The sequence below is a fragment of the Marinobacterium marinum genome (assembly GCF_013868415.1).
In the GTDB taxonomy this organism is placed as follows: domain Bacteria; phylum Pseudomonadota; class Gammaproteobacteria; order Pseudomonadales; family Balneatricaceae; genus Marinobacterium; species Marinobacterium marinum.
In genome coordinates this window covers 1-57,671 of the sequence record NZ_JACEMT010000030.1, presented here as the reverse complement: position 1 = coordinate 57,671, position 57,671 = coordinate 1, and the positions used below count along the sequence as shown (strand labels likewise).

Annotated in this window: 50 protein-coding genes, 2 tRNA genes and 3 pseudogenes (1 of these 55 running past the window's edge); 28 read left to right on the top strand and 27 right to left on the bottom strand. The window is 56.3% G+C overall.

Annotation, left to right across the window (positions count from 1 at the left end):
• Both H1S06_RS01150 and H1S06_RS01145 read right to left on the bottom strand, forming a co-directional pair.
• On the bottom strand, window positions 1-86 hold the start of the coding sequence (locus H1S06_RS01150) for an MlaE family ABC transporter permease (RefSeq protein WP_181736438.1). It extends 1,027 nt beyond the left edge of the window; only the first 86 of its 1,113 coding nucleotides appear in the window; the start codon lies at window positions 84-86; the stop codon falls past the left edge of the window.
• Between the two features lie 64 nt (window positions 87-150).
• Window positions 151-567 (bottom strand): hypothetical protein, encoded by a 417-nt coding sequence (locus H1S06_RS01145; protein ID WP_181736437.1) that lies wholly within the window; start codon window positions 565-567, stop codon window positions 151-153.
• 312 nt (window positions 568-879) lie between these two features.
• On the opposite strand from H1S06_RS01145, the gene H1S06_RS01140 reads away from it, so the two are divergent.
• The 3 genes from H1S06_RS01140 (at window position 880) to fabG (ending at window position 5,358) form a co-directional block, all read left to right on the top strand.
• Complete coding sequence (locus H1S06_RS01140) at window positions 880-3,762, top strand: valine--tRNA ligase (protein WP_181736436.1); 2,883 nt, start codon at window positions 880-882, stop codon at window positions 3,760-3,762.
• A 51-nt stretch (window positions 3,763-3,813) separates the two neighbouring features.
• On the top strand, window positions 3,814-4,509 hold the full coding sequence (locus H1S06_RS01135; RefSeq protein ID WP_181736435.1) for a hypothetical protein: 696 nt from the start codon (window positions 3,814-3,816) through the stop codon (window positions 4,507-4,509).
• 93 nt (window positions 4,510-4,602) lie between these two features.
• The gene (fabG, locus tag H1S06_RS01130; RefSeq protein WP_181736434.1) at window positions 4,603-5,358 is read left to right on the top strand and encodes a 3-oxoacyl-ACP reductase FabG; all 756 of its coding nucleotides are present in this window, start codon (window positions 4,603-4,605) and stop codon (window positions 5,356-5,358) included.
• A 51-nt stretch (window positions 5,359-5,409) separates the two neighbouring features.
• Here the strand turns inward: fabG and H1S06_RS01125 are convergent, their stop codons facing one another.
• Window positions 5,410-5,724 (bottom strand): DMT family transporter, encoded by a 315-nt coding sequence (locus tag H1S06_RS01125; protein WP_181736433.1) that lies wholly within the window; start codon window positions 5,722-5,724, stop codon window positions 5,410-5,412.
• A gap of 70 nt (window positions 5,725-5,794) precedes the next feature.
• Between H1S06_RS01125 and H1S06_RS01120 the strand changes: the two genes are divergently transcribed.
• Window positions 5,795-6,298 carry a MarR family winged helix-turn-helix transcriptional regulator gene (locus H1S06_RS01120; RefSeq protein ID WP_181736432.1) on the top strand — a complete coding sequence of 168 codons (504 nt, stop codon included), beginning with the start codon at window positions 5,795-5,797 and terminating at the stop codon, window positions 6,296-6,298.
• Between the two features lie 65 nt (window positions 6,299-6,363).
• Here the strand turns inward: H1S06_RS01120 and H1S06_RS01115 are convergent, their stop codons facing one another.
• Window positions 6,364-7,239, bottom strand: coding sequence for a LysR family transcriptional regulator (locus tag H1S06_RS01115; protein ID WP_181736431.1), 876 nt, complete (start codon window positions 7,237-7,239; stop codon window positions 6,364-6,366).
• A gap of 173 nt (window positions 7,240-7,412) precedes the next feature.
• On the opposite strand from H1S06_RS01115, the gene H1S06_RS01110 reads away from it, so the two are divergent.
• Window positions 7,413-9,914 (top strand): penicillin acylase family protein, encoded by a 2,502-nt coding sequence (locus tag H1S06_RS01110; protein ID WP_255482851.1) that lies wholly within the window; start codon window positions 7,413-7,415, stop codon window positions 9,912-9,914.
• Between the two features lie 92 nt (window positions 9,915-10,006).
• Here H1S06_RS01110 and H1S06_RS01105 read toward each other — a convergent pair whose 3' ends face one another.
• The 10 genes from H1S06_RS01105 to H1S06_RS01060 all read right to left on the bottom strand — a co-directional run bounded on the left by H1S06_RS01105 (window position 10,007) and on the right by H1S06_RS01060 (window position 19,137).
• Window positions 10,007-10,720 carry a ZIP family metal transporter gene (locus tag H1S06_RS01105; RefSeq protein ID WP_181736430.1) on the bottom strand — a complete coding sequence of 238 codons (714 nt, stop codon included), beginning with the start codon at window positions 10,718-10,720 and terminating at the stop codon, window positions 10,007-10,009.
• 76 nt (window positions 10,721-10,796) lie between these two features.
• Complete coding sequence (gene ybaK / locus H1S06_RS01100; protein ID WP_181736429.1) at window positions 10,797-11,264, bottom strand: Cys-tRNA(Pro) deacylase; 468 nt, start codon at window positions 11,262-11,264, stop codon at window positions 10,797-10,799.
• A 50-nt stretch (window positions 11,265-11,314) separates the two neighbouring features.
• Window positions 11,315-12,601 (bottom strand): DEAD/DEAH box helicase, encoded by a 1,287-nt coding sequence (locus tag H1S06_RS01095; protein WP_328515289.1) that lies wholly within the window; start codon window positions 12,599-12,601, stop codon window positions 11,315-11,317.
• A 152-nt stretch (window positions 12,602-12,753) separates the two neighbouring features.
• A complete protein-coding gene (locus H1S06_RS01090) occupies window positions 12,754-14,121 on the bottom strand; it encodes an SPFH domain-containing protein (RefSeq protein WP_181736428.1) in 1,368 nt (455 codons plus the stop codon).
• A 284-nt stretch (window positions 14,122-14,405) separates the two neighbouring features.
• Window positions 14,406-15,992, bottom strand: coding sequence for an ABC-F family ATPase (locus H1S06_RS01085; protein WP_181736427.1), 1,587 nt, complete (start codon window positions 15,990-15,992; stop codon window positions 14,406-14,408).
• Between the two features lie 132 nt (window positions 15,993-16,124).
• The gene (locus H1S06_RS01080; RefSeq protein ID WP_255482850.1) at window positions 16,125-16,652 is read right to left on the bottom strand and encodes a putative signal transducing protein; all 528 of its coding nucleotides are present in this window, start codon (window positions 16,650-16,652) and stop codon (window positions 16,125-16,127) included.
• Window positions 16,624-17,472, bottom strand: a complete 849-nt coding sequence (locus H1S06_RS01075) for a pirin family protein (RefSeq protein ID WP_181736426.1) — start codon at window positions 17,470-17,472, stop codon at window positions 16,624-16,626. The genes H1S06_RS01080 and H1S06_RS01075 overlap by 29 nt, the downstream gene beginning before the upstream one ends.
• 123 nt (window positions 17,473-17,595) lie before the next feature.
• A complete protein-coding gene (gene arfB / locus H1S06_RS01070) occupies window positions 17,596-18,009 on the bottom strand; it encodes an alternative ribosome rescue aminoacyl-tRNA hydrolase ArfB (protein WP_181736449.1) in 414 nt (137 codons plus the stop codon).
• Window positions 18,010-18,016: 7 nt separating this feature from the next.
• The gene (locus H1S06_RS01065) at window positions 18,017-18,580 is read right to left on the bottom strand and encodes an NMCC_0638 family (lipo)protein (protein WP_181736425.1); all 564 of its coding nucleotides are present in this window, start codon (window positions 18,578-18,580) and stop codon (window positions 18,017-18,019) included.
• Window positions 18,577-19,137, bottom strand: coding sequence for an NMCC_0638 family (lipo)protein (locus H1S06_RS01060; protein ID WP_181736424.1), 561 nt, complete (start codon window positions 19,135-19,137; stop codon window positions 18,577-18,579). The genes H1S06_RS01065 and H1S06_RS01060 overlap by 4 nt, the downstream gene beginning before the upstream one ends.
• 198 nt (window positions 19,138-19,335) lie before the next feature.
• Between H1S06_RS01060 and H1S06_RS01055 the strand changes: the two genes are divergently transcribed.
• A complete protein-coding gene (locus H1S06_RS01055; protein WP_181736423.1) occupies window positions 19,336-21,948 on the top strand; it encodes a DUF2339 domain-containing protein in 2,613 nt (870 codons plus the stop codon).
• Between the two features lie 15 nt (window positions 21,949-21,963).
• Here the strand turns inward: H1S06_RS01055 and H1S06_RS01050 are convergent, their stop codons facing one another.
• Genes H1S06_RS01050 through H1S06_RS01040 form a run of 3 tightly spaced genes read right to left on the bottom strand, consistent with a single transcriptional unit; the run spans window position 21,964 to window position 27,712 of the window.
• Window positions 21,964-25,122, bottom strand: coding sequence for an efflux RND transporter permease subunit (locus tag H1S06_RS01050; RefSeq protein WP_181736422.1), 3,159 nt, complete (start codon window positions 25,120-25,122; stop codon window positions 21,964-21,966).
• Window positions 25,119-26,327 carry an efflux RND transporter periplasmic adaptor subunit gene (locus H1S06_RS01045; RefSeq protein WP_181736421.1) on the bottom strand — a complete coding sequence of 403 codons (1,209 nt, stop codon included), beginning with the start codon at window positions 26,325-26,327 and terminating at the stop codon, window positions 25,119-25,121. Before H1S06_RS01045 ends, H1S06_RS01050 begins: the two co-directional genes overlap by 4 nt.
• Window positions 26,324-27,712 carry an efflux transporter outer membrane subunit gene (locus H1S06_RS01040; RefSeq protein ID WP_181736420.1) on the bottom strand — a complete coding sequence of 463 codons (1,389 nt, stop codon included), beginning with the start codon at window positions 27,710-27,712 and terminating at the stop codon, window positions 26,324-26,326. The genes H1S06_RS01045 and H1S06_RS01040 overlap by 4 nt, the downstream gene beginning before the upstream one ends.
• Window positions 27,713-27,946: 234 nt before the next feature.
• Between H1S06_RS01040 and dacB the strand changes: the two genes are divergently transcribed.
• Window positions 27,947-29,359: a D-alanyl-D-alanine carboxypeptidase/D-alanyl-D-alanine endopeptidase gene (gene dacB, locus H1S06_RS01035; protein WP_181736419.1), complete on the top strand. Its 1,413-nt coding sequence runs from the start codon at window positions 27,947-27,949 to the stop codon at window positions 29,357-29,359.
• A gap of 44 nt (window positions 29,360-29,403) precedes the next feature.
• On the opposite strand, the gene H1S06_RS01030 is transcribed toward dacB, so the two are convergent.
• Window positions 29,404-29,598, bottom strand: a complete 195-nt coding sequence (locus H1S06_RS01030; protein WP_181736418.1) for a hypothetical protein — start codon at window positions 29,596-29,598, stop codon at window positions 29,404-29,406.
• Window positions 29,599-29,790: 192 nt separating this feature from the next.
• Between H1S06_RS01030 and H1S06_RS01025 the strand changes: the two genes are divergently transcribed.
• The 3 genes from H1S06_RS01025 to H1S06_RS01015 all read left to right on the top strand — a co-directional run bounded on the left by H1S06_RS01025 (window position 29,791) and on the right by H1S06_RS01015 (window position 30,955).
• Window positions 29,791-29,931, top strand: coding sequence for a hypothetical protein (locus H1S06_RS01025; protein WP_181736417.1), 141 nt, complete (start codon window positions 29,791-29,793; stop codon window positions 29,929-29,931).
• A gap of 162 nt (window positions 29,932-30,093) precedes the next feature.
• Window positions 30,094-30,714, top strand: coding sequence for a YigZ family protein (locus tag H1S06_RS01020; protein WP_181736416.1), 621 nt, complete (start codon window positions 30,094-30,096; stop codon window positions 30,712-30,714).
• 164 nt (window positions 30,715-30,878) lie between these two features.
• Window positions 30,879-30,955, top strand: a tRNA-Met gene (locus tag H1S06_RS01015).
• Window positions 30,956-31,131: 176 nt separating this feature from the next.
• Here H1S06_RS01015 and H1S06_RS01010 read toward each other — a convergent pair.
• On the bottom strand, window positions 31,132-33,387 hold the full coding sequence (locus H1S06_RS01010; RefSeq protein ID WP_220183708.1) for a Piwi domain-containing protein: 2,256 nt from the start codon (window positions 33,385-33,387) through the stop codon (window positions 31,132-31,134).
• Window positions 33,388-33,501: 114 nt separating this feature from the next.
• Here H1S06_RS01010 and H1S06_RS01005 point away from each other — a divergent pair, with 114 nt between their 5' ends.
• The 4 genes and pseudogenes from H1S06_RS01005 to H1S06_RS00990 all read left to right on the top strand — a co-directional run.
• Window positions 33,502-34,377 carry a WYL domain-containing protein gene (locus H1S06_RS01005; protein ID WP_181736415.1) on the top strand — a complete coding sequence of 292 codons (876 nt, stop codon included), beginning with the start codon at window positions 33,502-33,504 and terminating at the stop codon, window positions 34,375-34,377.
• 444 nt (window positions 34,378-34,821) lie between these two features.
• Window positions 34,822-35,232 (top strand): annotated as a pseudogene (locus H1S06_RS01000) (ISL3 family transposase); the annotation flags it as partial.
• A gap of 139 nt (window positions 35,233-35,371) precedes the next feature.
• A complete protein-coding gene (gene mobV, locus H1S06_RS00995; protein WP_181736413.1) occupies window positions 35,372-36,481 on the top strand; it encodes a MobV family relaxase in 1,110 nt (369 codons plus the stop codon).
• 207 nt (window positions 36,482-36,688) lie between these two features.
• A pseudogene (locus tag H1S06_RS00990) lies at window positions 36,689-36,964 on the top strand (transposase); the annotation flags it as partial.
• On the opposite strand, the gene H1S06_RS00985 reads toward H1S06_RS00990, so the two are convergent.
• Window positions 36,965-38,125 (bottom strand): IS30 family transposase, encoded by a 1,161-nt coding sequence (locus tag H1S06_RS00985; RefSeq protein WP_181736447.1) that lies wholly within the window; start codon window positions 38,123-38,125, stop codon window positions 36,965-36,967.
• A gap of 58 nt (window positions 38,126-38,183) precedes the next feature.
• Between H1S06_RS00985 and H1S06_RS00980 the strand changes: the two are divergent.
• From H1S06_RS00980 to H1S06_RS00965, 4 genes and pseudogenes are all read left to right on the top strand, one after another.
• Window positions 38,184-39,080: pseudogene (locus tag H1S06_RS00980) on the top strand (IS3 family transposase); the annotation flags it as partial.
• 908 nt (window positions 39,081-39,988) lie between these two features.
• Window positions 39,989-41,302: an Nramp family divalent metal transporter gene (locus H1S06_RS00975; RefSeq protein ID WP_181736412.1), complete on the top strand. Its 1,314-nt coding sequence runs from the start codon at window positions 39,989-39,991 to the stop codon at window positions 41,300-41,302.
• A 215-nt stretch (window positions 41,303-41,517) separates the two neighbouring features.
• Window positions 41,518-42,234, top strand: coding sequence for a FadR/GntR family transcriptional regulator (locus H1S06_RS00970; RefSeq protein WP_181736411.1), 717 nt, complete (start codon window positions 41,518-41,520; stop codon window positions 42,232-42,234).
• 34 nt (window positions 42,235-42,268) lie between these two features.
• Window positions 42,269-43,447, top strand: coding sequence for an alpha-hydroxy acid oxidase (locus H1S06_RS00965; RefSeq protein ID WP_181736410.1), 1,179 nt, complete (start codon window positions 42,269-42,271; stop codon window positions 43,445-43,447).
• Between the two features lie 151 nt (window positions 43,448-43,598).
• On the opposite strand, the gene H1S06_RS00960 is transcribed toward H1S06_RS00965, so the two are convergent.
• Entirely contained in the window at window positions 43,599-43,898 is a 300-nt protein-coding gene (locus H1S06_RS00960) for a hypothetical protein (protein ID WP_181736409.1), read from the bottom strand.
• Window positions 43,899-44,147: 249 nt separating this feature from the next.
• On the opposite strand from H1S06_RS00960, the gene H1S06_RS00955 reads away from it, so the two are divergent.
• The 4 genes from H1S06_RS00955 to H1S06_RS00940 are packed head-to-tail and all read left to right on the top strand — an operon-like array spanning window position 44,148 to window position 47,154.
• Window positions 44,148-44,969 (top strand): symmetrical bis(5'-nucleosyl)-tetraphosphatase, encoded by an 822-nt coding sequence (locus tag H1S06_RS00955; RefSeq protein WP_181736408.1) that lies wholly within the window; start codon window positions 44,148-44,150, stop codon window positions 44,967-44,969.
• 3 nt (window positions 44,970-44,972) lie between these two features.
• Entirely contained in the window at window positions 44,973-45,290 is a 318-nt protein-coding gene (gene glpE, locus H1S06_RS00950; protein ID WP_181736407.1) for a thiosulfate sulfurtransferase GlpE, read from the top strand.
• Window positions 45,290-46,420, top strand: a complete 1,131-nt coding sequence (locus tag H1S06_RS00945; protein ID WP_181736406.1) for a hypothetical protein — start codon at window positions 45,290-45,292, stop codon at window positions 46,418-46,420. The genes glpE and H1S06_RS00945 overlap by 1 nt, the downstream gene beginning before the upstream one ends.
• Window positions 46,417-47,154, top strand: a complete 738-nt coding sequence (locus H1S06_RS00940; RefSeq protein ID WP_181736405.1) for a pteridine reductase — start codon at window positions 46,417-46,419, stop codon at window positions 47,152-47,154. Before H1S06_RS00945 ends, H1S06_RS00940 begins: the two co-directional genes overlap by 4 nt.
• Here H1S06_RS00940 and folK read toward each other — a convergent pair.
• Window positions 47,145-47,663 (bottom strand): 2-amino-4-hydroxy-6-hydroxymethyldihydropteridine diphosphokinase, encoded by a 519-nt coding sequence (folK, locus tag H1S06_RS00935; RefSeq protein ID WP_181736404.1) that lies wholly within the window; start codon window positions 47,661-47,663, stop codon window positions 47,145-47,147. The two genes, H1S06_RS00940 and folK, sit on opposite strands and share 10 nt — an antisense overlap.
• Window positions 47,663-48,019, bottom strand: a complete 357-nt coding sequence (gene folB / locus H1S06_RS00930; protein ID WP_181736403.1) for a dihydroneopterin aldolase — start codon at window positions 48,017-48,019, stop codon at window positions 47,663-47,665. Before folB ends, folK begins: the two co-directional genes overlap by 1 nt.
• Before the next feature lie 145 nt (window positions 48,020-48,164).
• Here folB and plsY point away from each other — a divergent pair, with 145 nt between their 5' ends.
• A complete protein-coding gene (plsY, locus tag H1S06_RS00925; protein WP_181736402.1) occupies window positions 48,165-48,737 on the top strand; it encodes a glycerol-3-phosphate 1-O-acyltransferase PlsY in 573 nt (190 codons plus the stop codon).
• Between the two features lie 5 nt (window positions 48,738-48,742).
• Here plsY and tsaD read toward each other — a convergent pair whose 3' ends face one another.
• Window positions 48,743-49,771, bottom strand: a complete 1,029-nt coding sequence (gene tsaD, locus H1S06_RS00920; protein ID WP_181736446.1) for a tRNA (adenosine(37)-N6)-threonylcarbamoyltransferase complex transferase subunit TsaD — start codon at window positions 49,769-49,771, stop codon at window positions 48,743-48,745.
• 213 nt (window positions 49,772-49,984) lie between these two features.
• Between tsaD and rpsU the strand changes: the two genes are divergently transcribed.
• The 5 genes from rpsU to H1S06_RS00895 all read left to right on the top strand — a co-directional run bounded on the left by rpsU (window position 49,985) and on the right by H1S06_RS00895 (window position 54,774).
• Window positions 49,985-50,200, top strand: coding sequence for a 30S ribosomal protein S21 (rpsU, locus tag H1S06_RS00915; protein WP_181736401.1), 216 nt, complete (start codon window positions 49,985-49,987; stop codon window positions 50,198-50,200).
• Window positions 50,201-50,248: 48 nt separating this feature from the next.
• A complete protein-coding gene (locus H1S06_RS00910; protein WP_181736400.1) occupies window positions 50,249-50,692 on the top strand; it encodes a GatB/YqeY domain-containing protein in 444 nt (147 codons plus the stop codon).
• Between the two features lie 35 nt (window positions 50,693-50,727).
• Window positions 50,728-52,605, top strand: coding sequence for a DNA primase (gene dnaG / locus H1S06_RS00905; RefSeq protein WP_181736399.1), 1,878 nt, complete (start codon window positions 50,728-50,730; stop codon window positions 52,603-52,605).
• Between the two features lie 175 nt (window positions 52,606-52,780).
• A complete protein-coding gene (rpoD, locus tag H1S06_RS00900) occupies window positions 52,781-54,637 on the top strand; it encodes an RNA polymerase sigma factor RpoD (protein ID WP_181736398.1) in 1,857 nt (618 codons plus the stop codon).
• 60 nt (window positions 54,638-54,697) lie between these two features.
• A tRNA-Ile gene (locus H1S06_RS00895) sits at window positions 54,698-54,774 on the top strand.
• A 395-nt stretch (window positions 54,775-55,169) separates the two neighbouring features.
• Here the strand turns inward: H1S06_RS00895 and tnpC are convergent.
• The 3 genes from tnpC to tnpA are packed head-to-tail and all read right to left on the bottom strand — an operon-like array spanning window position 55,170 to window position 57,587.
• On the bottom strand, window positions 55,170-56,855 hold the full coding sequence (gene tnpC / locus H1S06_RS00890; RefSeq protein WP_181736332.1) for an IS66 family transposase: 1,686 nt from the start codon (window positions 56,853-56,855) through the stop codon (window positions 55,170-55,172).
• A gap of 46 nt (window positions 56,856-56,901) precedes the next feature.
• Window positions 56,902-57,270 (bottom strand): IS66 family insertion sequence element accessory protein TnpB, encoded by a 369-nt coding sequence (gene tnpB, locus H1S06_RS00885; protein WP_181736331.1) that lies wholly within the window; start codon window positions 57,268-57,270, stop codon window positions 56,902-56,904.
• A complete protein-coding gene (tnpA, locus tag H1S06_RS00880; protein ID WP_181736330.1) occupies window positions 57,270-57,587 on the bottom strand; it encodes an IS66 family insertion sequence element accessory protein TnpA in 318 nt (105 codons plus the stop codon). Before tnpA ends, tnpB begins: the two co-directional genes overlap by 1 nt.
• Window positions 57,588-57,671: the final 84 nt, after the last annotated feature.

The following is a 57,671-nucleotide window of genomic DNA, read 5'->3' as shown; positions in this document are numbered from 1 at the left end:
AGCAGCCGATGATGAGCCAGTGTCCACTGTCCGGACAGTACCGTCCGTGTTTTTTCTCGTCGTATGTTTGGTTCAGCCGCTTCCACCTGTGCACCACCCTGTCATTCCTGTGGGAGCATTGTCTCTAGCCATTGCCATGGCTGCAAGCGCTTAAGCAGGCAGCCTGCGCCCATTTAAAAGTGCCTTGCCGACCAGAAAAACGGGCACGACGACCATAAGCAGGTAATAAGGTAGGCTGTACAAAGCCAAGTCTCGAGCCAACAGAGCCATTTCAGTATCAGGAATCAGGACATCCGTTTTCACAAAATAAATTAAGCACAATGCCACTACCGAGATGAGGATATACAGAAATCCAAGCTGTCTGCTATTCAAGGCAAGGGTGATATAAGCCGAAACAAAACCGAACAATGCAAACCCCGCCGAGCAGTACAGCGCGTCTTCGAATACCTCGGAAACGTCCGTATAAACGATATTCACGCTTAAACTCGATACAAATACATCATAGGTAAAAAAAGTTGTTACGAAAAAAAACAGGGCGATAAAAAAGGATATGGCTGTTTGCTTCATGACATCGGTTCATCCCTGAGTGACCTTCAACTCGTATAATCTTAATGCATCGTAGATGTATTTTACATTTCATATGCTTCGGACAAGCGCTCTGCCGCCCCTGGCATGATGCGCCGCCAAAGGTCCTTACACATTTTTCCTCTGACCCCGGCCAAGGCGCGGACCCAAGGTGCCTCAGCTCTGTAATCACCTTCTTCCAGACTGTATAATGTCCGGTTTCGACCGAGTTGCCGAAACTCCGTACCCACGGGTATGTCGAGCATACTGTCGGCAACCATCCGAGCGGCCACCAGATCAGAGATACGGACCCCAATGGACAAGACCTACCAGCCACACGAGATCGAGAAATCCTGGTACCAGACCTGGGAAGAGAAGGGCTACTTCGCTCCCTCCGGTGAAGGCGACGCCTACAGCATCATGATCCCGCCGCCCAACGTCACCGGCAGCCTGCACATGGGCCACGCGTTCCAGCACACCATCATGGATGCGCTGACCCGCTACCGCCGCATGCAGGGCCGCAACACCCTGTGGCAGGTCGGTACCGACCACGCCGGTATCGCCACCCAGATGGTGGTCGAGCGCAAGCTGGCTGCGGAACAGGAACTGACTCGCCACGATCTGGGCCGTGACGCCTTCATCGAAAAAATCTGGGAGTGGAAGGAGGAGTCCGGCGGCACCATCACCCGCCAGATGCGCCGTCTGGGCAATTCCGTAGACTGGCCCACCGAGCGCTTCACCATGGATTCCGGTTTCTACCGCGCCGTGCAGGAAGTGTTTATCCGCCTGTACGACGACAAGCTGATCTATCGTGGCAAGCGCCTGGTCAACTGGGACCCCAAACTGCACACCGCCATTTCCGATCTGGAAGTGGAGAACCGCGAAGTCAAAGGCAAGATGTGGTACCTGCGCTACCCGCTGGCCGATGGCGTGACAACCGCTGCCGGTGAAGACCACATCGTGGTCGGCACCACCCGTCCGGAAACCCTGCTCGGCGACACCGGTGTGGCGGTCAACCCGGAAGACGAACGCTACCAGAGCCTGATCGGCAAGTTCGTTGAACTGCCGCTGGTCGGGCGTCGCATCCCGATCGTGGCCGACGAACACGCCGATATGGAAAAGGGCACCGGCTGCGTGAAGATCACCCCGGCGCACGATTTCAACGATAACGAAGTCGGCAAGCGCTGCGGCCTGCCGATGATCAACGTGCTGACCCTGGATGGCCATATCCGTCAGGAAGCCCAGGTATTCAACACCGACGGCAGCGACAACAAAGAACTTGATCCGAGCCTGCCGGATGCCTATCAGGGCCTGGAACGTTTTGCGGCACGCAAAGCCGTGGTCGCCGATATGGAAGCCGCCGGCCTGCTGGTGAAGATCGAAGAGAACAACATGACCGTGCCCTACGGCGACCGTGGCGGCGTGGTGATCGAGCCGATGCTGACCGATCAGTGGTTCTGCGATGCCAAGACCCTGGCCAAGCCGGCGATCGAAGCGGTCGAGAACGGCGACATCAAGTTTGTACCCAAGCAGTACGAGAACATGTACTTCGCCTGGATGCGTGACATTCAGGACTGGTGTATCTCCCGTCAGCTGTGGTGGGGCCACCGCATCCCGGCCTTCTACGACAACGACGGCAACGTCTACGTCGCCGCCGATAAAGATGCCGCGCGCCAGAAATACAACCTGGACCCGGAACTGGAACTGCGCCAGGACGACGACGTACTCGACACCTGGTTCAGCTCCGCACTGTGGACCTTCGGTACTCTGGGATGGCCGGAAGACACTGAACGCCTGAAGACCTTCCACCCGACCGATACCCTGGTCACCGGTTTCGACATCATCTTCTTCTGGGTGGCGCGCATGATCATGATGACCATGCACTTCATGAAAGACGAAGACGGCAAGCCGCAGGTACCCTTCAAGAACGTTTATGTCACCGGCCTGATCCGCGACGAGAACGGCGACAAGATGTCCAAGTCCAAGGGTAACGTACTGGACCCGCTGGACATGATCGACGGCATCGGCCTGCCGGAACTGCTGGAAAAACGCACCGGCAACATGATGCAGCCGCAGCTGGCCGAGAAGATCGGCAAGCGTACCGAGAAGCAGTTCCCGGAAGGCATTGCGGCCCACGGTACCGACGCCCTGCGCTTCACCCTGACCGCCCTCGCCTCGACCGGTCGTGACATCAACTGGGATATGAAGCGCCTGGAAGGCTACCGTAACTTCTGTAACAAGATCTGGAACGCCGCCCGCTACGTGTTGAGCAACACCGAAGGTCAGGACTGCGCCCAGAACAACGAAGAAGTGCTGTTGACCCTGGCCGATCGCTGGATCATCAGCAGCCTGCAGCGCACCGAAGAGACTGTCATCAAACACCTGGACGAGTACCGCTTCGACCTGGCCGCGCAGACGCTGTACGACTTCATCTGGAACCAGTACTGCGACTGGTACCTGGAGCTGTCCAAGCCGGTGCTGTGGGACGAGTCCGAAGGCGAAACCGCCGAAGAGAAGGAGCGTCTGGCCGCCCTGCGTCGCGGTACGCGCGGCACCCTGGTACGCGTGCTGGAAGCGATCCTGCGTCTGGCCCATCCGATGATGCCGTTCATCACCGAGGAAATCTGGCAGCAGGTCAAAGGACTGGCGGGCAAGGATGGCGACACCATCATGCTGCAAAACTATCCACAACCGGTAGCCGAGCTGATCGATGAAGCCGCCGAAGCCGATATCGAGTGGCTCAAGGACGTCATCGTCAGCGTACGCAACATTCGTGGCGAAATGAACATCGGGCCGGGCAAGGAGCTTGAAGTGCTGCTGCATAACGGCAGCGACGAAGACTTCCGCCGCGTGCAGGAAAACTACGTCGCCCTGACCAAGCTGGCCAAGCTGAGCGAAGTCAAATGGCTGGAAGCGGATGAAGAAGCCCCGATGTCCGTCACCAAGCTGGTCGGCAAGATGGAAGTGCTGGTACCGATGGCCGGACTGATCGACAAGGGCGCCGAGCTGGCCCGCCTGCAGAAGGAACTGGACCGCCTGACTGGCGAAATCAAGCGTGTGGAAGGCAAGCTGTCCAACGAGAAGTTCGTTGCCAACGCGCCGGAAGCCGTGGTCGCCAAGGAAAAGCAGAAAATTGCCGACGCTCAGGCCGCATTCGATAAGCTGAAGGAGCAGTACGCCAAAATCGAAGCGCTCTGATCCTCCCGGGAGCCTGCGGGCTCCCTCCCCTCCACCTGTTTTACGAGACCCATGAACACACTCCATACTCCCGGCCATTGCGGTCGGACGGGTACGGTTATACGTACGGCTATTCTTGAATTCCTGCTGTTGTGCGCGCTGGTCCTTACGCCGCCACTGCTGATCCTGATCGACCTGAAAATAAGGCATATCACCGGCACGCTGGGCGAAAACTCGCTGACCGAGTACGCTCAAGCTCTGTGCTTGCTGGTGACAGTCGTTCTGTTTGCGCTTCGCGCCAAACAAGACTTCCACGCCAGAGGGTTTTATCTGCTGGTCACCGGCTTCTTCCTGTGCATGCTGATCCGCGAGCACGATTTCCTGTTCGATGCCGTTCAACATGGCTGGTGGAAATATCCGGCGCTGGCGGTTACGGCACTGGCACTGCTCGGTGCCCGCAGCTATCCCGGTACGGTCCTGCAAGCCATGGCACGCTTTACCCGTGCCCCCGGCTACAGTCAGTTGCTGACCGGCCTGGTGGTCGTCATGGTGTTCAGCCGCGTGTTCGGCACCGGAGCCCTGTGGCAGGAACTGATGCAGGAACAGTATGACAACCTGTACAAGTCTGTCATTCAGGAGGGGCTGGAACTGTTGGGCTATCTGCTGATCGCCAAGGCCTGTATACGCATGCACCTGCACTTTGGTGCTAGCGCTCCCCAACCGGCCCCTGTAGACACACAGCATCCGATATCGAATTGCCCGAGCTGATCTGGCTCAATGTTTACTGCTTCGGTATGCTCACAGACGAACCTGGCAACAATACCGCAGTCTCATGCATAGTCATCAACAAGGAGATGGATAATGTTTGAATTGACCGGACAAACTGCACTGGTAACCGGTGGCGCCAAGGGGATAGGCAAGGGCATCGCGCTCAGCCTGGCCAAGGCCGGTGCACATGTCGTCATTGCCGATATTGACGAGGCTCAGGGCCAGGCAACCGCCGCCGAGCTGAACGGCCGATTTGTACGCTGCGACGTGACCTCCCAACCCGATTGTCAGGCGGCCGTAGAATCGGCGCTGGCGGTAACCGGGAAGCTGGAAATCCTGTGCTCCAATACCGGTATTTTCCCTCAGGCTCGCCTGGAGAATATGACCGAGGCGGATTGGGACCTGATGCAATCCGTCAACCTCAAGGGCATGTTCTTCATTGTGCAGGCCGCCTTGAAGCCCATGCGTGCCCAGCGCTATGGCCGTATTGTCGTCACTTCGTCCATCACTGGCGCGATTACCGGCTTCCCCGGCTGGAGCCATTACGGTGCCTCCAAGGCTGGCCAACTGGGCTTTATGCGCAGCGCAGCGCTGGAAGTTGCCAACCAGGGCATCACGTTTAACGCGGTTATGCCCGGTAATATCCTGACCGCAGGACTGGCCGACCAGGGCGAGACCTACCTCGACCAGATGCGTGCCGCCATCCCGACACATACGCTGGGTGAGCCCGAGGATATCGGTCACGCCGCCTGCTTCCTGGCGTCACCCGAAGCCCGTTTTATCACCGGCCAGCAGATCATTGTCGATGGCGGACAGATTCTGCCTGAGTCCCCCGAAGCCATTGAGTAATAAAGCGCTTGACCGTGCGTCAGCTTTCGGCTGATGCACGGATATACTCCTTCAGGAGACCAGCTTGAGTCCGACCAGTGAGCACAGCAACATGGCCAAGAACATCAGTCTCAGGCCATTGGCCGAATCTCCAAACCAGAAAATACCGACCAGCACGGTTCCCAAGGCTCCAATCCCCGTCCATATGGCGTAGGCCGTCCCCAGCGGAATACTGGCCATCGCGCGAGTCAGCAAGAAGAAACTGCATCCCCCCAGCACAATAAACGTAACGGAAGGCCAGAGCTTGCTGAGCCCATCCGACTCCTTCAATGCCACGGCAAAGCCCACTTCAAACAACCCTGCCAACACCAGATATACCCACGACATGATTTATCTTCCCGGTAAGATACTTTTACGTGATATTATCTTCCTGGTAAGATAAAAACAAGGATTAGACATGTCTCGTGAACGTATCAGCTTTACCGAACTGTACGATGCCTCCCGTCAGAATTGGCCAGAAGCCTCTCGGGACATCAGCATGATTGCACCACTGATCTACCGGCTGCACGAACACCTGAGCAAGCTGGCCGAACAACAGTTCAAGCAGTACGAACTCCAGAGTGCCGAGTTTGAAACCCTTTGCGCCCTGAGAAACAGCGCTCCTCCCTTCAGGGTTACCCCGACCGAACTCTACCGCAAGCTGCTGGTCAGCTCGGGCGGCATGACCAAAATTCTGGTCCGCCTGGAAGACAAAGGCCTGGTGGAACGTCCTGAAAATCCGGATGACGCCCGCAGCCGCCTGGTAGGATTAACCTCTGAGGGCAAATCATTGATCGAGGTCGCCACGGCCCAACTGCTGAAACGGGAAGCAGAGCTGGTTGAACAGGCACCCCATTCACAACAGCTGGAGCAACTGCTGATCGAATGGCTAAGACAGCTTGAAACACCGCTCGCTCCATGAGTCGTGACGCATCGGCAGGGGACTATACTTTTCCATGCGGGTACCGGAAGCCCGGGACGGTATGCTTACTCCTGCATATTATCCAGCCAATGCTGCAGCACCGGGTTTTGATTGCCCCTGAGATGCACCGCATTCACCACAATAGAGTCCTCAAAGTCTGTTACTGAGCGCCAGCAGATGCCTCTGCGGCGCATCGTTTCATGGCTGGCCGGGAACAGGCTCAGTAATTCTCCCGCTGCAACCAGCCCCATGACACTGGTCACATCATCCGCTTCAAGTTCGATGCGCATATTCAACTCTTGCCGGTTACAGCTGTCCAGAAAACGATCGTAGACACTCACCCACTTGTCACGCTTGCCGAATACAAAGCCGAAAGGTTCCAGGTCAGCCAATCGAATATCGGTCATCGAAGACAAGGGATGGTCCGCAGCCATAACCAGTAATAGCCGCTCACGATAGCAGGGCCTGCAGGTCAGCTCGCTATTGCGTGTACTGCCACAGAAAAAGCCCACATCAAGCGTTCCGCCCAGCAATGCCTGTTCCTGCTCGTGGATCGGCAACAGGTTCAAGTTCACTTGCACACCGGGTAACGCTTCTCTGAACCGAGTAATCAGCCCCGGCAAAAAGGTTTCCATCGCCACCCCGCCATACCCCAGCTTGATCTGTCCGGTAATCCCCAGCCCGATTTCGCGCCCGACTCGCATCGCGTTTTGCTGCTGGCGCAGCACCTGTTCGGCTTCAGTCAAAAAAGCCTGTCCAGCTACCGTTAAAGCCACCGACCGCGTTGTTCGTTCAAACAACCGCGTCCCGACCTGCTCTTCGACCCTGCTGATGATACGGCTCAATGTGGCCGCCGAGATATTCAAGCGATCCGCCGTGTCCTGAAAGTGCAATCGATCGGCTAATTCAACAAAAGCTTCAAAGTCACGCAGATTGAGCATTATTTCACTCGATACAAAAATATTGGAAATATGCGTCATTAATTATCATAAATGGAGGTGCTAGGGTAATGTCGTCACCCAAAATGACACGCGCATATAACAAAAAAACCACGAGGCGCAATCATGCAGACCCAACATGCTCCGCAGGCTTCGCCTCGTTCTCGAGGTGAACCATGCACAAGACATTGAAGCGCACCGCGCTCTCGGCCGCTATCCTGACCGCCCTCCCCCTGTACGCAGATGCCGGTGAAATCACCATCAAGCGTGATACCTGGGGTGTACCTCATGTCTATGCCGATACGACTCATGATCTCTTTTACGGTTACGGCCACTCGGTTGCACAGGACCGACTCTATCAAATGGAGATCAGCAAGCGCTCGACACAGGGGCGCATGGCCGAGATACTCGGCACCGACTATGTTGAATATGACAAGAAGATCCGTACCAACTATGACCCTCTTTCCATTCAACGCCAAATAGACGCCCTCGACACCGATGATCGCGCTATTCTGGATGGCTATGCCAAGGGCATGAACGCCTGGATACGGCAGGTCTTGGCACAGCAGGATACCCTTTTGCCCAAGCAGTTCAGCGATAACGACTTTTTGCCGGAAGAATGGACAGCCTTCGATGTTGCCATGATTTTCGTTGGCTCCCTGGGCAACCGCTTTGGCGACTACAATACCGAAATCGAAAACCAGCAGCTGCTCGATGCCCTGATTGAAACACATGGCGAGAACAATGGCTGGAACATTTTCAACCAGCTCAACCCGCTCAACGACTCCACGGCCCCCACCACCATTCCAAAGAGCGACTGGAGCGGCACCTTCGATCCGCGTCATCCCGAGCTGACCAAACGCCCCGCCATTTCGGACAAGACCCAACAGGATATTGCCCGTCTGGCAACCGGTCAGGACGGAGCCATACTTGGGCTGTCACACAATGAGGCCCGGCGCTACAACGAGCAACAATTTCATGACTATGGACTGACCGGCGTCGCGGGTTATCCACAAACCTCGAACATGATCGTTGTCGGCAAGAAAAAAGCCAAAGGCGTCAACAGCATCCTGCTGAACGGCCCCCAATTTGGCTGGTACAACCCGGCCTACACCTATTCCATCGGTCTGCACGGCGCCGGTTTCAATGTAGTCGGCAACACACCCTTCGCCTACCCAAGCATCCTGTTTGGCAATAATGAACACATCGCCTGGGGCAGTACCTGGGGTGCCGGAGACCTTGTGGATATCTACCGTGAGAGTCTGAACCCAGACAACCCCGAAGAATACCTGTTCCAAGGTCGCTATCGCCCCATGGAAACACGTACCGAAACCATTCGAGTCAAAAATGCGGAGGCAGTGACGGTCAAGATCCATAAAACCGTACATGGGCTGCTGGTCAGCCATGATGCAGAAAACGGGATCGCCTACGCCAAAAAACGCGCCTGGCAAGGTCGAGAGCTGGCAACCCTGATCGCCTGGACCCGTCAGGGACAGGCCAAGGATCACCCGGAATGGCTACAGCAGGCATCCCGTAGTGCGTTGAATATCAACTGGTACTACGCTGACCAGGCTGGCAACATCGGCTATGTTTTTGCCGGTAAATACCCGGAGCGCAAACCAGGTCACGACAACCGACTGCCCGCTTCGGGCACGGGCGATCAGGAATGGCTCGGTATCAAGCCCTTTCACCGCAACCCGCAGGTGTACAACCCAAGTTCCGGCTACATCGCCAACTGGAACAACAAGCCTGCCGATGACTTTCTGGCGCCAGACATGTATTGGTACTCATGGAGCGAAGCCGATCGCGTCGATACCATGACAGCCATTATGGAGTCCAAAGACAGGTTTACCCCTGAAGACGTCAAACAGATGATGGAAGACGTCTCCTATGCCGATGTCAACGCACGCTATTTCATTCCGTTCCTGGACGACGCGACCCGGTCACTGCCAAAAGATGACGAGCGCCGCCAGGCCGTTGCTCTGCTGCGAGAATGGGCTCAAACCAGTCATGACAAAGACCGGGACGGTTACTACGATGAAGCGGCCACAACTCTGTTCCAGGCCTGGCTCCCCGACATGCTGGCTCTGACGTTCAAGGATGATCTGCCGGGCGACTTTTTCAACTGGTACGCGTCCGCCGGCTACCCGTCGCCGGAGTCGCCGTTGCGCTCCAGTCTTAATGTCCAACCGGGTACCAAGGCACTGCTGCAAGCCCTGCGCGGTTCGGATGCAGGCGTGCAACAGGATTATGACTTTTTCAACGGTCACCCTGCCGACGAGCTGATTCTGGCCAGTCTGGACAGCGCTCTGAACAAGGTCAAACAGGCCCACGGAGACTCAGCCGCCAACTGGAAACTGCCGGTTGTCCCCATGCGTTTCTTTACCAACAACTTCCTGGGCATGCCCCAGGCGGGCTCGGATGAAGAAAAGCAAACACATATCGCCATGAACCGTGGAACCGAGAACAATCTGGTCATTTTCAATGGCCGGAAAGTCGAAAGCCATGAGGTCGTACCACCGGGACAAAGCGGCTTCATCGCGCCAGACGGTACCCCGTCTCCTCATTACGAGGATCAATTAAAGCTGTTCGAGAATTTCGAATATAAACGCACCTGGCTGATGCCGGAACAGGTTGACGCCAATACCCAGTCCACTCTCCGCCTGCTAACGGAGTAATCACGCGAGACTCGGCACATCCCGTTCTCTTGCCATGCATTCCCCGTGCGGCCCAACCGACAGCGGGCCGCTCTTTTCATTATATGGCCGATTCAGGCCGCCAGCATCATGTGCCCAAGAATACCGAAGGCAAAACCGAAGACCGCCCCCATCGGGGGCCCCCAGTGTCGCTTCAAGCGTGCCTGTGGTGCGATATCCTGAAAGACCGAGTACAGGATGCCTCCGGCCGCAAACAACATGGTCGACGACACAACCGCCGGATAGTCAGCCAGCCAAACATAACTGACGACCCCGGCCAAGGGCCCCAGCAACGCCATCATGGTAAACATGAGGATTATTCGATTGGCAGGATAATGGCTGGAATGGCGCAGTTCACGAAAGGCGTTGAAACCTTCGGGCAAGTTTTGCAGGGCAATCAATAGCGCCAATAGCAGACCGTTGCTGCCACCCAGAGCAAAGGCCGCGCCCAGAGCAATGGACTCGGGAATAAAGTCCGACAGCATGGCGACCAGCTGGCTGGCAGATGTTTTGAATCGATTGAGCAGCACATCGAGCAACATGAAAACCAGGCCGCCCAACAAGAACCAATACAGAGCGACCTCGGTCGGCAAGTGTTGAACACCATCCGGCACCAGCACCAATGCAACGGCCGACAGCAGGGCACCGCCCCCAAATGCGATAATACTGTGACGCAGCTCCTGCTCAAGCCAACGCGGGTGTATTTTCTCGGCCCGTGCCAACATCGCTCCCAGCGGCATGCTCATGCCCGCCAACAGCGTTAACAGAATGATTTTCAGCAATAACATAACAGCCTCCCGTCAATCCGATTGAGATCCCCGTGCAGTCCTCCCGACAAGCCCTCGCCTTACAACGATGACCGAGTTACCCCGCAATGGGAGCAAAACGCGCTGCCGTCAGTCGACACAGGTCATCGGGAGACAACTCTATTTCCAGGCCCCGGCGACCGGCACTGACATGCATGGCCTGCAGCGACTGGGCACTGATATCAATAAAGGTGGGCAAACGTTTCTTTTGTCCCAACGGGCTGACCCCGCCCAACACGTAGCCCGTAACCCGCTCCACCTCGGCCGGGTCAGCCATGGCCGCCTTTTTCACTCCAGCCGCCCTGGCAATCTGCTTCAGACTCAACTTCCCGGCCACCGGGACCACGCCAACCGCCAACCCCTTGCCTTCCAGACTGACAACCAGCGTCTTGAATACCAGCTCCGGTGCCAATCCCAGTTTTTCGACCGCTTCGGTGCCATAGGACTCGCTGGATGCTTCGTGCTGATATTCATGCACCTGGTGCGCCACTTTGGCCTTGCGTACACTGTTGATCGCTGGCGTCACAGCTTTCTCTCCTTATACCGCTTATCGAACTGAATTAGCATCTCAACCCTTCACTTTTTGAACATGGATGGCCTTAGCCCCGGTCGCTTGGGCGCCCCGACCGACGCATCGGGAGCCGGCTGCTCCGGCTTTCGCTGCCGGGACTTGCCCGCTGGTTTGGCCTTTTTCTCGGCCAGCGGAGCGCCCTCGATCCAGCGCCCCTGTTCAAATCGGGGCACCGGCTGCACCTGTAGCGATTTGCCGATCAGGGCCGATATGGCCTGTAGAAAGCGCCGCTCTTCCGGTGCCACCAGGGAAATTGCCCAACCACGCCGGCCCGCACGTCCGGTGCGACCGATTCGGTGTACATAGGCTTCCGGCTGATTGGGCAGGTCATAGTTGACCACCTGTGGCAGGGCTTCAATATCCAACCCACGTGCCGCCACATCCGTCGCAACCAGAACCGCCACTTCGCCATTGCTGAACGCCTGCAGTGCTGCCAGTCGCTCACGCTGATGACGGTCGCCATGAATCGCCAGCGCACCGATCCCTTCATCCTGTAACTGGGCTGCCACCAGATCGGCGCGGCGCTTGGTCCGCGTAAAGACCAGCGTCTGCTGCCAGTTCCCCTCGCGAATCAGGTACGCCAGCACATCCGTTTTATCCGTGTTCGTGACGGCATAGGCACTTTGCTTGACCTGCTGACTGGCCGCGTTGCGGCGCGTGATCTGAATGCGTTCCGGTTGCTGCAGCATCGACTCGGCCAGCGCTTCCACCGGACCATTCAATGTCGCCGAAAACAGTAGCGTCTGCCGGCTCTGCGGCATGAATCCCATCAGCTTGCGGATATCGTGGATAAAACCCAGATCGAGCATGCGGTCCGCTTCATCCAGCACTAGCATTTCCAAATGACTCAGGGAAAGCTTGTTCTGGATCAGCATGTCCAGCAGACGTCCCGGCGTGGCCACCAGAATATCGGCCCCGCGTTTCATCTTGCGAATCTGGTTATCAAAACGCACCCCGCCGAAAATCGAGATGACCCGCATTCCCAGCCGTTGACCGTACTCCAGAGTGTTATCCCCAACCTGCACGGCCAGCTCTCGAGTCGGTACCAGTACCAGCCCGCGGATCGGGTGATAACCATCAATGCTCGTCGGCGTCCGACTCAGGCGTTGAATCAGTGGCAAGGCAAAGGCCGCCGTTTTGCCGGTTCCGGTCTGAGCCTCGGCAATGACATCCTGACCAGCCAGTATGCGGGGGATTGCCTGGGCCTGAACCGGCGTGGGCTGCCGGTATCCCAGCTCATTCAGGGTATGGATAAGTTCCGGACAGAGGGACAGATCGGCAAAAGTGCTCACGGCGAAAAACTCGGCTGAAAAATGCCATTATCGCACGCCGAAAGACAGGGCCCAACCAATGGAACCCAATCGCGATGCAGTTGAGGTTCCGCCCGAACGGAGACGCTTTTCCGCCGAGCAGAACCTGCAGGCTCAATATTCCATTTGCGCCATCATTCCTTGATCAGGTCACGCTCGTAATTCAGGCGCTTGGCGGCATCCAGAGTCAGCAGCTGCATGAAAGCCTTGGTTTCATAATCATTGCCGACCGGAGCTCCACCGTCACCGCTGCCGCCACCGAACACGTTGGTCGGAACCTGGCGCTTGGCATAGGCTTCAGCCCATAACTGCTGAATTTTGATCTCGGCGTCCAGCTTTTGCGCCAGAGCGTTATCGGCCTCCAGGATCACCTGTTTCTGATACGCTTCGGCATCCGCCAATGTACGCTGAGTCTGCGCCTCTACCTTGGCCTTTTCCAGATTGATTTCGGCGGTTTCACGCTGAATTTCGGCTTCCGCTTTCAGTTTTTCCGCCCGTGTAATTGCCAGCTGTTTCTCGGTTTCCGCTTCCGTGGTCTTCTGAATCTGCTCAACCTTGGCCTTGGCCTGACGTTCAGCCACCTCTCGCTCACCTCGAGCAATCGCCAGCAGACGCTGCTCCTCTTCCTGGACCCGCTGTTCACGTGCAATCGCACGGTCCGCGGATGCCTTTTGCTTCAACTGCATGCGCTCTATGAACTTCTGGTTGGGCTTGATATCAGTAACCAGCGCCGAAACCACGGTAATGCCATAATCGGTGAAACGCTGCTGTTTTCTGCGTGGCTGCCCCGTTTCATCCAGTACTTTCTGCACCACAAAAACGGTCTTGGCATCTTCGCCGTACTCTTCCTGGTCGGTGCCCAAAGCCGCATTTGCGGAAGCCGTCGCCAGACGGCTGGACTTGATCGTCACTTCTTCCCGCTTGACCAGATAAATACCGCTTCGCATCTGGTTTTCAAACTCGGAGTTGAATTCCGTCCGGCCACCGGCGTAATACTCTTCCGCCGTCATCAATGAGGCATTGGCCTGCAAGGTTTCCTTGAATACCGGCAGCAGAGCGGTACGCAGCAGGTTTTCCGGTGAACGGTATTCATGTGCCAGCTTCAGGAAAGACTCCTCATCCGAAGGAATGGAAAAGCGCACCGTGGCTTCCGCATGGGCATCCACCTGATCAAGGAACATGATGCTCAGTGGCGGCAGGCTCGCCGAGGCATTATCGGCATCCTTTTCTGAGGTAATCGCATCCTTGCTGGAGCCGGAAACCGCCTGTACGGTCATCGCCCGTTTCCAGGAGTTGTAGCGGCCGAACGGGTAGAATTTGTAACCGATCTCGGTCACTACCGCTTCGTTACCGGTTACTGTACGCACGTGGTAGATATAACCGGGTTCGGCATAGAAAAAGGACTGCGACAGTACGTAACCAAGGGTCAGCACAAACACAATGCCCGCCACCAGCTTGGCTTTTTGGGGAAATCGCTTCATCGAATTGATGTTTTCTTCCATGTATCAGTTTTCCTGTTATGACTCGGTTTATGACGAGATTGGCGATAACCACCTTGGCCAGTATGAAGGCTGTATCTTTAATATTGAGGTCATCCCGAACCAGAATCTTGAAGTTTTCGGTATGGGTATTGGGGTTGGTACAGAAAATGAGCGGACAGTCTGCAACGGGGAAAGGGTATTTGGCAAGAAATCTTCGCTGGATGTGCGACCTGACAAGGAGATGCCATACATCCGGAGAAATGCCCGGCACCGGCTAAGCGCCGGGCCGGACTGTGCAGGCCGAATTACTGTTCCTGCGAGCGCAGGTACTCCTCGTAATCGCCATGGAAATCCACGATACCGGTGGGCGTCAGCTCGATGATGCGGGTCGCCAGAGAGGATACGAACTCGCGATCGTGGCTGACAAACATCAGCGTGCCCGGATAGTTTTCCAACGCCAGGTTAAGCGATTCGATCGACTCCATATCCAGGTGGTTGGTGGGCTCGTCCAGCAGCATAATGTTCGGTTTCTGCAGAATCAGCTTGCCGAACAGCATGCGGCCCTGTTCACCACCGGAAATCACCTTGACCGACTTGTCGATCTCTTTCTGCGAAAACAGCATGCGGCCCAATGTGCCACGAATCACCTGTTCATCGTCGCCTTCCTGCCCCCATTGAGTCATCCAGTCGTAGAGGTTCTTATCCTCTTCAAACTCGTGAGCATGGTCCTGTGCGTAATAACCGATTTCACTGTTTTCAGACCATTTCACCGTACCGGCACTCGGCTCCAGATCCCCCACCAGGCACTTGAGCAGAGTAGACTTGCCGATACCGTTGGGACCGATGATGGCAATACGCTCCCCCACATTCACCTGCAGATGAAGGCCTGAGAACAGCTCTGCATCGAACGACTTGGCCAGCCCTTCTACCTCCAACGCGGTACGGTGCAGTTTCTTCGCCTGTTCAAAACGGATAAAAGGGTTCTGACGGCTGGACGGTTTGATTTCATCCAGCTGGATTTTATCGATCTGTTTCAGACGCGAGGTGGCCTGGCGTGATTTGGAGGCGTTGGCCGAGAAGCGGCTGACAAATGCCTTAAGGTCGGCAATCTGTGCCTTCTTCTTGGCATTGTCGGCCTGCATGCGTTCACGCGCCTGAGTCGATGCCAGCATGTAGTCGTCATAGTTACCCGGGTACACTTTCAATGTGCCGTAATCGATATCGGCCATGTGAGTGCAGACGCTGTTCAGGAAGTGACGGTCATGCGAGATGATGATCATGGTGCAGTTACGCTGGTTGAGCACCCCTTCCAGCCAGCGAATGGTGTTGATATCCAGGTTGTTGGTCGGCTCGTCCAGCAGCAGAATATCGGGATCGGAGAACAGCGCCTGAGCCAGCAGGACACGCAACTTCCAGCCCGGTGCCACCTCGCTCATCAGACCGAAGTGCTGCTCCACCGGAATTTCCAGACCCAGCAGCAGTTCACCGGCACGGGACTCGGCGGTATAGCCGTCCATCTCGGCAAATTCCGCTTCCAGTTCACCGGCACGAATACCGTCTTCTTCGGTCATCTCCGCCTTGGCGTAAATCGCATCACGCTCCGATTTGACCGCCCAAAGCTCCTCGTGCCCCATGATCACGGTATCCACCACCGAGTATTCTTCATAGGCAAACTGATCCTGACGCAGCTTACCCAGACGCTCGTTCGGATCCTTGGAGACATTACCGGAAGACGGCTCCAGGTCACCACCCAGGATCTTCATGAAGGTGGACTTGCCGCAGCCGTTGGCGCCAATCAGGCCGTAACGGTTGCCGTCGCCAAATTTGACGGAAATATTTTCAAACAGTGGCTTGGCGCCAAACTGCATGGTGATGTTTGCAGTGGTCAGCAATGGAATGATCTCGCTTGACAGGAACGTGAATGATCAGAATGTAACGGCTGGGTCGGCTGTATAACCTAACCGACGGGTGACACTTCAAGGGCCTGAATTATGCCACAAACAGGATCAGATTGCAGTCTGCCCCTATGACGAAGGCAACTCGGTAATGGCTCCGCAGGCATGGCAACGGATGCCGTCTCGCACGCGATACAAAGGGAAGTCAATCGCCAGAAAAACCAGAAAGGCCCAGCGCCGGCCGATCTGGTAATATTCGGTATCCCGGCTGCCACATACCGGACAGGCCGGGCGATCATCGCCCTCCTGCTCCACCAGTGCCGTTTCGCGGTCCTCCTGCAGCAGACGCAAGGCCCTCTCCCTGTCCTCGGCCAGCACCTGCAGTCGTACCCCCCCAAGCGCATCGGAGTACAGCCACTGCATGTTGATGGTCTGCTCGTCAGCAATAAACGCTTCAATCCCTTCACTGTCCAGCAGAGCACGAGCGATCTGCGCCTCATAGGGATAGGTATAGCGAGCAATGGTGACAAGCATGGATACCTCCTGATCACGCTGGTACGTCTCGGCACTCTCCAGCATGGCATGCATCTCATCGACTGACCGACGACTGTCGCGCACGGCTCCCTGTTTAAACCAGTCGGCCCCGCTGATAATCATCTATTGCCTGGTCCAGTTCCGCCATCGTATTCATCACGAAAGGACCATACTGAGCGACAGGCTCGCCAATGGGCCTGGCGGCCAGAACCAGTATGGCGGCCCCGGACGCACCTGCATGCAGTACCAGCCGCTCGCCTGGAGATAACTCCGCCGCTTCGTTGCGGTTCAGCCCTTCCTGCCCCAGCGCCCCTTCACCTTCAAACAGATACACAAAGCCGGCGTGACTGCTGCCAAGCGGCAAGCCTAGACTGGCGTTGGGCGGCAGGCGCACATCCAGCATCAGTGGATCACGATCGATCCCCTTCACCGGGCCCTGATGTCGCTGCCCATCGATTTCGATGTCACCGGCTATCAACTTCACCCGGGCACCGCTGGCAGCATCGGCAATGACCGGGATCTGCTCCGCTGAAAACTCCTGATAGCGAGCCGGGGTCATTTTCTCGCGTGCCGGCAGATTGATCCACAGCTGAAAACCGCGCATCAATCCCTCGGTCTGCTCCGGCATTTCTTCGTGAATAACGCCGCGCCCTGCCGTCATCCACTGTACGCCACCGCTTTCCAGCACGGCTTCATTCCCGAGATGGTCGCGATGGCGCATACGTCCTTCAAGCATATAGGTGACGGTTTCAAAACCACGATGTGGATGAGCCGGGAAGCCTGCAATGTAGTCATCCGGGTCGTCGGAGACGAAATTATCCAACATCAGAAAAGGGTCGATACGGTGCTGTGCCGAACGCCCCAGGCTCCGCAGCAGGCGCACGCCCGCTCCGTCCCGGCTTTCACGCGCCGGAATGCGTCGCTCGATTCTGCGTTCTGTCATGACAAGTCTCCTGTTGCGTTGTGCGCAATTCTGTAAGAGTGCTGTCATTGTGGTCCCGAATCGACCGGGAATGAACGCTAAAAAACAGCCGATAATGACCCGTTTTTCTGATAGGAATAAAAATCAGGTCGGTACCCGGCCTCGCATGGACTTGAGATTACCGCGCTGTTTCTTTTTATCCAGACGTTTACGCTGAGAACTGCGCGTAGGCTTGGTCGGCTTGCGCGCCTTGTCTACCTTCACTGCATTGCGAATCAGCTCGGCCAGACGGTTCAGCGCATCCTCACGGTTTTGCTCTTGCGTACGATACTGCTGCGCCTTGATAACAATCACTCCGTCGCGGGTGACACGGCTGTCGCTCAGTGCCAACAGCCGTTCCTTGTAAAAAGCGGGCAGCGATGATGCCCGGATATCAAAGCGCAAATGAATGGCCGAGGATACCTTGTTGACGTTCTGCCCACCGGCTCCCTGAGCCCGAATGGCCGTCAGCTCGATCTCCTCATCCGCCAGTATCACGGCATTGGACAGTCTCAGCATGGCTCGATCAGCGCTCACTCAACTGCAGAGACACCCGTGCCTGGATCGACGCCTCGGTGCTCTCTGCAGTTGTTAAGGTCAGCAGCAGGCGCCGCGGCGCATGCTCTGTTGCCCACTGCCAGGCATGTGTCAGAGCCTGTCCCTGCAGTGCCGTGCGCGATTGTTGCTCATCCAAGCGGGTGGTTTGCAGCGGCGCCGGTGCACGGGATGCCAGCTCATTGAACCACTGGCGCGTGGCGGCAGCATCGCTATGACGCGCCATTACCGTGCATTGCGTATCTCCCGCGGGCAGGACCAGCACATACTGCCCGAACTCGCCCTTGTAAGGGATCGGCCAGGCATCGCCCTCATTTCCCTGCAAAAAGTGGCGGGCCTGCTGCGGCGGCAATTTGGGCAACTGCCGGGTAACCAGTTCATTCCGTAACGCGGCGTAGTCATCGAAATGTTTCATGCAAAAGGACAGGTAGGTCTTTTGCAGGAACGCGGCATCGCCCTGCGCCTGAGCGGGTGCAGGCACACACAGCAGGGAGCAAAAACCAACCAGTAAGCGTGTCATCAAGGTCTTATTCATTGTTCTATCTTCGTTGTCAGTGTCAAAGCCAGTATTGCCTGGATCGGGGCGTTTTTCCGGGTCGATATCAGCAGCTCATGCACCAGTGTATGCTCCGCTCCTTGCCAGGCTCCACGCCGTATTTCGGCATCGCCGGCATAGCGCAGGTCGGCCTCCGTCAGTGCCAATGGCCGGGATCGGTAGCTGTCTGGCGGGCGGTTTATCAGGCGTTCAAACAGGTTCAAGGTCTGTTCGACATCGACATGGCGCGCCAGGATCGCACAGCGTGAATTTCCTTCGGCCAGGACGAGGATGTATTCCTGCCGCCCCCGATAGGGCAACAGCCAGCCCCGGCTGCCATCAGATCCCAGTAATAACTGACGCAGCTGCACCGCCGGCACTTCTGTCAATTGACTCGTTTGCAGGCGTTCTCGAACCTTGTCCGGCGCGGCTGCAAATTCAAGGCACTGAGTTTGGTACTGCTGTTGCAGGAACGCCGTGCGCTCATCCGCATGCGCCACCAAGCCGATCGACAGCAGTCCAATCGCCAGCCAGCACGCCCCTCGTCTGCCCGCCATCCATTCTCTCCCTCAACCGATGCGCCAAAGTCTGACCGGCTGCAACGCCTTTGGCAAGAGATACGGATGCGCACTTCCCGCCCCTGACTGCCAAGGGAAGAAACATCTGCCGCTTTGGCACAGGCAACGCTTACAGTATAGTCAGCAGCATGGATTATCCGCGCCAGCAAGCGCGCAGGAAATTGAACGAGGTGGACAATGGATGCACTCTGGCTATGGCTGATAGCCATCCCTCTGTTTTTACTGGCCGGAGCTGGCTTGGGCATTCGAGCCTGGCTCGTGACCCGCCAGCTGCGCGAACAGCTGTTCCGGTTGCAGGCCCGAGTGGATACACTGGAACGACAACCGGCTCAGGACACCGCGACCTCATCGGCTAATGAGCACCAGGACCGTGAGCAAACCGAGCACCGGCTGAAAACCGTTCAGGAGCCAGAGTCTCACCCCCTGCCTGACCAGCCCGCGCCAGAACCTGTGTGGGAAAGCACCGCCGCACCACCACCCTCATCGCCCGGCTGGCTGACGCGATTTGGCACACGCCTGAAACGCGACTGGATGATCTGGCTGGGCGGCATCTGTGTTGGCCTGGCCGGAGTGTTTATGGTTCATTACTCCATTGAGCAGGGACTGCTCGGCCCTGAAGCTCGGGTGGTTCTATCGTTGCTCGCCGGTGTCGGCCTGCATACGGCTGCCGAATGGCTCCGTCGCCAACGCGGACAAAATGACGTTTTCGCGGCACTGGCCGGCGGTGCCAGCATCATTCTGTATGCAGCGCTATTTGCCGCTTTCAAGTTACTGTCCAGCCTCTCGCCCGGCCTGATTTTCACCGCCATGGCTCTGGTCTCCTTCGCTACCCTTGCCTTGGCCTTGCGACATGGCCCGGTACTGGCCGCGCTGGGCATGCTGGGTGGCTACCTGGTCCCTCTGCTGATCAATACCGGTTCGGGACAGATCGAACTGGCCTTGATCTATATTGGCATTCTGACGCTGTTTTCCCTCTGGTTACTGGGATATGTGGGGCGCTGCTGGCTTTGGCTCGGTGTCATCACGGGCAGCCTGGGCTGGTGGCTACTGAGCCTGTTTGCCTCGCCTGTTGAGGGTGTGCGCTCGCTTTACCTGCTGGCACTGGCCTACCTGTTTCTGGCCGTACCCGGCCACGACTGGATGCTGCAACGACAGGATCCGCCCCATGAACACTGGCTGTCACGACTCCGACAACTGCGCAATACTCGATATTGGGCCAGCATACCGACACTGCTGCTGATTGTTCTGGCACAGGGCTTCACCCTGGCGCTGGAAACCGTCCCATCCAGCAGTTACCCGACGCTACTGCTGTTGCCAGCTCTTCTACTGCTGACCGCCAGCCGCCGCCCGATTCTGAACCCGCTGCCGGCGCTGATGCTGCTTGCAACAGCTGTGGCAGTCGTTATCCCCATGCTCAGCCATTCCGGCGAGCAGGTGCTGTTCATGCCACCCAATGACACGACCCAGGCCGATCTGGTATCCCGTTTCGTCATGCTGACGCTGCTCTATACACTCGGCTCCGCCTGGCTACTGCAGCGCCGCATTGCTCATCCCGGTTTCTGGACAGGGCTGGGGTGCCTGACGCCCCTGCTGATGCTGGCTCTGGGGTACTATCTGTTTACCGCTTTTACTGCCGACTGGGCCTGGGGCGGTGCCGCCCTGATTCTGGGAATGGTCTACCTGGCACTGGCCCGCATGGCACTTCAGGGCGCAGTCAGCGATTTGATACGGGTCCTGCTGATCAGCAGCGCTCATTTGGCTTTTTCACTGACGGCTGTTATCTGGCTCTCAGATGCCACCCTGACGCTGGCACTCGCCGTTCAGTTGATCTCGCTGTCCGCTCTCCAACAACGCTATGCCCTGCAGCTGCTGCCTTGGGTTATCCGCCTGCTGCTGGCCATTGTCATCTGCCGCCTGACCTTCAATCCCTGGCTGTTGAGTTACGACAGTGGCACCCACTGGTCGCTGTGGACGTACGGTGGTTCGACACTCTGTGCCGCTATGGCTGCCTGGATACTGCGCCATGACCGCACAATGAGCGCCTGGTTACAGGGAGCAACCGCACACTTGCTGGTTCTGACACTGGCCGCCGAAGTACGTTACTGGCTCTATGACGGCGATATTTTCCGCCACGAATACAGCTTTCTGGAAGCCAGCCTGAACACGTTGATCTGGGGAACAGCGGGATGCGTGTATCTGTGGCGAACGCGCGTCAGTCAGTACCTGCAGTCCTTCTATCGTGTAATCGCCGGCCTGCATCTGGCAGCAGCAGCTGGCAATTATCTGATCTGGATCTTGTGGTGGTACAACCCGCTGTGGCACCCGAGTATGGTCAGCGCCACACCTGTCTGGAATGTTTTGCTGCTCAGCTATGGCTTGCCGACTCTTCTGTTGCTGGCAGCCTGGCGGCTGCTGCCAGCTCCCATCGGTCGCTACTCCGCCATGGCCGCCGGCATTAACAGCCTGCTGTTCATCTCTCTGGAAATCCGCCATCTGTGGCAGGGTCAGCTAAGCCTGTCCCTGCCGACACCGAACGGAGAGCTTTACACCTATTCGGTGGTATGGCTGATCATGGCATCGGCAGCTCTATCCATCGGCAGCTGGTTACGCAAGCATTCGCTCTACCAGAGCGGCATGATTCTGCTGCTGGTCGTGGTTGCCAAGCTGTTCCTGATCGATATGTCCGACCTGACCGGGCTGTGGCGAGTCGCTTCCTTTATGGGGCTGGGACTGGCGCTGCTGGGGCTGGCCTGGCTACATCAGAAGCTGTCTTATAAAGCGGCGGCGTGACCACACCGCCGCCGATCAATGCGTGCCAACCGACTCGGTCCGCTCCGATTCGGACGAGCCGGAAAGGCGACGTCCGAGTCGACGCAGATCCTCCAGCAGCATGAAGTTCACCGGTACCATGATCAACGTGACCAGGGTGGCGAAAATAATGCCGAACCCCAGTGAGACGGCCATCGGAATCAGAAACTGTGCCTGTACCGCCTTTTCAAACAGCAGCGGCATCAAACCAATAAAGGTAGTCAGCGAGGTCAGCATCACCGGGCGGAAACGGGAAACCCCCGAAACCAGGACCGCCTGGCGCGTCGCCTCAAAATGCGAGTGCTCACCCGCCTGCAGCAGTTCTCGCCGTCGCTTGTTGGTGAAGTCGACCAGAACCAGGCTGTCGTTCACCACCACGCCGATCAGCGCCATCAACCCCAGCAGACTCATGATGGTCAGATCCATGCCCATGATCCAGTGACCGATAATGGCGCCGATCGCCCCAAAGGGAATCACCGACATCACGATCAGGGGCTGCAGATATGAGCGGAAAGGAATGGCCAACAGGCTGTAAATAACGAAGAAAACAAAGGCCAGCCCCAGCGCCATGGAACCGAAAGACTCTCGCTGCTCTCGCGCTTCGCCCTCCAAACTGTAAGACGCCCCCGGATACTGACGCACCAGCTCGGACAGGAACTGATCCAGATCCCGGTTCAGAACCGTTGCATTGGTGCCCTGCTTGTCCATATCAGCCACAACGCTCACCGTCCTCTGCTGATCGATGCGGTAGATGGCAGACGGACTCTGCCCCGCAACCAGACGCGCAACCGCATCCAGCGGGACCTGCCCCTGGCTGGTACTGATCAAGACATCACGCAGTCCCGAAATAGCCTGGCGCTCGACCAGCGGCAGCCGCACCATTACCCGCACATCATCACGACCACGTTGTACTCGCTGTACCTCAATACCAAAGAACTTCTGTCGCACCTGACGGATAACATCGCTGCGGGTCAGGCCCAGCAAATGCGCTTGTTCGGTCAACTCCAGCTGCAATTCTTCCTTGCCGTCCGACAGGTTGTCCGAGATGTCATACAGGGTCGGGTAGGTTTTCAGCCGCGCCCGCACTTCGGTCGCCATCGCTTCCAGATCCGCAACACGGCTGGAGCGCAGCTGCACGTTAACCGGATCACTGGCCCGGCCGATTTCGGCCCTGAAAGTCAGCGTTTCTGCTCCCGGAACCGGGCCAATCAAGGTCCGCCACTCCTGCACGATCTGACGCGTACCGATACTCTCGTCACGCTGCTCTGAAGGCAGTAATTCGAAACGTACCCGTCCTTCTTCGGTGCTGCCGCCTGCACCGGATGTCGAATAGATATTCAGAATGGCACTTTCACCACTGACCGGATCACGATATTTTTCCTGCAGCTCACGCGCCGCTTCCACCATGCGTACAATGTAGCGGTCGGTCACTTCAAAGGGGGTACCACTGGGCATGACCAGAGATGCCCGGGCCGTATCGCTCTGCACACGGGGGAAAAAGACGAAACGGCTCCAACCGCTCATGATCATGGCCAGAATCAGAATAAAAACTCCGCTGAACAGGGCCAACGTAGTCAAGCGATTACGTACGGCCGTTTCCAGCAAGGGCCGGTAATAGCGCAGAATGACCCGCTCGAATCCATCCGCAAATCCCTGCTGAAGCTTGGCCAACTTGCCCTGTCGGTCCACGTTTTCATGGCGCAGCTTCAGATTCTTGAGATGGGCCGGCAGCACAAATTTTGATTCGATCAGCGAGAACAGCAGCACCGGAATCACCACCACGGGGATTTGTGCAAACAGTGCGCCGCGCATGCCTTCGATAAAACCGAGCGGCATAAAGGCCGCTACAGTGGTCAACACCCCGAAGGTTACAGGCACCGCGACTTCCTGAGTTCCCCTGATCGAAGCCTGCAGCCCGGATTCGGCCGTACGCAAATGACTGTAGATGTTTTCTCCCGTCACAATGGCATCATCAACCACAATCCCCAGGACCAGGATAAAGCCGAACAGGGACAGCACGTTCAGCGTCACGCCGAACATCGGCATGACCAGAAAGGCCCCCATGAAACTGACCGGTATACCAATAAAAACCCAAAAGGCGATGGAAGGTCGCAAGAACAGGGTCAGCAACAGCAATACCAGCGCTCCCCCCTGAGCTGCGTTGGTCAGCAGCGTGTTGATGCGGCTTTTAACCACCACGGAATCGTCGTCCCAGTAACTCAGGTTAAGCCCTTGCGGCAAACCCGACTGCCGGCTCGTAATATATTCCTTGACCGCGTCCGCTACCGCGATGGCACTCTGATCACCCACCCGGTATACCTGAATCATGGCAGCCGGCACACCGTTGAAGCGGGTACGTAACGCACTTTCTTCAAAACCGTCCGTGACATCGGCCAGATCCCCCAGGCGCAGAAGGCTGCCGTCGGGATGCGTCTTGATCACCAGCGCTTCGAACTCGTCTCGACTATACGCCTGCCCCTTGGAGCGAATCAGGATATCGCCGCCTTCGGTACGTATGTTGCCTGCCGACAGGTCCAGCGAGCTGGCCGCAATGCGATCCGCCACCTGACTCAGCGTCAGATCGTAGCTGCGCAGCCGGTCCTGGGAGATTTCGATGGCAATTTCGTAATTGCGCACACCATCCAGTTCAGCCTGAGTCACTCCGTCCAGCTGCAGCACGTCATCACGTACCTGTTCGGCATAACCGCGCAACTCCTGCTCGGACAGATCACCGGATACCGCAACCGTGATCACATCGCGCTTGAAAGTGGCCAACGCGATTACCGGCTCTTCAGCTTCAGACGGAAAGGTGCCGATTTCATCGACCCGCGACTTCACGTCGGCCAGCAATTCACGCGGATCATAGCCCTTGTCCGCTTCAATGGTCACCAGCGTACCACCTTCAACCGAACGGCTGCGCAACTCCTTGACGCCTTCCAGATCACTGACAGCCTCTTCCACCCGAGTCGCCAGACTCAGCTCCGCATCTTCCGGTGTGGCCCCTCGCAGGTTGATCTGGACACTGATGGTATCAGGCTCGAAGCTGGGAAATATCTCCAGCGGAATATTCACCTTCAGTGACAACAACCCCGTAAACAGAATGGTGATCATCAACAGGTTGGCCGCCACATGGTTACGCGCAAACCAGGCGATCATGATGCGTCTCCTCGAGACGGCTTCGCATCCGCTGTCTGCGCGGCTGCGTCCGCATCAGGCGTGCGTACCCGTACCTGGGTGCCGGACACGACCTGGCCCAGCGAAGTCAATACCAGCTGCTCGCCGACCTCCAGCCCCGCTTCGATCAGCGCCAGATTTTCGTCCTGCCAGGCAATGCGAATATCGCGCCGCTGCAAGGCTCCCTCTTCAACAATATAGACATAGCTGCCCTGATAGATCGCCCTGTTCGGAATCAGCAACGCCTGCTCGATTTCGACGCCCTCAATGATTGCCGTAACATATTGACCGACCTTGAGTGGCACCCGATCCACTGCCTTTTCACCATAGGGGTCATCCACCTGCGCCAACACATGCAGCTGCCGGCTGGTCGCATCGATCGCGCCTTCGGTCTGTACAATGCTGCCTTGCCAGCGTTCGGGGCGAATCAGGTCCGATTGAATTTCGACTCGGGGCTTGAAGGACTCCTGTCCCTCGACCCGATACTCTTCCGGCAAGCGCAGGTAGGCCAGATCCCTGTTCTGTAAGGGCAGGCGTACCTCCAGCACATCCACGGCATATACCTGTCCCAGCGTGGTACCACTGGAAACGACCTGCCCAAGATCCACATTGGTTTCCAGAATACGGCCCGCATAGGGCGCTCGAATACGTGTACGTTCCAGATTCAATCGGGCAATCGACAGTTTGGCTTCGGCGGAGGCTTTCGTTGCCCGGGCAGCATTCAGCTGTGGCTTGCGCAACACCAGTGGCGGCGCTTCTCCCCGGTTTCCCAGACGCTCCCAGTCGGCCGCCGCCTGCCGACTGCGCGCCTGTTCTTCAGCCAGTGACTGACGCGCTTCCATCAGTGCGGCTTCAGCCTGGGCAACCTCGGCCTGATAATCACGACTATCCAGCCGGATCAGCTCCTCATCCTTTTCGAAAAATCCCCCCGCCCTGAAATCGGGGTTCAGCCAGACGATTTGTCCCGACACCTGAGGCAACAGCGTGCTTTGTGTGCGCGGCTGCACACGACCGTAGCTTTTCACCCTTATTCGGAACGAAGTCGGTGCCAACACCTGCGTGTCCACACTGATGCGACTGGCCTGAGGAGGAGCACCACGTTGCACCTTGGGCGGATTCAGGTAGATCACCCAGCTGACACCCGCCAGCACAACAATAATGATAAGGGGCAGTATCCGCTTGATCATGGTGTTTCCAACTCCTCAACCTGCAAAGCCGAGGCTGGCGGCATTACGTGAAAACGCCCCCCCAGAGCCCGGTGCATTTCAATCCGATTATCCAGTAACTGACGCCGCAGGTTAATCACGCTGGTCTGTGCATCCAGCGCACGACGCTGTGCTTCGAGTACTGTGGTATAGCTTTCCAGCCCGTGCTGATATTGCTCAAACGCCAGCGTTTCAGCATGCAGGGCATTCTGTTCCGCCTGCAGATAAAGCGCATGCCGTGTCTGCAGTGCTGTCCGTGCCGACAGAGCGTTTTCAACTTCTGCGAAAGCCGTAAAGAGCGCATCCAGCCAGTGCTGTTCCTGTTCGCGGCGCTGCGCCAGGGCCTGTTCCTGACGTGCAGACTTGCGTCCGGCATCAAAAACGCTCTGTGCCAGCGATGCCCCCAGACTCCAGGCCAGGTTACCGCCGGACAACAGATCGCCAAGGGCATCGCTGCTGCCGCCATAGGCGGCATTGAGACTCAACGAAGGAAAACGATCGCGATGTGCGGACGCCAGTGTGGCATCTGCCGCCAACAACTCCAGCCAGTGCTGCTGCAGATCCGGCCGCCGCACGAGAATCTCGGCGGGCTGACCTGCCGGTATTTCGGTGTCAATGATCGGCAATCGCGCATCGGTACTCAAAACCGCTGCCGGGTAACGCCCCAAAAGCCGTTCCAGCTCTCGCTGCAGCTCACCCAGTACCTGCCGCTGCTGTGTCAATCTGGCCGCTTCTGCATGCACGTTGTTACGGGCCAAATACAGATCCAGGGCCTCATTCAACCCCTGTCGATATCCCGCTTCGATAATTTCCAGATTCTGCTGCAGGTTGTCACGACGTTCGCGATACAGCTGCAACAGCAACTGCGCCTCCTGCAGCGCAAACCAGTTTCGCGCCAGCTCAGCAGCCAGCGCTTCACGCTGTTCCGTATACGCCGCTTCAGCCGCCGCACGCGCCAGCTCCGAAGCCTGTTGATCAGCGTCCAGCTTGCCCCAGATATCCAGAGTCCACCCAAGCGTAAGATCCAGCGCGTCACGACGATCATTATCCTCCTGACGACGACTGCTCAGCTCCAGAGCCACTTGTGGATAACGATCGGCTCCCGTGATCTGAACACGCTGTTCAGCAGCAATCAGCTGTTGACGGGCGATCGCCAACGCGGGGTTTCCCTGCAGCGCTTCATCTACCAGATCCACCAGTACCGGGTCATTCAACTCAATCAGCCAGCCCGGGGACAGGTCGGCCGTATCGGCAGCTGATGCCTGCCAGGCGGCCGGCAGCTCAGGAGTCGGGTTTTGTAACTCGGGTGGTGCACTGCAGGCACTTAACAGCACCAGCGCCGGCAACAACAGATGAACGCGCAACATCAGCTCCCTGTATTAATGCAGTATGAATCAGTCCTCTGAACCCCATGGTAGTGGATTGTTCCCCTGGAGACAGCGGCTTTTACACTTCTTTACGCTACAGAATCAATGTTTCACTTCCCTCTTCTGGCTCGGCCCCGGGCCTGAATACTCAAATAGGACTGTTTCAGACTGTCCAGCCAACAATGCCTTCTGGCACAATGATGTTTCCTCAATCCGGCCAGGGACAGTTCTCGTATGTTAATGCGCATATTTATCCTCCTGATTCTGGCACCCGCCGTTCAGGCAGCCGACTGGAAAAGTATTCTTGACCAGGCCCCCGAGGGCAGCCAGGTCGCTTTGGTCGTGGAACCGCTCAGCACCAGTGCCCCCCTGCAAATCCATTACCGTGATGACCGCTTTCTGCCTCCTGCAAGCACCCTGAAACTGTTCACTGCCACCGCCGCCGAACTGGAACTGGGCACCGACTTCCGCTTCGAAACCCGCTTATGGCACCGAGGCCAGCAGCAAAACGGACGCTGGAAAGGTGATTGGCTGCTGGAGTTTCGTGGAGCGCCCGACTTGAGCCGACAGCAATTGGCCGAGTTGCTCAAGCACCTGCGACAACGCAAAATTCGTGAAATCGACGGCGACCTGCTGCTGGATGTCAGCTACTTCAGTGGCTACGACCGCGCCATCGGCTGGCCCTGGAACAATCTGGGCGTCTGCTACAGCGCACCGGCCTCTGCCCTCACCTTGGAAAGCAACTGCATAGCCGCCAGCCTGACCAATCAGGGCGTGGATCGACCGGCCCGCTTCTTTGTGCCCGCTCATCAACCGGTCGAAGTAACATCCGATGTCATGGTATACGAGCGGGAACGCATTGAGGCCGACCTGTGCACGCTTGAATCCCGCGTCGGCCCCGGCAACCGCTACCACTTGAGTGGTTGCATCAATAACCGAAGAGATGTCCTGCCACTCAACTTCGCAATTAACGACCCCATTGCCCATGGCAAAGCTGTCGTACGACAGGAATTGAGCCGCCTGGGCATTGTATTGCGAGGCGAGATCCGTGCCGAAGAGCGTACCGGTAACAACTGGCAGCAGGCCGCCCGCGTCCACTCGGCCCCGTTGCAGGGCCTGCTGACCGAAATGCTGCAAGATTCCGACAACCTGATTGCCGACCTGACACTCAAAAATCTGGGGGCAGACGCTTCCACACCCGGCAGTTTTGCTCGCGGCGTCCGCGCCATGAAGCACAGCATTCAAACCCGCACGGGGGTTGACCTGGGACTGGCCAAACTGACCGACGGTTCAGGCCTGTCCCGGGATAACCTGTTACAGGCTCGGCAGCTGGCGGAACTGTTGCAATGGCTGGCAAAACATCCGGATATGACCAGCTACCAGGCCCTGCCGGTATCCGGGGAAAACGGGACTCTCAAATACCGCAGCAGTACACGCAAGCCGCCGTTGAAAGGTGCGATCCAGGCCAAAAGCGGCACGGTTAACGGAAGCCGCAACCTGGCCGGTTATATTAACACCGCATCCGGCGAACGTTATGTATTCGTCCTGATGCTGAGCGGCATCAGCCTGCCGGCCAAAATGCAACGCCCTACACCGATTACCGTGTTTGAACGCTCGTTGCTGGAGTGGATATACCATAACGGCTAGGGGTCGACCGACTGCAGGCAGCCAGCGGGCTGCCTGCAGCAGCATCAGCGAGTGCGCGTAGCTTCCAGACGTGCCTGCAGCGCACTTTCAATCGCATCCAGCTTTTTCTGCATCTGTTCTACAGAACTGCTGTCTTCATTGGAGGGCGAATACTGGAAAACATCCAGCATTTCGACCAGGAAGTTTTCCTCATTCATTTTTCTGATCTGTTCGGGTGTCCAGTGTTGGCTTTTATACATGGGCGTATCCCTGTCATCAGTGAATTAATCAGCTTCAGATATGACTCAAAACACCGTTTTTTTCAAGTCCCTGCAAAGACTTGACATGGAGCAAATAGCAGACACATACGGCTTGAGCCAAGTCAATACCCTTGTCATCGTATCGGAGTACTCTGAACTCAACATTAGAAAACAGTGAAGCAGGTGATTGCTATGTTCGGTATTGATGCTTACAGCTTTTCAACTTTATGGCCAAGTCTGCTGGGGGTTGCCGGGATGGCAATTGCCATGGTGTGGGCCTTCATCAAAGTACGCAAACTGATGAACGAAGATGCCCAAAAACATGGTAAATAAATCTCCCGCCCACGTTATCTGAAACCTTCAGGACGTTCGTTTCGCTCCCCGCGATGACGGGGAGCGTCGCTTCGGAAACTCGGTTTGCCAGCTCTCCTCTGCTATGATGGCAAGCCTGATAGCACCCTGCGTGCGTGCCGTTTCACGTTATTCGAGAGCCCCGTGCCCCGTACCTATTACATCCCGACCAGCACGACCGAAGCAGAAATCGAGGTCAAGAAAAGTCGTTTCATCGCCTGCCTGTGCCCGATTGCTTCCGAAGCCGAAGCAAAGGCCTTCATCGAACAGCAGCGCCGCCGCTTTCCTGGTGCCAACCACCACTGCTGGGCCTTTATCAGTGGCGAGCCTCAGTCACTGTTCGAGCGGGGCTGCAGCGATGACGGCGAACCCTCCGGCACAGCCGGGCGCCCCATGCTGGCCGTTTTGAACGGTGCCGAGGTGGGCCATGCCTGTGTTGTTGTCACACGCTTCTTCGGCGGGGTCAAGCTGGGTACCGGTGGACTGGTACGGGCCTATTCCCAGGCCGTCCGCGCCGTATTGGCCCAAACACCCCTGCAAACACAGGCCCCGCTGGCACACTATCACCTGACTTACCCCTATAGCCTGACCGCCGCAGTGGATGCGCTTCTGAACGGGTTTGACGTCACCCGCAATGATCAACACTTCACCGAAAAGGTACAGTTGCAGCTGTCTCTGCCACTGGAACAGGAACCCGCATTCAATGCAGCCCTGACCGAACAGCTTCATGGGCAGGCACGGGTGCAGCGTCTGGACCAAGACTGATATCGTTTTTACTGCCCCCATATACACTCGACCACACTCATACCGCGGCAAGATACCCCAGTAACAGAGACTTGCAGCCGATACTTAACACTATCGTTAAAAAAATCTTAACAAGTCCTTGACCTTGGCGTCTTACGTCCGTAATATACACGTCATCAAGTTGATGCGGGGTGGAGCAGTCTGGTAGCTCGTCGGGCTCATAACCCGAAGGTCGTTGGTTCAAATCCAGCCCCCGCTACCAAATTTTAAGAGGCAGATCAGGTACTTACCGGTCTGCCTTTTTTCATTGTACCTCTTACATTCTTCCGTGTGACAAAATGTGACAAATCCTGTGACAGGAAATCGCTCCTGTTGAGATAGTCACTTTTTGACCTGACCTTAGGGCACTTCTGCTCAACCACTTAAGTGAAGCCATTGTTAAAGGTACACCGGACAGGTTCTGTCCATGTATGACAACGCTTCGATGCTGCATGACTGCCGCAATGTCGCGAATCGGTCCGCGTGATGAGTCGTGACCGGTAAGCGAGGGTGACGATACAGGGAGGCGCCGTGGATGCGACTGAGCAATAGCACCTGCTTAGCCAAAGCCTCCAGGGACTCATCACCATAACGCTTGCGCAGGCGCAGAGGCCGCACGCTGACCTTATCGCCCCAGGCACCTAGCTCTTGACCACTGTAGGTCGCCAGGATCAGCTCATTCAAGCCAACGTAGCGGTATACATCTCCTACTTCAGGGTTCTTATAGACCGGCTTGCCTGCATGTTGATACTTGCGGAAGAGAATTGGCGCACCACTTTTAATCACTTCCAGCACGCTGATACTGACGTCATATTGACGCTCAACCGATTGAATTACATCAAAACTTTCAAAGAAACGACCATCACGATGGATTGTAATCCTGCGCGGCACATCGCTATTATGGTGCCGCGCATATTCCTGAATGCTTTTATGTAGCAGACTGGCCAGCGCTTCATCACCCAACCGTTCTCCGCTTTGGAGATCCGCCAACTGCCACCCCAGCTGGACACCATTACGCGTGAACAAGAAGGCTGACCCCGGAGCCCTTTGTGAAACACCACCCATATCCAACCCAATGAACAGATCTACCTCTCCAGGCATCTCATCCAATCCACAAATCAGGCCGCCGCCTTTGCTGAACACACCCGCCGCCAGGTTGGCGTAATAGCTGGTCTGATAGGTATTTGGCCGATGATCGGTCAACATGAATTGGCAGGCGAGCTTATGACGAAACGCCACGTCGCGAATTTCAGCCTTGTTGACCGACTTATCGAGTGCGATCACCAACAGGGTGTTGCCTTGTGGAGTCTTACTCAGACGCGCATCAAGCTCCAGTGCATTTTTCAGTGGCGACACTGACATGACACCCTTCCATGGCGGAAGTGGATCGGCACATAGCTTCTGACAAGCCGCCTGCAATTTCTGGAAGTGAGTGCTCAAAACCTCAGGCTGGACCTTGGTGCCAACAGCCAGGCAAACCACTTGAGTGCGCGTCATGCCTTGATAGGCTTTAAACTGAAGTACATCCTTTTCCTTGTCGCCGGATCGGCCGTTATGAAAGCGCAAACTAAAACGTGGGCGGATGTTATCAACAGCTCGCTCCGATGACTTGGCTGGTACCACCTTGGCCGCAAAGCCCGGCAACGCAAGGCCTTTAACCATCTTGCCGGAGGCTTTTAAACGCTCCATAACCGGCCATTTCAGATCGCGAGCGATGCTATTCAGTAAACGGCTATCAATCTTCTGCAGGGTTTCAAAATCGAACATGGGTTCAAGCAGTGCAGCCAGGTGTTCAAACTTGTCACTCCGTCCGTAGCTGACACGCACCACTTGGCTACTACGAATATTGTCTGCCTCGGCTGTCAGAATGCGGCCTCTTGATGCATGGTATTCATAGATGCTCTGAGTCGTACCCGGAACCAATGAATCGGCTGACTTGTCAGCCGCAACACCATGCAGATCTGCCACCATTGCTGACTTACCCGGATCCACATACCGATGACGCACGCGCCGAATATCTTTCAGCCAGTGTGGGCGCTTCTGGATAACCCAATCCAAGGTAATACCGGCGTGGGCACAGATTTTATGCCGAATCGATAGCCCCAATATCACCTGGCCATCAGGCAGCAGTTCAGGAGTCAGGCGCAGGGTTTTGAACAGATCCAGATAGTCGGACTGGATACCGATACGCTCGGATGGTTGAGTCTCTTCTAACTCCGTCCAACCAGCGTGACGGCATGCTTTGAGTATCTGGTCCCCTTGTGCATCACGCTGCCGGGCCAGCTGATAGGCAGCACGGTACAAGTCCTGGTTGAGCAGACGCTCGATAGCGTCACGCTCTTTGTCGACGGACGCATCAAGCACCGCCTCGGTTTCAAATTCCAGTGTATATTGGCAGCCGTAGGCATCAATATTCAGATTGTCCAGCGTTTGCAGTGATGCCACCACAAAATGCGCCACATCGGTCACAGGCTGCCAGTTATTGCGACCCGCCGCTAACCTCGCCGCTTTGCGTGTCAGTATCACTGGCGAGTCCTGTTCCTCAAAACCCGACTCGATAATCACGCGATAGCGGTAAACAGGTACCTGTTTGAGATCACGGTCTAATGTCATGGCCGACAGGCCGATGTTTGCCTGTACTCGTGTTTGCGTCATGCCGAACAGCCCTCGCGAATTTGTGATGCAGTTGAGAATGCCGCAACCCGGTCAATCATGCGATACTGAACGGATTTACAATCTGTCCGATTTTCAAACAGACCCGGTGTTTATATGGATGCAAACATCACTACAGCGCTCAGCTGGGAGCGTATGGCTCAGTTCCACTTGATCGAAGTAATCGCGCTTTGGGAGGGTCGGCTGACCAGCAATCACCTCCAAGATGCATTTTCGATTGGCCGGAACAAGGCTTCGGACATCCTCAAGTCATATCAGCAGGTAGCCCCCGGCAATATTTATCACTGTAGTCAGACCAGGGGGTATGTCCCTGATACGGAGTTTGACCCTTGTTTTAGTCATGGTGAAGTACATGAATATCTCGACCTGCTGCACAGCAACAGCTTCCGCGACAGTCATTTTTACGCCTTGCAGACTTGGCAAGCCCCGATCGACAGATTGCACCCCCTCACCCGCCCGGTGAATCCGGACGTGGTGCGCGTGATCATGCAGGCAGTACGCCAGAAGCAGAGAATAACTGTCTGTTACCGGTCCTTCTCCAATCCTGACGGCGCAGAGCGTTTGATCGCACCTCACACACTGGTATCCGCCAGTGGCCGGTGGCATGTGCGAGCTTTTTGTGAGAAAGATCAGAGATTCAAGGACTTTATGCTGCATCGGTTTGTATCGATACCCGAGATCGACAGCGACCGGCTGGAAATGGCAAACCCGGAACATGATAAAGAGTGGTTTAAAACGGTCGAAATGGTGCTGATTCCGAACCCGGCACTTGATCCAGAACGACAGCAACTCGTGGCCGACGACTACGCAATGGGGCCAGAAAAGCAATTAAAAGTGACGCTTCGTGCACCGCTGGTGAAATACATGGCAGTAGAACTCAGAATCGGGACTCCTGAACAGACACAGGACAATCCAAACGCTCACCAGCTGACATTGGCTAATCGGGATGAGCTGGGAGGACTGATTCTGTAACTATCCATGCTACCCACCGTATTCTGCAAAACCGGTTGCAAAGTAAAGCACCCGCCTGTCGCATAGCAGGTATTACAGACCCTCGGCGGGCCTCTCCATCGCCAAGTTCAACCGCGGGTGCGCGACATCTTATCATCGCACTGCCGCATCAATGTTACGCCCTCCCCCGCTGCGTTTGTAAACTATTGTGTAGTTATCGTTATAGGCGCTGGCAAGAATACGATCCCCCCCAGAGCAAGCCTTCGGTGAGAAAAACGGCCATGCACAATAGTGGCTTCTCTGAGAATGCAAGATTGTGCTCGAACACTGCTGTTAGGTGTTTGGACATGATCAGTCCCCCCAGCTGCCACAATCCGGTGCAGTAAAGCCGATTGGCGAGGGGAGGAGCCGTAAAGCGATGAGATCATTCGTTACTTGGATGGGCAGAAATGTCTGTCAGCAGATCGACGCGGTCGCTGGTTGTTATTACGCAACCGGGACAAGCTGTCCTCTGAGCAGAGCATCAAACTGGATGAACTGCTGTCCACCAATGCTCCGCTCACAACCGTGTATCTGCTGAAAACCAACCTGAAAGAGCTGTGGTATGCCCCGAGTGAAGAGGAGGCTCGTATACGTTGGAGTGAATGGCTCAACATGGCCATGGGAAGCAGTATCAAGCCTCGCATACTCTTAGCTAAACGCCTGAACAGTTATCTGCCTGGCATCGTTTCAAGTGCGATATATAGGCCCAATACAAGTGTGCTGGAAGGGATGAATAACCGCATCAAAGTGATCAAGCGAATGGCCTAAGGATACCGGGATAGCGACTGCTTCTTTCTGAAAATCAAAGCCGCGTTTCCTGGAAAAGTGCGATGAACCTTTTAATAACCCACTCCTCTTGTAACAATTGTACAAGGGGTGTAGTGAGTACACTCATTGTTAAAGATATGACAAGTATGCTTTACTGCCTCTTCCGCGATGTTAAGACGCACCCTCCCCTATACAGGTAACAATCATGGGTCACAAAGCGATTTTCAGGGTCAAAAAACTGCCCTCCCGTGGCAACGTCGGCGGCTCTGGGGACCATAATTTCAGAGGTCGGGAGACACTGAACGCCGACCCTAATCGGCTGAACCTCAACCAACACACCGGGGCCACTAGCACCTCCGAACTGTTCGCCGCACTCGATACCCGCCTGGCACAGCTGGATGAAATCGACCCGCAAGCAGTACCTCTGGTAGAGATGCTGGTGACCGCTTCTCATGCTGCATTTAAGGAAGAGGGAGGCAAGGTCGACAGCACCGAGTATTTCGATGACGCGGTAGCCTGGGTTCAGCAAAAGTTCGGCGCTGAAAACTTGATTACCACGTCTCGGCACTACGATGAGCTAACCCCGCACCTGATCTTGTATGTGGTGCCAGTGCGTGAGGTAGAAGCCAAGACCCGCAAGAGGTCGGTGATCTCTGGTAAAGATCCGGAAACCGGAAAACAGGTGCGTGAAACCCGCGAATACCCCATGCCGGCGCGGTCGATCCTGAGTGCAAAACACTGGTTCGATGGCCGCAATAAACTTTCCATCCTACAAACCGAGTTCGCCGCCCAAGTGGGGGCGCAACATGGACTGGAGCGCGGGGTCAAAGGCAGCAAAGCGCGGCACGTTACGGTGCAACAGTTTTACCGTAACATCAGCATGCAGGTCACAAAACACCCTCAACCACTAAAACTCAGTCTGATCGATCGGTTAAACCCAGAAGCAGCGCTGCAAAAGCAGCATGAAGCATGGATAAAGTGGGCAAGGCCAGTGTTTGCTCGCGCCCAGGATCGTGACAATCAAGCTGTTACCCGTTCGAATCCTAGCGACCGCGCTCGAGCAGAAGCTGCCGAGGCGCTTAACGAGCGCAACTCAAAGCAAATTCAACACCTGCAAACCCTACTAGCCGAAGCCGAAAGTAAGGTGGCAGCCAGTAATGACCTGATCACGCAGATGCAGACTGAAATTGAGCACCTGACGCAGGAGTTGGTCGAGTTACGGCGGATAGCCGACGCCCAACAAGACGAGATTGAGCGCCTGAGATTAATGCCAGACGATGTTAACTTGGACATTGATCTGCTGTCCCCCAGGTAATACCCAACCCTACCTGAAATGGACGCATGGCTAAATGCCTGGTCAACCTGGAACAGTGGGAAACACATTGATACTCTCCGGGCGCCTGCCTGAGCAACTTGAGTGATCCTAGGACAGCTAATCTTCAGGCTCTTCAGGTTGTAGTGGTCTAATGATCCCGGACACCAATTTAAGGTGGTAAAGTCACCGCCGAAGAAGAGGTGTTCAATGGCAAGACAGCGTCGTTCGTTTTCAACCGCGTTCAAAGTGGAAGCCGCCAGTCTGGTGGTTGATCAGGGTTACAGCATGGCTGAAGCCAGCCGTGCAGTGGATGTGGGAGAGTCTGCATTGAGACGTTGGGTCAACCAGCTGCGCGCTGAACGAGACGGCGTCACGCCCTCTACAAAGGCACTCACTCCGGAGCAACAGAGGATCCAGGAGCTGGAAGCCAGAGTTAATCGGTTGGAGCGGGAGAAAGCGATACTAAAAAAGGCCACGGTGAGTTCAACCGGTCGGTGCAACGACTGACTCTAGTTTTTCAGCTGGCGTCGAATAGCTCAAGGTTTTTCGAGGCCGTTGGTTGAGTTGCAGAGCGATATCATCGAGCTGTTCTTGTGTGTAGCCCGATAGATCACTGCCCTTGGGGAAATACTGACGAAGTAACCGGTTGGTGTTTTCATTACTGCCGCGTTGCCAGGGACTCTGGGGGTCACAGAAGTAGACGCTCACATCTGTCGCGATCGTAAATTGCTTGTGACCAGCCAGCTCTCCGCCTCTGTCCCAGGTTAATGTTTTACGCAGTTGAGTAGGCAATGTCATAACTTGCCGGCTTAGGGCTGCTACGACACTGTCTGTATCCTTGCCGTTGACCTTTACAAGCATCGTAAAGCGCGAGTGCCGCTCAACGACAGTAGCGATATGAGAGTTCTTGGAGCCCGATATCAGATCGCCCTCCCAGTGCCCCGGGACAGCGCGATCATCAGCCTCAGCGGGACGCTCTCGAATCGAGACCGCATCGACGATACTGGTTCGAGGTTGCTCTTCTGTGGAGGTATGCCTGGACCGGCGCATGCCACGCCGTGACCTGAGGTGTTTCACCAGCTCTTTTTTCAATACGCCTCTGGCTTGAATGAACAAACTGCGGTAGATCGTTTCATGAGATATTTGCATCGCGAGATCGTCCGGAAAGTGGCGCTTGAGCCAGCCTGCGATCTGTTCAGGCGACCAGTCTAGCTTGAGTTTTTCTGCCACCAATTCCCGTAACTCAGGCTTTGTGGCAAGCTGGCAGGGCTTTGGACGTGTTGCGCACTTCCATGCCCTTCGGTCTGCTTTTCCTGCACGATACGCCTCTCGACCACCATTTCGTTGTACCTCGCGACTTATCGTTGAGAGCGAACGATTGATGGAAGCAGCGATCTGACGTAAAGAGTTTCCGGCGGCGAGTCCTCTCGATATTTCTTCACGCTCATCTAATGTGAGCACGCGGGGTGAGCGCGTACGGATGGACGGTATAATACCTCCATGGATGGCTAACACGCCGCTGATAGAGCCCGCATGCTTACCGAGCGCACGCCCGATCTCGCTGAGGGATTGCCCCTTCTTCCAGCGCTCCCAAAGCTCTCGTTTTTGTGCAGAAGTCAGGCCACGAGTGGAGTCTTTGCTCATCTTGTTCATCCAGATTCCGGTATTCATGCATTATGTTGCACCGACCAGTTGAACTCACCACTGCTCTCTTGATGTCGGACGAACTCGAACGTACGCGCTGATAGACCAGTTGAGTGAGCAGGAGCCGGTAGACATGGTCTGTAGCGCGTTCGGCATTGCCCGTTCCAGTTACTACGAGCACCGCCGCAGCCGATCCCGAATTGACGTAGAGCGGCTTGAACAACGGGCCAAGGTGAATGAACTGTTCACGCAAAGCCGCAGCTCAGCTGGAAGCCGTATGATCATGACTCAGATGCAGGGGGAGGGCTATGAGATTGGCCGTTTCCGTGTGCGGCGTCTGATGCGTGAGATGAACCTGACCTGCAAGCAGCCGGGACCGCACAAGTACAAACAGGCTACGGTAGAGCGACCAGATATTCCCAACTGCCTTAACCGGGAGTTTGAGGTACAAGCCCCCAATCAAGTGTGGTGTGGCGATATCACCTATATCTGGGTGCAGAACCGCTGGTATTACCTGGCTGTTGTGCTTGATCTGTTTACACGTCGAGTCGTTGGCTGGACGCTCTCGGACCGCCCGGATGGCGCGCTGGTCGTTAAAGCCTTGGAAATGGCATACGAGCAGCGTGGCAAACCTGCTGGACTGATGTTTCATTCGGACCAGGGAAGCCAATATGCCAGCCGAACCTTCCGGCAACGCCTGTGGCGCTACCGAATTCAGCAGAGCATGAGCCGAAGGGGTAACTGCTGGGACAACTCGCCAATGGAACGACTGTTCCGCAGTTACAAGTCCGAATGGATGCCAGCGACAGGATATATTTCAGCCAGTGAAGCCCAGCGGGATATCAGCTTCTACTTGATGGAACGATACAACTGGCAACGGCCACACCAATACAATCAGGGACAGCCACCGGCTGTGGCAGAGGAAAAACTTAATTTACTGTCCGGGAATGGTTGACCACTACAGGTGCATATGCTCGGTAACATGACACGCTGCGTGCCTAACAGATACTCCGATACTTCTATGAGTACCCTTTGAATTCGTACCTCACTGACTGCCAGACCGCTCACTGAACTGCTTTGACTGGTTCAGCACCGATGAGCACCTCCCGACTCCCGCTTCAGATCCGCTCACCTAAGGTCATTTTATGTGTAAATTCTCACTTTGAATTTGTGACAAACCTATCTGTCAAAAAGTGACATTAAGTGACGTTGAAAGCTGCTCCCACTTAGACAAAACCCATATAAAATGCTGATTTTAAGACGATTAGTAGCAATTAGGACTGTTGAGGCACTTTATCGCCTTCATTCTCATAACCCGAAGGTCGTTGGTTCAAATCCAGCCCCCGCTACCAAATTTTAAGAGGCAGATCAGGTACTTACCGGTCTGCCTTTTTTCGTTTCACTACACGTCAATTGTCCGCCCGAACCACCTCTGCGCAATCTTTACCCATTTGTACCAGTCGTTCTTCAGCTACCTCTCACAATCGAAAGCATGCAATATCGCCAGCCCGTTCTATCGACAGAATGCGACAGCGCAGGAACAGCATTTGGTTCCTTATCCACCCGCCTTCGTACCCCAGTAAATCTTGACTGGACTCTCAAATTGGCTGGACCAATAACGGCTAGACGCCGCCACAGAGACACCAAATAAAATCCTTTTAAAACAAATAGATAAAAATAATATGCCTCATATTTCAAAACAGGTACTTGCCGGTATATACAGGCTATTGCTAGTTTACGCACGCTGCTGAATTCTGCCTTTTCCGGTCGTCCCCAACATACCTGAAAAGCGGGCAATAACGGGCTACCGGATCACTATCTTGATGCCTGATATTAATAACAATCTATAAGAGACAGCTCTGCATGAAACGCACACTCCCCCTGCAGCCCACCGAGGCGGCCAAACCGTCATGGCTGAACCAACTGAATATCCTGGGCCCGGGCCTGCTGTTTGCCGCGACCAGTGTCGGCACCTCTCACCTGGTACAATCGACACGCGCCGGGGCACTCTATGGACTGGCACTGCTATTGATCGTCATCGTGGCCAATGCGGTCAAATATCCGGCATTCCGCTTTGCCAGCGACTACTTCCCCGCGACCGGTACGACTTTGCTGGAGGCCTATCGTCGCCAGGGACGCTGGGTGCTGGTCGCCTATCTCCTGATTACGCTCAGCTCACTGCTGTTTGCAGTTTCCGCACTGGCACTCATGTCGGCCGGACTGATCAAGGTCGTATTTGCCCTGACCCTGCCCACACACTGGATGGCCCTGGGTCTGATTGCTGCCACATCAGCCGTGCTCATCATTGGCCACTACAATACACTGGAGCGTGTGACCAAGTTTCTCGTGGTCATCATGATGGTATGCACACTGATCGCAACCGCGACCATCATCCCCGAAATCGACTGGAGCAGTGACAACATCCAGTTACTGCCCACACAACTGGATATTGCTGGCCTGATGTTTGTTGCCGCCCTGATTGGATGGATGCCCGTGCCACTGGATGCATCTGTATGGCAGTCCCTTTGGGCCAAGGCCAAGGCGGACAACAGCGAACACCCCCCAACTCTGGGCCAGAGTCGCTTCGATTTTAATATCAGCTTTGTCGGCACCCTGCTGCTGGCGATTTGTTTCATGCTGCTGGGTGCCGGCCTGATGCATGACAAGGGCATTGAGCTACAGTCCGGCTCGGCAGCCTTCTCGGCACAGCTGATCAGCCTGTACGAAGCCGTTTTCGGCAGCGCTGCCGGACCGGTCATCGGCATTGCCGCACTGGCCATTATCTATTCCAGCCTGCTGGCCATCATGGATGCCTTCCCGCGCGCCTTGTCTTCACTGCATCGCCGTTGGCAAAACATTCCCGAAGATCAGGATGACCATATTCTGAACGAGTCCGACCCTTTTTATGTAGGGACTCTGGTCGCAATGGGAGCAGGAGCAGCCCTGACCTACCAGTTCTTCATGACGTCACTGACCAGCCTGATCGATATGGCCGCTACGATTGCCTTTATCACGGCTCCCCTCATCGCCTACCTGAACCACAAGGTGATCACGGCCGACCACGTTCCCAAGGCCTGCCAGCCAGGTGGAATGATGGTTATGTATAGCCGCTTCTCGATTGCCGTAATGATCGGGTTTGCCTGTGCCTACCTTTACCTGAGGTTCTGGTTGTCTTGATTCACACCTCCCCCGGTACGTTTCGGATACCGGGGGGATCCCCGATTGGTCCAACCAGAAAAGGGCCAACAAAGAACTCGAAAAATATTTTTTATTAAATAAAAATCAATTAGTTACAAACAATTAACACTTTATTCAATCACGCTCTATTGCCACAAACATATCGATACCGCTAGATTTGACCTCACGCCAGCCAATCGGATCCTTCTACCCCTATGCCTTCTTCTCACTCACTGCCTGAACTGGTCGCACGCCAAATTGAAGCCATGATTCTTGACGGTCGACTCAAGGCAGGCGGGCGGCTGCCCTCCGAACGCAAACTGGTAGAACGTCTCAAGGTTTCTCGCAACACGCTCAGGGAGGCGCTAAAGGTCCTGCGCACCCGAGGCGTGATTGAAGCCCGTCGCGGCAGTGGCCACTATGTCTGCAATTTTGGTGATATGCAGCCACAACTGCAGCGCCTGGAACCGGGATCCCCGCTGCAACAGCTGCTGCAAAACCATCCACAGACGCTGGAATCCCTGTTGGAAGTCCGTCGCCTGCTGGAAGGCGAAGCGGCTTACCTCGCCGCTCAGCGAGCAACCGAGGAAGACATGGACAAGCTGAAAGCCGTGTATGAAGCTCTGGTGGACGAGCACCCCGAACGCGACAGCGCAGCCGATCACGCCGAACGGGATATGCACTTCCACCATGCACTCTATGCCGCGGCACACAGCCCTATCCTGTTACTGGCGTTGAACAGCATCCGTGACCTGATGGTCAGCTTCGTGTTCGATACCTCTGACAAGCTGTATTTTCAGGACAGTATCAAAAACCAGCTGCGCACCCAGCATCGGCGTATCTACCGTGCTATTGAGCAGCGTAACCCTGCTGCCGCCCGGCGCGCAGCACGAGCCCATATCGATGCCGTCGTTGACAGTCTGAACACCTGAATCCGCTTCTGACGCCCTACTCAAGGAAAGCACCATGCCCTCACTGTCCCAGTGCCACAATATTTCCGACCTGCGCAAGCGCGCCAAGCGCAAACTGCCGGCCCCCATGTTCCATTACATTGATGGTGGTGCCGATGATGAATGGAGCATGCGCCGGAATACACAGGCATTCGACGACTACGAACTGCTGCCAAGCTACCTGCGCAATGTGGATAAAATCGATCTGACGACTCATGTGCTGGGAACCGAACTGCAACTGCCGTTTTTTCTTTCTCCGACCGGCATGTCGCGCCTGTTTCATCACGAAAAGGAACTTGGTGCCTGCCGTGCTGCCGATACCTTCGGCACGCTCTATGGCCTGTCCACCATGGCGACCACCAGCCTGGAAGATGTAGCGGCCGAGACTCCCGGACCGAAAATGTTTCAGATCTACATTCTCAAGGACAGAGAACTGACCCGTGAATTCGTCCAGCGCTGCAAGCACAGCGGCTATCAGGCACTCTGCCTGACAGTCGATACCCCTCTGGCCGGCAATCGAGAGCGTGACCTGTACAACGGCATGACCATGCCTCCCAGAATCACGCCGCGCAACCTGCTCAGCTATGGCACCAGCTTCGAGTGGCTGTACAACCTGACCCGCGACTCGGACTTCCGGCTCGCCAATGTAATCCACCGGGTAGATGCGCTGGGCCAGGGCGCCATGGCACTGATCGATTACGTTAACAGCCAATTCGACCGTACCGTCACCTGGGAAGATGCCGCCTGGCTGGCCGAGCAATGGGATGGCCCCTTCGTGATCAAGGGCCTGCAGACACCTGAAGACGCCCGGCGTGCAGCCGATATCGGTGCTACGGCTCTGATGATTTCCAATCACGGCGGACGACAACTGGAGGGGGCTCCAGCGCCAATCGACTGTATCGCCCCTATCCGTGAGGCTGTCGGTAATCGACTGGAGCTGATTGTGGACGGCGGCATTCGCCGTGGTGTACACATTATCAAGGCCCTGGCACAAGGCGCAGACGCCTGCTCTATCGGTCGGCCCTATCTGTATGGCCTCGCATCAGGCGGAGAGCGCGGTGTAGAACGGGCCCTGACACTGCTCAAAACCGAAATCGAGCGTTCCATGGCCCTATTGGGCGTCAGCTCCGTTACCGACCTGGGGGCCGAGCACCTGCAGTACCGTCCAACCCGCTACACGTCTGCAAGCGACTGAGCCACACCGCTAAGCCCCAATAAAACATGGGGCTTAGCCGCTAAAACAGCGTCCAGATCCCCCCAGCCTGCTGCTTTATCCCTAAAGCAGCTGTGCTACCGCACCTGACCAGAGCTTGGCCGAAACCGTGATTTATCATTTTTAATAACTTTTATGATTTGGATACACGCTCCAACAGCCAGCCTCCCTGCTGACGCTTGTTCAAGGCCTTGAGTTCGTCAGCTGCACGATTACTGCTGATCCGTTGATTACCTAGGTCACGATAGATACGATTGGCGGTACGTCTGCGCTTAATGGCATCACCCACATCCAAAAAGCTCTCCAGCGCTTTCAAAAGCGGCAACCAGATACTGCCCGCAGCCTCCTCGTTATGCCCTGTTGCCGCTGACTCGACCCTGCCAGCCGTCTGTAGACGAGACTCGATTAAATGAATTTCAGCCTGCGAATTCAAACCCGATAACCGGCCACCAGCAGCCAGTGCCTATCCGGATAAAACAAGCACATACGAGTAATACGACCTTTATGGGATCACTGTATTATTTCACAGCCCGGCCACTCCTTAACAGTGGCCTAAGGGATGAAATAATACATCTGTTTGTTTTGTAAAAATTAAAAGACTTCAATCAAAACAAATACTTTCAGGTTCACGCTCAGTTCGACACTAAGCTATCATCATCTTTTTCATTGACACGGATATGACATGGCAACCTACGCGATCGGAGATATTCAGGGCTGTTACGACGAGTTCCGGTACCTGCTGGAGCAGATCAAATTCACCGAAGCAGATCGGCTTTGGCTGACAGGAGATCTGGTGAACCGTGGCCCCCGCTCGCTTGAAACCCTTCGTTATATCCGTCAATTGGGCGATCGCGTGATTACGGTCCTCGGCAACCATGATCTCCACCTGCTGGCCCTGCATGCCGGCGTCGGCCGCAAGACCCACCCCACACTGGATCCCATTCTTCAGGCCCCCGATTGCGATGTCCTGATGCACTGGTTACGCCACCGCCCCTTGCTGCATGAGGACAAGGCATTGGGGTATGTCATGACCCATGCCGGCATTCCACATATCTGGTCACTGAAACAGGCACGCTCGTATGCCCATGAACTGGAACAGGTGCTGCAAGGGCCCGAGCACCTTGAATTCTTTCATCATATGTATGGCAATCGCCCCTACCGCTGGCGCAACGATCTGGCTGGCCATAACCGCTGGCGAGCCATCACCAACTATCTGACTCGCATGCGTTTTATTCAGGCCGACGGCACTCTGGAGTTCAAGGCCAACGGCAGTCCCGGCACGGCTCCGGACGGATACGCCCCCTGGTTTGAGCAACCACGTGAAAAACCGCTTAAACGTCACCAACTGTTTGGGCACTGGGCCGCCTTCGGCTTCAATCAATTGCCGGACATCACCGCCCTCGACAGCGGCTGCGTTTGGGGAAATGCCCTGACAGCCGTTAGACTGGAGGACGGCAACTGGTTCAGCCAGCCCTGCCCCGGCAACCGAACACCCGGAGAATGAATTTTGACCGATTACCGCTGTATCAACACCGCACAAGCCTGTGAACTGATCGATCAGGGCGCCCAAATCGTCGACATCCGTGACGAAGGCAGCTATGCCGAACTACACATCAGCGGCGCTTACAACCTGAACAACCACAATCTGCCCGAATATGTCGGCCAGGCCGACTTTGACGCCCCCCTGATCGTCTGCTGCTACCACGGCATCAGCAGCCAATCTGCGGCCGCCTATCTGGCACATCAGGGCTTTGACGAAGTGTATAGTCTGGACGGCGGCTTCGAGGCCTGGCGCACCCAGTGCCCTGAGCGCTGCGAACGCTGATGGATATCTACCTGGTTGGCGGTGCCGTCAGAGACCGGCTGTTGGGCCTTGAGGTCAAGGATCGGGACTGGGTGGTGGTCGGAGCAACGCCCGATGACATGCTGGCGCGCGGCTTCAAACCCGTCGGCCAGGACTTCCCTGTCTTCCTGCACCCGGATTCCGGCGAGGAATACGCCCTGGCTCGAACCGAACGCAAGAGCGGCAAGGGCTACACTGGCTTCACCTTCCACGCCAGCCCCGAGGTCACACTTGAAGATGACCTGATTCGCCGCGACCTGACCATCAATGCCATCGCCCAAAGTGAAGATGGTGAGCTGCATGATCCCTGCGGCGGCCGTCGCGACCTGGCACTGCGTCTGCTACGCCATGTTTCGCCCGCTTTTACCGAAGACCCCTTACGGGTACTCCGCGTCGCCCGCTTCTATGCCCGCTTTGCCCATTTGGGCTTCAAAGTAGCAGAGGAAACGCTGGCCCTGCTGAGCGACATCAGTCGCGGCGACGAACTGGAGCATTTAACCCCCGAACGGGTCTGGCAGGAATGCCAGCGTGCACTGAGCACGCGTTCACCTGCATGTTTTTTTCAGTTGTTGCAACAGGTCGGAGCACTCGGCCAGGTACTCCCCGACTGCATCAACCTGTCATGTGATCGCTTACAGCAGCTGCTTGCTCACCTCTCCCCCCCTCAACCAGCCGAACGCGTTTTTGCTCTGCTGACCTGGACGCTGACCGAGCACCTTTCCCTTAAGGATGCCCGGGCCCTCATTATCGAACTGTGCAACCACCTGCGGATTCCCAACCGCTTCCGCGACCTGGCACTGAAGAACCGCGAGCATGGCCGGGCACTGGGCCAGTTTGATCAGCTCGACGCCGAGCAGCGCCTGCTCACGCTGAAAGGACTGGATCTGCTGCGACGTCCCGAGCCACTGGAAGACCTGCTGATGATCGGGCGCGCCATCACACCCGGCTTGCCGGAAAAACGCCTGACCGCCCTGCAGCAATTGTTGCAGGAGATAAAAGCCATCGATAGCCACGCACTCATGGCAGAAGGTTATACCGGCAAAGCCCTGGGCGAGGCATTGGCACAACGCCAACTGGAACACTGCATGCGTTACCGGGAAGCCGTCTCATGAATCAACCTCCACGCGCTCTGATCACCGGAGCCGCTCGCCGCATCGGTGCCAGTATCGCCCGCCACCTGCACAGAGCCGGTTATGACATTATTCTGCACTACCGCCACTCCAGTACCGAGGCCTGTGCACTGCGAGATGCCCTGAACCGGGCCCGCCCCGGCAGCTGCTTCTGCCTGCAAGCCGACCTGGACCAAATGGAAGATGTCGCCCGCCTGACTGCCGATATCCGGCATTCCGGCGCCCTCGACCTGCTGGTCAATAATGCGTCCAGCTTTTATCCGACACCGATCGGAAGTGTCAACCAGGCAGACTGGGACAAACTGGTCAACAGCAATCTGCGAGCCCCCTTTTTCCTGAGCCAGGGGCTTCACCCTCTGCTCAAACAATCCCGTGGCAGCATCATCAACCTGATCGACGTGCATGCCGAGCGCGGCTTGTCCGACTATCCGGTGTACTCCATCGCCAAGGCGGGATTACGCATGATGACACTGACTCTAGCCCGTGAACTGGCCCCCGAGGTTCGTGTTAACGGCATCGCCCCCGGCCCCATTCTATGGCCCGAGGCCGAAGCGACACTCAGCGAGGAAGCACAACAAGATGTGTTGAGCAAGACACTGCTTGCCCGTATCGGGCGACCGGATGACATTGCCGAAGCCGCACTCTACCTGGCCCAAGCCGGCTATGTGACCGGCCACATTCTGGCCGTTGATGGCGGGCGTTCGCTCTACGGCTGATTCCCGTTCGAGATCCGGCGCCCGCGCCACTCAAAATCGACGGGCCAAAGCACCTGTTCATACTCGTATTGCTGCCACAACACCTCATAGGTATCGCCCAACACCGGGTGACAAACATCCGGTGCCAGCTCGGCCAATGGCCTCAATACGAAGGCATTATGCAGTATTTCGTCCCGAGGCAGCTGTACACCAGACTCCGGCTGCTTCCGATCGCCATAGGTCAGGATATCGATATCGAGCGTCCGCGCACTGAAACGCGGCCCCGTACGGTCCCGCCCATTGTCATCTTCGATACCCTTGAGACAGGCCGACAGCTCGGCCACGCCCAACCCGGTATCCAGTCCAACCACCAGGTTATAGAAATTGCTGCCCTTGAACCCGACCGACTCGCTTTCATAAACCGACGAAATACACAGCTTGCCAAAGCGCTCGGCCAGAGCATCAAGCGCCGCACAGATATAGCGTTCACGCTCACGATTGCTGCCCAGGCCGAGATAGACCCGCGTCATCAGCTCTTTGCTCCCCGTTCAATGATTACGCCCACATCTCGCGCCCCTCGCACGGCGCCGGGCTTACTCAAGCGCAGACGCAACCAGGGCACATTGAACTCGTCCTGCACGATTCGAGCAATCTCTTCGGCCATGGTTTCGACCAGCAGAAACTCGCTTTCACCAATAAAAGCGCTCAGTCGCTTGGCGACTGTCTTGTAGTTCAGTGTACTGTCGATATCTTCCGTTGCTGCAGCCGCTCGAATATCCGTACCCATTTCCAGATCCAGACAGACGGTCTGTCGCACCTCTCGCTCCCAGTCGTAGATGCCAATCACGGTTTCGACCTGCAGCTCACGTATGTAAACGATATCCATCCTATCTCCTGATCTGTTATTGCGTGCCGGGCGTTTGAGCCCCGGTGCGCGCTTGTATATGCTTGTTGCAGCGGCCTGTCAATTTATCACGCCACCCAGCGGCAATGCGTCGTCATCACGGCTGGCACTTGTAGCGGACCCTTAGATGCCTGATTCTCTGTTGCTGTTATCTGCCTACCTGCTCGGCTCCATCCCCAGTGCAGTCTTAATCTGCCGCGCTCTGGGACTGGATGACCCACGCAGGACCGGCTCGGGTAATCCCGGCGCAACCAATGTTCTGCGCACGGGAGGCATTCAAGCCGCCGGGCTCACGCTACTGGCCGATGTCGGCAAGGGCGCCGCAGCCGTTCTGCTGGCTTTCAATACCGGCACTTCCGTCCTGCTGCAGGGGTGGGTCATGCTGGCAGCCGTATGCGGCCACCTGTTCCCGTTTTTCGCCCCTACCAGAGGCGGCAAGGGCGTCGCCACCACCCTCGGCTGCTCGCTGCTGCTTGCCTGGCCTCTGGCCCTGTGCCAGCTGGCCCTTTGGGGGTTGATGTTCATGCTCGGACGCATCTCCTCGCTGGCCTCCATTACCACGGCTGCCGCAACCCCCCTGCTCTGCTATTTGATCATTCCCGCCCTGCTGGTGCCTTTCATCCTGACATCGCTGCTGTTGCTACTTAAACACGGAAACAATATCCGCAGGCTGATCAATGGCCACGAGCACCGCCTCTAGTCTGATCAGATCGCATCCAGTGTATCCAGCGGCCAGCGCGGACGCGCCAGGATGGTCAAATCAGCACTTTGGCCTGCCAGCAGACGCTGGCAACCGGCATACGCAATCATGGCACCATTATCGGTGCAGAATTCAGGTCGCGCATAGAAAAGCCCCGCGCGCTCCTTCTTCACCACTTCGGCCAGACGTTCTCGCAAGCGCTGGTTGGCACTGACGCCTCCGGCAATAACCAGCTGCTTCATGCCGGTGTGCTGCAGTGCTCGGCGGCACTTGATCGCCAGTGTTTCCACCACGGCATCTTCAAAGGCACAGGCGATGTCAGCCATGGTCTGAGGGTCGATATTGCCATCATCATCACGGGCGCCATTGGCCGTATTCAGGGTAAATGTTTTCAAGCCTGAAAAGCTGAAATCCAGTCCGGGTCGATCCGTCATCGGCCGGGGAAAACGATAGCGTTCACGATTGCCCTGCTGAGCCAGCCTGGCGATCAACGGTCCACCCGGGTAATCCAGCCCCAGCATTTTGGCAGCCTTGTCGAATGCTTCGCCCGCCGCATCATCAAGCGATTCACCCAACAATTCATACTGGCCGATCCCCTTGACGCTCACCAACTGGGTGTGGCCACCAGAGACCAACAGTGCCACAAAGGGGAAAGACGGTGGATTATCCTCCAACATCGGTGCCAGCAGATGACCCTCCATGTGATGGACACCGACTGCCGGCACACCAAGACCCAACGCCAGCGCCCGCCCAGTCGAGGCACCAACCATCAGTGCTCCGATCAAGCCCGGACCCGCGGTGTAGGCCACTGCATCCACATCCGCCAGCGCCAGCTCCGCCTTGGCCATCACCTCACGAATCAACGGCAACAGCTTGCGCACATGGTCACGGGATGCCAGTTCCGGCACCACACCACCGTATTCAGCGTGCATTTTCACCTGGCTGTACAGCGCATCGGACAGCAGGCCCTGCTCACTGTCATACAGCGCCACGCCGGTTTCGTCACAGGATGTTTCTATGCCCAGCACTCGCATATCGGCCCCTCGGTACAATCGCTTCATAACACGCGTAATCAGACACGCGATTCAACAAGACGTTATTATCCTCCAGTTGACGCTAAAATTCACGGGGTTCCGGCTTTACACTCTGCGACAGCCTGACTAAAATATGCCGCCTTCTTTCTGTATCTTTGCCTTGCGCCTATATTGGAAGAAGTATCCAACATCAACCAAACTGGGAGAATCCGAATGCCTCAGGTTAAAGTTAAAGATAACGAGCCGTTTGACGTTGCTCTGCGTCGTTTCAAGCGTTCTTGCGAAAAAGCCGGCATCCTGGCTGAAGTACGTCGTCGTGAATGCTACGAAAAGCCGACTGCCGTTCGTAAGCGTAAAGCTGCTGCTGCCGTCAAGCGTCACGCCAAAAAACTGCAGCGCGAACAGTCTCGCCGCGTACGCCTGTACTGATCTGAATACTCTGTAACCTGACCCGAGCACACTCGAAAGGAGCATTCGATGTCTGATCTGAAAAACACTCTTACAGAACAGATGAAAAATGCCATGCGCGCCAAGGACAAAGTCCGTCTTGGCACCATTCGCCTGATCCAGGCGGAGATCAAGCGCATCGAGGTGGACGAGCGCATCGAACTGGATGACGCCCGCGTCCTGACAGTGCTGGACAAGATGGTAAAACAGAGACGCGACTCCATTACCCAGTACGAGGCTGCTGAGCGACCCGAACTGGCAGAGAAGGAGCAGCAGGAGCTGGAGGTGATTAAAACTTTCCTGCCGCAGCCACTCAGCGACGCTGAGATCACTCAGATTATTGATGACGCCATCGCCGAATCCGGCGCCAGCTCCATGCAGGACATGGGCAAAGTGATGGCCATCGTCAAACCCCTGGTTCAGGGTCGTGCCGATATCGGCAAGATTTCCGCCCAGGTGAAGCAGAAACTCTAAGGGTCCGCATACGCTGACCTGTCTGCGGAGCAAACATGGCAGGTCGAATACCCCAACATTTTATTGACGATCTACTGGCCCGCATCAACATCGTTGATGTCATTGACGGCCGCGTCAAACTCAAACGCGCAGGCAAGAACTATTCAGGCCTCTGCCCGTTCCACAAGGAAAAAAGCCCGTCATTCTCGGTCAGCCCCGACAAGCAGTTCTACTACTGTTTCGGTTGCGGTGCCGGCGGCAATGCTCTCGGCTTCCTGATGGAATACGACCGCCTCAACTTCCCCGAAGCCGTTGAAGAGCTGGCCAAGCTCGCCGGTATGGAGGTTCCCCGCGAAAAGGGACACGCGGTCGACCATCAGCGCGAACAGCAGCTCAAGCGCCAGTTCGAAGCACTGGAGCAGGCCAACCACTTTTTTCAGCAGCAGCTGCGTCACTCATCCGAGCGACAGAGAGCCGTTCATTACCTGCAGCAACGGGGACTCAGCGGCCAGATCGCGGCCGCCTTCGGAATCGGTTACGCCCCTCCCGGATGGGACAATCTGCTGAATCATTTTGCCGCCGTGGATAACGCCACCGCCCTGCTGGAGCAGTCCGGCATGGTTATCCACAACGAAGACAAGCAAAGCCATTACGACCGCTTCCGTGATCGCATCATGTTTCCGATTCGCGATGTACGCGGGCGCGTACTAGGCTTTGGTGGGCGCGTACTGGGCGATGACAAACCCAAATATCTGAATTCGCCGGAAACCCCGACCTTTCACAAGGGGCGCGAGCTATACGGTCTTTACGAAGCTCGCAAGCATAGCAACCAGCTGGATCGCTTGCTGATCGTGGAAGGTTACATGGATGTGGTCAGCCTGGCCCAGCACGGTATTCACTGGTCCGTCGCCACCCTGGGTACCGCCACCACCGAACAGCACCTGGAACGCCTGTTCAAACTGGTTCCCGAGGTGATCTTCTGCTTCGACGGCGACCAGGCCGGTCGTACAGCCGCTCTGCGCGCTCTAAAAACCACCCTGCCGGTCATCCGAGACGGCCAGGAAGCCCGCTTCCTGTTCCTGCCCGATGGCGAGGACCCCGACACACTGGTACGCCGTGAAGGCGAAGCAGCCTTTAGCGAACGCGTCACCCAGGCTTTGCCCTTGAGCGAATTCTTTTTCAAATCCCTGAGTGAGGACGCCGATCTGAGCAGCATGGATGGCCGCGCCCGCTTCAGCAATGCAGCTCTCCCCTTGATCAATGCCATGCCTGGCAGCCTGCTCAAGCAGATGATGCTGGACCGAATTTGCGAAATTACCGGCCTGAACCTGGATCAGCTCGGCAGCGTTATCGACCTTCATCAGGCGACCAGCAAAACCGCAGCACAGACTTCAGCAGGCAGTTCAGGCAACGCTCCCGCGTACGACCATTACGGTCATGATGATTACATCGACGCCGCCCAGCCAGACTATTCGGCACCAGCGCCGGCGGCACTTCCAATCAGCGCTCGTAATCAATCGCGCAACCTCGTCAATCAGGCGGTATCCATTCTGCTGCACCGCCCCGAACTGGCACGAAACGCCCCCCCGGCCGACAGCTTCCGCACCCTGCTGGAAACCAATATCGATGTACTGATCAATTTGCTGGACTACCTGCAGAAAGACCCGAACAACTCGCTGGGCACTCTGCTGGTCGACTGGCAGGACGCCGAAGCACATCGGTCGGACCTGATGCTGCTGAACGAGATCTCACACCTTGATCCCATACTGGGTGATGTCGACGCCGGCAGCCTGCTGGATGATACTCTCAAGCGTCTTCTCGCCCGCCGCCAGGAAGCTCAACTGGATCAGCTGTTGAAAAAGTCGCGACAATCCCCATTAACAGAGCAGGAAAAGCGCGATTTGCAGCAACTGCTGCTCGATCGACAACATTGATATGCCTGACGTTTTCCGGCAACCGCCTGTTTTTTGGTCTATCCTCTTAACGGTGCAGTCGCTATCGTGCATGCCGCCATCGGCTACCAGTAGCCGAAAACGCCGTGATCGGGTATAATATTGCGCTCATTTTCCGCCATCAGTCACATCAGCATTCATTCGTTGCAGGGGTTCTATGTCAGATACATCCCAACAGCAGTCTCGTCTTAAGGAACTGATCGCCCGAGGTAAAGAACAGGGCTATCTTACCTATGCCGAGGTTAACGATCACCTGCCGGAAGACATTGCAGACCCGGATCAGGTCGAAGATATCATCCGCATGATCAACGACATGGGGATCCGTGTTGCGGAAGAAGCGCCGGATGCCGAAGATCTCCTGTTGAGCGGCGGTGATTCCGCCGACGAAGCCGATGACGAAGCCGTTGCCGCACTGGCTGCCGTAGAGTCCGACGCCGGTCGCACGACCGATCCTGTCCGCATGTATATGCGCGAAATGGGGACCGTCGAACTCCTGACCCGTGAAGGCGAAATCGACATTGCCAAGCGCATTGAAGAAGGCATTCGCGAAGTCATGATGGCCCTGTCCCGCTTCCCGGGCAGCGTGGAGGTCATTCTTGACGCCTATAACCAGGTCTTGCAGGAAGAAGGTCGCCTGAGCGATATCTTCAGCGGTTACATCGACCCTGATTCCGACGTCCCCGAAACCGAAACCGAAGCACCGGTCGAACTGGATGAAGAAGACCAGGACGATGAACGTGACGACGATGAAGACGAAGATGAGGACAAAGAGGGCAAGGATGACTCCAACGAAGAGAAGGAGCGTGGTCCCGACCCCGAAGAAGCTCGTCAGCGCTTTGGCCTGATCCAGGAAAACCTGGAAAAGCTGTATGCGGCTCATCAGCGCGGCGCTTCTGTCGACGAAATCGAATTTGCCTCCATGGCTCTGGCCAATGCATTCGCACCGATCAAGCTGTCACCGCGTTTCTATGACCTGCTGGTCGAACGCGTACGCGAGTGCATCGCCAATATCCGCAAGCAGGAGCGCACCATCATGCGCATCTGCACGCAGCGCGCCAAGATGCCACGCCCTGAATTCATCAAAACCTTCCCGGGTAATGAAACCAATCCCGAGTGGCTGGAAAATCTGGCCAACAGCGGCAAGCCTTATGCCGCCTCCGTCGGCCGCAGCATGCCGGACCTTCAGCGTGCCCAGCGACGCCTGCTGCAGATTGAAGATGGCGCAGGCTTGACTCTGGCCGATATCAAAGAGGTTAACCGCAACCTCTCCATCGGCGAAGCTCACGCCCGTCGCGCTAAAAAGGAGATGGTTGAGGCCAACTTGCGTCTGGTGATTTCCATCGCCAAGAAGTACACCAACCGCGGCCTGCAATTCCTGGACCTGATTCAGGAAGGTAACATCGGTCTGATGAAAGCGGTGGACAAGTTTGAATACCGTCGTGGCTACAAGTTCTCCACCTATGCAACCTGGTGGATTCGCCAGGCGATCACACGCTCCATCGCCGACCAGGCACGTACCATCCGTATTCCGGTACACATGATCGAAACGATCAACAAGCTCAACCGTATTTCCCGCCAGATGCTGCAGGAAATGGGTCGCGAAGCGACACCCGAAGAGCTTGCGGAACGCATGGAAATGCCGGAAGACAAGATCCGCAAGGTCCTGAAGATCGCCAAAGAACCGATTTCCATGGAAACACCGATCGGTGACGACGAAGATTCCAGCCTGGGCGACTTCATCGAGGACACCACCCTGTCCTCACCAGTCGATACCGCCACAGGTGAAGGGCTGCGTGAAGCCACCAAGGAAATCCTCTCTGGCCTGACCGCACGAGAGGCTAAGGTACTGCGCATGCGCTTCGGTATCGACATGAATACCGACCATACGCTGGAAGAGGTAGGCAAGCAGTTCGACGTGACGCGTGAGCGTATCCGCCAGATCGAAGCCAAGGCTCTGCGCAAGCTGCGTCACCCAAGCCGCTCAGACCACCTGCGTACGTTTATCGACGAATAATCGTTTACAATCATCATATTGCGCCAATGACTAGACATGCTATCATTGGCGCTCCTCTCCGGGCCTATAGCTCAGTTGGTCAGAGCAGTGGACTCATAATCCATTGGTCGCAGGTTCAAGTCCTGCTGGGCCCACCATTTATATCAAGGGGTTACACACTTCCGGATTGAGAGCAGTACCGAAAGTGTCCATAATGTGTCCATCTGGATACAGAGCGGACTGCACACGGAGGTACCATGCGTCTTGATCCTAGTGAACGTATCAACCTTGAATCTATTACCCTCAAGCCTTCCTGACTTCAGTTAACTCGGATTTCCTCTTATAGAACCACTCTTCATTATTGCATGCTAGATAGAATCATTTTATTCCTCTGAAGGTTGAGCTTAAAGTGCTCTAATAGAATGACGCCGATGCAATGCAACACTCCGGTCAAGGCTGACCAATTCCCCAACATCAGTCTAATTTTCCGCCTACAAATCTGGCGCTATCACATGATGCAGAGGTATCCGCCGTTAAAACGACCCACTTGCCCTTAACTGTACTGCGCCACTTTTTTTGAAGTACGTTCCAGCTCAACATTCCAGGGCAGCAGTCGCTCCAGCTTTTCCAGGGTGTCAGCATCGGCGATGCGCTCCAGCACATGCCGGATGTACGCCGAGGGTTCCAGGTCGTTGGCTTTGGCCGTTTCGATCAGGGAGTAACAGGTGGCACTGGCGTGAGCGCCCTGCGGAGTATCCGCGAACAACCAGGCCTTGCGCCCCACGGCGAACGGGCGGATGGCATTCTCGGCCAGTACGTTGCTGATATGCAGGTCACCCCGCTTACAGTAGCCGATCAGGGTGGGCCACTGGTTCAGGGTGTATTCCATCGCTTTGCGAGTTAGCCCGCCTTTCATCACACGCCCCACGTTCGCATCCAGCCAAGACTTGAACACTTCCAGTTTGGGGAGGCTCAGCTCCTGACGGATCCGGTAGCGTTCGTTAGGGTTCAGGTCCTTGATCTGACGCTCGATGGCATACAGCTTGTTGATGTGGCCAAGTGCCACATCCGCTTTGGACAGCTTGGTCTGTTTGCCTTTACCCGCCGGCTTGGCCCCTTTGGTCGCTTCGATAAACTTACGGCGGGCGTGATCCCAGCAGCCGATACGGGTCAGCTCATTGGCTGAACAGATCGGCGCATAACCGGAGTAACCATCCGCCTGCAGCACACCCTTGAAGTCATCAAGCAGGCGCACGGGCACCGCTCCACTTCGAGAGGGATCATAGGCGAACAGGACGGAAGGTTGGCCCGGTGGTCCGCCACGGGTCACCCACATCCATTTATCGGATTGGGCGGCTTTGCCATCCTCTTTGAGTACCTGGATCCGGGTTTCGTCAGCCTGCAGGTAGGCCGCACTGTTCTGCGCTTCCCGCATCAGGTTGATCAGGGGTTTGAACACCTCATCCAGACGGATGATCCAGTGCGCCATGCGGGTGCGGCACAGCTCATGGCCCAGACGCTTGAACATCTGCTCTTGCCGATACAACGGCAGACCATCGGCATATTTGGAGGTGATCAGGTAGGCCAGCAGGGCCGGGGTGGCGATGCATTTGCCCAGCGGGTGTGTCGGGCGAGCCGCGGCCAGGATACGCTCGTCGCCGTTCTCCTCGAACACCGCTTTTTCCTGCCAGTATTCCAGTACTTTGAGCTGGGCGGGGATATAGTCCAGCTCTTCCTTGACCTTGGTGAAGAAGGTTTTGACCGCCCCGGCCTTCTCTTCATCACTCAGCTGCAGCTCGATACGCTCACGCAGCAGGTGATCGGAGAAGCCGCGCTGACGGCGCTTGGGTGCAGGCGTGACAGCAGGGGTATCACCTTCAGCGGCTTCAATATCGTCCGGGAGCTGATCCCGCAGCTGATCGATCTCGGCTTCCAGTTCGGACTCATCGAAGAGGTGGATCTGGTGGGCCGTTTTCTCACTGCTGGCCGCGAACCGCTGGATGCGTTGCAAGCGCAGCATCTCTTCCAGCAACAGGATGTATTGCTCGCGCTGCTGGAGTTGCCGGTCACGCGCTTTGACGGCCTGATCCCGCTGCTCAAGCACTTGGTTTTGCCGTTCAAGCTCATCCTCTTTCGAGGCCAGTTGCTGCTGCAGCCCGGCCACCATCGACAGCAAGTCAGCGGTCGATAAACTGCTGATATCAGGCGTCTTTGAGGTGGTTTCGGGCTGTGTTTTCATGGGCAAAATTATATCAAAAACAGCCAGTTGAAGCACCCAAAACCGGCTATCCAACGGCCTCATACTGCAAGGTTTTATGGCCTTGCAGCAGGCTGATATCATAGCCATCGAGCAGCCAGTTGATCTGCTCGCCGGTCAACGGCATGAGCTCATCAGCCGGGCTCGGCCACTTGAATTTCTCTTCGGCCAGCGCCTTGTAATAGAGGATAAAGCCGTTGTCCTCCCACATCAGGCACTTGATCTTGTTACGCTGTCGGTTGGTGAAGGCATACAGCGCACCGGTGAAGGGGTTCTGTCCCAACTCCTGTTCAATCAGCACCGCCAGACCATTGGCCTGCTTGCGAAAATCAATGGGCTCACGGTACAGATAGATCTCGGGCATGGACCGAGAGGGACGAAGATACCGCGGTTTCATCAGAGCTGCCTCAGGATCGCGCCGAGCAGGTCGACATTACCGGCATGCAGCCCTGTAATGGCCATGCCGCCGGGAAGCTTCAGGGTCAGATCATCCGATAGCGGTGAAGCGGCCACCTGGGTGACGCGAGCAAAGCCGGATGTTGGTGTACGCTCGGTATCGGTCGCATCATCTGTACCTTCGAGCTTGCGGCGCCAATAGACAAACTGGTGATAGGACAGTGACTGCTGTTTGCAGAAAGCAGCACCGGATAGCCCGGTATCACGCCAGTGTTCAATGTGCTGTTGCCAGTAGTGTGTGCGCTCGGCTGAGTTCATGCTGGATTCCTCGCGTAGGTGACGATGGAATCAGTGTGCGGCGGTCAGTGGCTGGAAAAAAGGTGCTGATTTAAGGGCGCTTAC

Excerpts from the sequence above, each read along its gene's own strand:
- H1S06_RS01145 (WP_181736437.1), bottom strand. The coding sequence starts at position 567 with ATGAAGCAAACAGCCATATCCTTTTTTATCGCCCTGTTTTTTTTCGTA.
- H1S06_RS01140 (WP_181736436.1), top strand. The coding sequence starts at position 880 with ATGGACAAGACCTACCAGCCACACGAGATCGAGAAATCCTGGTACCAG.
- H1S06_RS01135 (WP_181736435.1), top strand. The coding sequence starts at position 3,814 with ATGAACACACTCCATACTCCCGGCCATTGCGGTCGGACGGGTACGGTT.
- fabG (WP_181736434.1), top strand. The coding sequence starts at position 4,603 with ATGTTTGAATTGACCGGACAAACTGCACTGGTAACCGGTGGCGCCAAG.
- H1S06_RS01125 (WP_181736433.1), bottom strand. The coding sequence starts at position 5,724 with ATGTCGTGGGTATATCTGGTGTTGGCAGGGTTGTTTGAAGTGGGCTTT.
- H1S06_RS01120 (WP_181736432.1), top strand. The coding sequence starts at position 5,795 with ATGTCTCGTGAACGTATCAGCTTTACCGAACTGTACGATGCCTCCCGT.
- H1S06_RS01115 (WP_181736431.1), bottom strand. The coding sequence starts at position 7,239 with ATGCTCAATCTGCGTGACTTTGAAGCTTTTGTTGAATTAGCCGATCGA.
- H1S06_RS01110 (WP_255482851.1), top strand. The coding sequence starts at position 7,413 with ATGCACAAGACATTGAAGCGCACCGCGCTCTCGGCCGCTATCCTGACC.
- H1S06_RS01105 (WP_181736430.1), bottom strand. The coding sequence starts at position 10,720 with ATGTTATTGCTGAAAATCATTCTGTTAACGCTGTTGGCGGGCATGAGC.
- H1S06_RS01090 (WP_181736428.1), bottom strand. The coding sequence starts at position 14,121 with ATGGAAGAAAACATCAATTCGATGAAGCGATTTCCCCAAAAAGCCAAG.
- H1S06_RS01080 (WP_255482850.1), bottom strand. The coding sequence starts at position 16,652 with ATGATTATCAGCGGGGCCGACTGGTTTAAACAGGGAGCCGTGCGCGAC.
- H1S06_RS01075 (WP_181736426.1), bottom strand. The coding sequence starts at position 17,472 with ATGACAGAACGCAGAATCGAGCGACGCATTCCGGCGCGTGAAAGCCGG.
- arfB (WP_181736449.1), bottom strand. The coding sequence starts at position 18,009 with ATGCTGAGACTGTCCAATGCCGTGATACTGGCGGATGAGGAGATCGAG.
- H1S06_RS01065 (WP_181736425.1), bottom strand. The coding sequence starts at position 18,580 with ATGAATAAGACCTTGATGACACGCTTACTGGTTGGTTTTTGCTCCCTG.
- H1S06_RS01060 (WP_181736424.1), bottom strand. The coding sequence starts at position 19,137 with ATGGCGGGCAGACGAGGGGCGTGCTGGCTGGCGATTGGACTGCTGTCG.
- H1S06_RS01055 (WP_181736423.1), top strand. The coding sequence starts at position 19,336 with ATGGATGCACTCTGGCTATGGCTGATAGCCATCCCTCTGTTTTTACTG.
- H1S06_RS01050 (WP_181736422.1), bottom strand. The coding sequence starts at position 25,122 with ATGATCGCCTGGTTTGCGCGTAACCATGTGGCGGCCAACCTGTTGATG.
- H1S06_RS01045 (WP_181736421.1), bottom strand. The coding sequence starts at position 26,327 with ATGATCAAGCGGATACTGCCCCTTATCATTATTGTTGTGCTGGCGGGT.
- H1S06_RS01040 (WP_181736420.1), bottom strand. The coding sequence starts at position 27,712 with ATGTTGCGCGTTCATCTGTTGTTGCCGGCGCTGGTGCTGTTAAGTGCC.
- dacB (WP_181736419.1), top strand. The coding sequence starts at position 27,947 with ATGTTAATGCGCATATTTATCCTCCTGATTCTGGCACCCGCCGTTCAG.
- H1S06_RS01030 (WP_181736418.1), bottom strand. The coding sequence starts at position 29,598 with ATGTATAAAAGCCAACACTGGACACCCGAACAGATCAGAAAAATGAAT.
- H1S06_RS01025 (WP_181736417.1), top strand. The coding sequence starts at position 29,791 with ATGTTCGGTATTGATGCTTACAGCTTTTCAACTTTATGGCCAAGTCTG.
- H1S06_RS01010 (WP_220183708.1), bottom strand. The coding sequence starts at position 33,387 with ATGACGCAAACACGAGTACAGGCAAACATCGGCCTGTCGGCCATGACA.
- H1S06_RS01005 (WP_181736415.1), top strand. The coding sequence starts at position 33,502 with ATGGATGCAAACATCACTACAGCGCTCAGCTGGGAGCGTATGGCTCAG.
- mobV (WP_181736413.1), top strand. The coding sequence starts at position 35,372 with ATGGGTCACAAAGCGATTTTCAGGGTCAAAAAACTGCCCTCCCGTGGC.
- H1S06_RS00985 (WP_181736447.1), bottom strand. The coding sequence starts at position 38,125 with ATGAGCAAAGACTCCACTCGTGGCCTGACTTCTGCACAAAAACGAGAG.
- H1S06_RS00975 (WP_181736412.1), top strand. The coding sequence starts at position 39,989 with ATGAAACGCACACTCCCCCTGCAGCCCACCGAGGCGGCCAAACCGTCA.
- H1S06_RS00970 (WP_181736411.1), top strand. The coding sequence starts at position 41,518 with ATGCCTTCTTCTCACTCACTGCCTGAACTGGTCGCACGCCAAATTGAA.
- H1S06_RS00965 (WP_181736410.1), top strand. The coding sequence starts at position 42,269 with ATGCCCTCACTGTCCCAGTGCCACAATATTTCCGACCTGCGCAAGCGC.
- H1S06_RS00955 (WP_181736408.1), top strand. The coding sequence starts at position 44,148 with ATGGCAACCTACGCGATCGGAGATATTCAGGGCTGTTACGACGAGTTC.
- H1S06_RS00945 (WP_181736406.1), top strand. The coding sequence starts at position 45,290 with ATGGATATCTACCTGGTTGGCGGTGCCGTCAGAGACCGGCTGTTGGGC.
- H1S06_RS00940 (WP_181736405.1), top strand. The coding sequence starts at position 46,417 with ATGAATCAACCTCCACGCGCTCTGATCACCGGAGCCGCTCGCCGCATC.
- folK (WP_181736404.1), bottom strand. The coding sequence starts at position 47,663 with ATGACGCGGGTCTATCTCGGCCTGGGCAGCAATCGTGAGCGTGAACGC.
- folB (WP_181736403.1), bottom strand. The coding sequence starts at position 48,019 with ATGGATATCGTTTACATACGTGAGCTGCAGGTCGAAACCGTGATTGGC.
- plsY (WP_181736402.1), top strand. The coding sequence starts at position 48,165 with ATGCCTGATTCTCTGTTGCTGTTATCTGCCTACCTGCTCGGCTCCATC.
- tsaD (WP_181736446.1), bottom strand. The coding sequence starts at position 49,771 with ATGCGAGTGCTGGGCATAGAAACATCCTGTGACGAAACCGGCGTGGCG.
- rpsU (WP_181736401.1), top strand. The coding sequence starts at position 49,985 with ATGCCTCAGGTTAAAGTTAAAGATAACGAGCCGTTTGACGTTGCTCTG.
- H1S06_RS00910 (WP_181736400.1), top strand. The coding sequence starts at position 50,249 with ATGTCTGATCTGAAAAACACTCTTACAGAACAGATGAAAAATGCCATG.
- dnaG (WP_181736399.1), top strand. The coding sequence starts at position 50,728 with ATGGCAGGTCGAATACCCCAACATTTTATTGACGATCTACTGGCCCGC.
- rpoD (WP_181736398.1), top strand. The coding sequence starts at position 52,781 with ATGTCAGATACATCCCAACAGCAGTCTCGTCTTAAGGAACTGATCGCC.
- tnpC (WP_181736332.1), bottom strand. The coding sequence starts at position 56,855 with ATGAAAACACAGCCCGAAACCACCTCAAAGACGCCTGATATCAGCAGT.
- tnpB (WP_181736331.1), bottom strand. The coding sequence starts at position 57,270 with ATGAAACCGCGGTATCTTCGTCCCTCTCGGTCCATGCCCGAGATCTAT.
- tnpA (WP_181736330.1), bottom strand. The coding sequence starts at position 57,587 with ATGAACTCAGCCGAGCGCACACACTACTGGCAACAGCACATTGAACAC.